Annotated in this window: 45 protein-coding genes (2 of these 45 cut by a window edge); 24 read left to right on the forward strand and 21 right to left on the reverse strand. The window is 43.3% G+C overall.

Annotated features, from left to right (window positions below; translation table 11 throughout):
- The 5 genes from nrdD to BM736_RS03700 all read left to right on the forward strand — a co-directional run.
- Positions 1 to 789, forward strand: the final stretch of a protein-coding gene (gene nrdD / locus BM736_RS03680; protein WP_076408753.1) for an anaerobic ribonucleoside-triphosphate reductase. It extends 1,329 nt beyond the left edge of the window; 789 of the gene's 2,118 nt are visible here — the last part of the coding sequence; the start codon falls outside the window, past its left edge; it ends in the stop codon at positions 787 to 789.
- Positions 790 to 892: 103 nt separating this feature from the next.
- Positions 893 to 1,357 carry an anaerobic ribonucleoside-triphosphate reductase-activating protein gene (gene nrdG, locus BM736_RS03685; protein WP_076408756.1) on the forward strand — a complete coding sequence of 155 codons (465 nt, stop codon included), beginning with the start codon at positions 893 to 895 and terminating at the stop codon, positions 1,355 to 1,357.
- Positions 1,358 to 1,479: 122 nt separating this feature from the next.
- The gene (locus BM736_RS03690) at positions 1,480 to 1,836 is read left to right on the forward strand and encodes a YibL family ribosome-associated protein (protein WP_076408759.1); all 357 of its coding nucleotides are present in this window, start codon (positions 1,480 to 1,482) and stop codon (positions 1,834 to 1,836) included.
- Between the two features lie 305 nt (positions 1,837 to 2,141).
- A complete protein-coding gene (gene ribA / locus BM736_RS03695) occupies positions 2,142 to 2,759 on the forward strand; it encodes a GTP cyclohydrolase II (protein WP_076408761.1) in 618 nt (205 codons plus the stop codon).
- A 64-nt stretch (positions 2,760 to 2,823) separates the two neighbouring features.
- The gene (locus BM736_RS03700) at positions 2,824 to 3,636 is read left to right on the forward strand and encodes a hypothetical protein (RefSeq protein WP_076408764.1); all 813 of its coding nucleotides are present in this window, start codon (positions 2,824 to 2,826) and stop codon (positions 3,634 to 3,636) included.
- Positions 3,637 to 3,878: 242 nt separating this feature from the next.
- On the opposite strand, the gene BM736_RS03705 is transcribed toward BM736_RS03700, so the two are convergent.
- Positions 3,879 to 5,408 (reverse strand): DUF3612 domain-containing protein, encoded by a 1,530-nt coding sequence (locus tag BM736_RS03705; RefSeq protein ID WP_076408766.1) that lies wholly within the window; start codon positions 5,406 to 5,408, stop codon positions 3,879 to 3,881.
- A gap of 206 nt (positions 5,409 to 5,614) precedes the next feature.
- Here BM736_RS03705 and BM736_RS03710 point away from each other — a divergent pair, with 206 nt between their 5' ends.
- A complete protein-coding gene (locus BM736_RS03710; RefSeq protein ID WP_076408769.1) occupies positions 5,615 to 6,130 on the forward strand; it encodes a malate synthase in 516 nt (171 codons plus the stop codon).
- Positions 6,131 to 6,196: 66 nt separating this feature from the next.
- On the opposite strand, the gene BM736_RS03715 is transcribed toward BM736_RS03710, so the two are convergent.
- The 14 genes from BM736_RS03715 to BM736_RS03780 form a co-directional block, all read right to left on the reverse strand.
- Positions 6,197 to 6,574 (reverse strand): VF530 family DNA-binding protein, encoded by a 378-nt coding sequence (locus BM736_RS03715; protein WP_076408772.1) that lies wholly within the window; start codon positions 6,572 to 6,574, stop codon positions 6,197 to 6,199.
- Positions 6,575 to 6,712: 138 nt separating this feature from the next.
- Entirely contained in the window at positions 6,713 to 9,127 is a 2,415-nt protein-coding gene (locus BM736_RS03720; protein ID WP_076408775.1) for a S8 family serine peptidase, read from the reverse strand.
- Between the two features lie 655 nt (positions 9,128 to 9,782).
- Positions 9,783 to 10,133: a rhodanese-like domain-containing protein gene (locus BM736_RS03725; RefSeq protein WP_083699878.1), complete on the reverse strand. Its 351-nt coding sequence runs from the start codon at positions 10,131 to 10,133 to the stop codon at positions 9,783 to 9,785.
- Between the two features lie 226 nt (positions 10,134 to 10,359).
- Positions 10,360 to 11,076 (reverse strand): SIMPL domain-containing protein, encoded by a 717-nt coding sequence (locus BM736_RS03730; protein WP_076408779.1) that lies wholly within the window; start codon positions 11,074 to 11,076, stop codon positions 10,360 to 10,362.
- Positions 11,077 to 11,235: 159 nt separating this feature from the next.
- A complete protein-coding gene (locus tag BM736_RS03735; RefSeq protein ID WP_076409892.1) occupies positions 11,236 to 12,528 on the reverse strand; it encodes an OmpP1/FadL family transporter in 1,293 nt (430 codons plus the stop codon).
- 369 nt (positions 12,529 to 12,897) lie between these two features.
- Positions 12,898 to 14,349 carry a sodium/proline symporter PutP gene (putP, locus tag BM736_RS03740; protein ID WP_076408782.1) on the reverse strand — a complete coding sequence of 484 codons (1,452 nt, stop codon included), beginning with the start codon at positions 14,347 to 14,349 and terminating at the stop codon, positions 12,898 to 12,900.
- Positions 14,350 to 14,485: 136 nt separating this feature from the next.
- Positions 14,486 to 15,190: a DUF3379 domain-containing protein gene (locus BM736_RS03745; RefSeq protein WP_076408784.1), complete on the reverse strand. Its 705-nt coding sequence runs from the start codon at positions 15,188 to 15,190 to the stop codon at positions 14,486 to 14,488.
- A complete protein-coding gene (locus BM736_RS03750; RefSeq protein WP_076408787.1) occupies positions 15,183 to 15,746 on the reverse strand; it encodes a sigma-70 family RNA polymerase sigma factor in 564 nt (187 codons plus the stop codon). Before BM736_RS03750 ends, BM736_RS03745 begins: the two co-directional genes overlap by 8 nt.
- A 101-nt stretch (positions 15,747 to 15,847) precedes the next feature.
- Complete coding sequence (locus BM736_RS03755; protein WP_076408790.1) at positions 15,848 to 17,542, reverse strand: BatD family protein; 1,695 nt, start codon at positions 17,540 to 17,542, stop codon at positions 15,848 to 15,850.
- The gene (locus BM736_RS03760) at positions 17,536 to 19,503 is read right to left on the reverse strand and encodes a VWA domain-containing protein (protein WP_076408792.1); all 1,968 of its coding nucleotides are present in this window, start codon (positions 19,501 to 19,503) and stop codon (positions 17,536 to 17,538) included. Before BM736_RS03760 ends, BM736_RS03755 begins: the two co-directional genes overlap by 7 nt.
- 2 nt (positions 19,504 to 19,505) lie before the next feature.
- The gene (locus BM736_RS03765; protein WP_076408794.1) at positions 19,506 to 20,510 is read right to left on the reverse strand and encodes a VWA domain-containing protein; all 1,005 of its coding nucleotides are present in this window, start codon (positions 20,508 to 20,510) and stop codon (positions 19,506 to 19,508) included.
- The gene (locus tag BM736_RS03770; RefSeq protein ID WP_076408796.1) at positions 20,504 to 21,019 is read right to left on the reverse strand and encodes a DUF4381 domain-containing protein; all 516 of its coding nucleotides are present in this window, start codon (positions 21,017 to 21,019) and stop codon (positions 20,504 to 20,506) included. The genes BM736_RS03765 and BM736_RS03770 overlap by 7 nt, the downstream gene beginning before the upstream one ends.
- Positions 21,019 to 21,948: a DUF58 domain-containing protein gene (locus BM736_RS03775; RefSeq protein WP_076408799.1), complete on the reverse strand. Its 930-nt coding sequence runs from the start codon at positions 21,946 to 21,948 to the stop codon at positions 21,019 to 21,021. The genes BM736_RS03770 and BM736_RS03775 overlap by 1 nt, the downstream gene beginning before the upstream one ends.
- The gene (locus tag BM736_RS03780; protein WP_076408801.1) at positions 21,949 to 22,905 is read right to left on the reverse strand and encodes a MoxR family ATPase; all 957 of its coding nucleotides are present in this window, start codon (positions 22,903 to 22,905) and stop codon (positions 21,949 to 21,951) included. It abuts the gene before it with no gap.
- Positions 22,906 to 23,322: 417 nt separating this feature from the next.
- On the opposite strand from BM736_RS03780, the gene fadI reads away from it, so the two are divergent.
- From fadI to BM736_RS03795, 3 genes are all read left to right on the forward strand, one after another.
- Positions 23,323 to 24,633 (forward strand): acetyl-CoA C-acyltransferase FadI, encoded by a 1,311-nt coding sequence (fadI, locus tag BM736_RS03785; RefSeq protein ID WP_076408803.1) that lies wholly within the window; start codon positions 23,323 to 23,325, stop codon positions 24,631 to 24,633.
- 5 nt (positions 24,634 to 24,638) lie between these two features.
- On the forward strand, positions 24,639 to 26,765 hold the full coding sequence (gene fadJ, locus BM736_RS03790; protein WP_076408805.1) for a fatty acid oxidation complex subunit alpha FadJ: 2,127 nt from the start codon (positions 24,639 to 24,641) through the stop codon (positions 26,763 to 26,765).
- 323 nt (positions 26,766 to 27,088) lie between these two features.
- Positions 27,089 to 27,316 (forward strand): hypothetical protein, encoded by a 228-nt coding sequence (locus tag BM736_RS03795; RefSeq protein ID WP_076408807.1) that lies wholly within the window; start codon positions 27,089 to 27,091, stop codon positions 27,314 to 27,316.
- A 325-nt stretch (positions 27,317 to 27,641) separates the two neighbouring features.
- Here the strand turns inward: BM736_RS03795 and BM736_RS03800 are convergent, their stop codons facing one another.
- The 3 genes from BM736_RS03800 to BM736_RS03810 all read right to left on the reverse strand — a co-directional run bounded on the left by BM736_RS03800 (position 27,642) and on the right by BM736_RS03810 (position 35,877).
- Positions 27,642 to 28,055 carry a hypothetical protein gene (locus BM736_RS03800; protein WP_076408810.1) on the reverse strand — a complete coding sequence of 138 codons (414 nt, stop codon included), beginning with the start codon at positions 28,053 to 28,055 and terminating at the stop codon, positions 27,642 to 27,644.
- Between the two features lie 146 nt (positions 28,056 to 28,201).
- Positions 28,202 to 32,506, reverse strand: coding sequence for an EAL domain-containing protein (locus tag BM736_RS03805; RefSeq protein ID WP_076408812.1), 4,305 nt, complete (start codon positions 32,504 to 32,506; stop codon positions 28,202 to 28,204).
- A gap of 581 nt (positions 32,507 to 33,087) precedes the next feature.
- Positions 33,088 to 35,877: an insulinase family protein gene (locus BM736_RS03810; RefSeq protein ID WP_076408814.1), complete on the reverse strand. Its 2,790-nt coding sequence runs from the start codon at positions 35,875 to 35,877 to the stop codon at positions 33,088 to 33,090.
- A 253-nt stretch (positions 35,878 to 36,130) separates the two neighbouring features.
- Between BM736_RS03810 and sixA the strand changes: the two genes are divergently transcribed.
- Entirely contained in the window at positions 36,131 to 36,601 is a 471-nt protein-coding gene (gene sixA / locus BM736_RS03815) for a phosphohistidine phosphatase SixA (RefSeq protein WP_076409894.1), read from the forward strand.
- Between the two features lie 123 nt (positions 36,602 to 36,724).
- Here sixA and smrB read toward each other — a convergent pair whose 3' ends face one another.
- The gene (gene smrB, locus BM736_RS03820; protein WP_076408816.1) at positions 36,725 to 37,255 is read right to left on the reverse strand and encodes an endonuclease SmrB; all 531 of its coding nucleotides are present in this window, start codon (positions 37,253 to 37,255) and stop codon (positions 36,725 to 36,727) included.
- A gap of 156 nt (positions 37,256 to 37,411) precedes the next feature.
- Here smrB and prmB point away from each other — a divergent pair, with 156 nt between their 5' ends.
- From prmB to BM736_RS03850, 6 genes are all read left to right on the forward strand, one after another.
- Positions 37,412 to 38,356 (forward strand): 50S ribosomal protein L3 N(5)-glutamine methyltransferase, encoded by a 945-nt coding sequence (gene prmB / locus BM736_RS03825; protein ID WP_076408818.1) that lies wholly within the window; start codon positions 37,412 to 37,414, stop codon positions 38,354 to 38,356.
- 159 nt (positions 38,357 to 38,515) lie between these two features.
- Positions 38,516 to 39,610, forward strand: coding sequence for a chorismate synthase (gene aroC / locus BM736_RS03830; protein WP_076408821.1), 1,095 nt, complete (start codon positions 38,516 to 38,518; stop codon positions 39,608 to 39,610).
- 171 nt (positions 39,611 to 39,781) lie between these two features.
- The gene (locus BM736_RS03835) at positions 39,782 to 40,954 is read left to right on the forward strand and encodes an MFS transporter (protein WP_076408823.1); all 1,173 of its coding nucleotides are present in this window, start codon (positions 39,782 to 39,784) and stop codon (positions 40,952 to 40,954) included.
- Positions 40,955 to 41,115: 161 nt separating this feature from the next.
- Positions 41,116 to 42,267, forward strand: a complete 1,152-nt coding sequence (locus BM736_RS03840) for an ATP-NAD kinase family protein (RefSeq protein WP_076408826.1) — start codon at positions 41,116 to 41,118, stop codon at positions 42,265 to 42,267.
- Positions 42,268 to 42,298: 31 nt separating this feature from the next.
- Positions 42,299 to 42,568, forward strand: coding sequence for a YfcL family protein (locus BM736_RS03845; protein WP_076408828.1), 270 nt, complete (start codon positions 42,299 to 42,301; stop codon positions 42,566 to 42,568).
- Positions 42,565 to 43,098 carry an RNA methyltransferase gene (locus BM736_RS03850; RefSeq protein ID WP_076408830.1) on the forward strand — a complete coding sequence of 178 codons (534 nt, stop codon included), beginning with the start codon at positions 42,565 to 42,567 and terminating at the stop codon, positions 43,096 to 43,098. Before BM736_RS03845 ends, BM736_RS03850 begins: the two co-directional genes overlap by 4 nt.
- A 43-nt stretch (positions 43,099 to 43,141) precedes the next feature.
- Here BM736_RS03850 and mnmC read toward each other — a convergent pair whose 3' ends face one another.
- The gene (gene mnmC / locus BM736_RS03855; RefSeq protein WP_076408832.1) at positions 43,142 to 45,154 is read right to left on the reverse strand and encodes an FAD-dependent 5-carboxymethylaminomethyl-2-thiouridine(34) oxidoreductase MnmC; all 2,013 of its coding nucleotides are present in this window, start codon (positions 45,152 to 45,154) and stop codon (positions 43,142 to 43,144) included.
- Positions 45,155 to 45,265: 111 nt separating this feature from the next.
- Here mnmC and fabB point away from each other — a divergent pair, with 111 nt between their 5' ends.
- The 3 genes from fabB (at position 45,266) to BM736_RS03870 (ending at position 49,250) form a co-directional block, all read left to right on the forward strand.
- Complete coding sequence (fabB, locus tag BM736_RS03860; RefSeq protein WP_076408835.1) at positions 45,266 to 46,477, forward strand: beta-ketoacyl-ACP synthase I; 1,212 nt, start codon at positions 45,266 to 45,268, stop codon at positions 46,475 to 46,477.
- A 170-nt stretch (positions 46,478 to 46,647) separates the two neighbouring features.
- The gene (locus tag BM736_RS03865; RefSeq protein ID WP_076408837.1) at positions 46,648 to 48,534 is read left to right on the forward strand and encodes a DUF294 nucleotidyltransferase-like domain-containing protein; all 1,887 of its coding nucleotides are present in this window, start codon (positions 46,648 to 46,650) and stop codon (positions 48,532 to 48,534) included.
- On the forward strand, positions 48,534 to 49,250 hold the full coding sequence (locus BM736_RS03870; protein WP_076408839.1) for a 3'-5' exonuclease: 717 nt from the start codon (positions 48,534 to 48,536) through the stop codon (positions 49,248 to 49,250). Before BM736_RS03865 ends, BM736_RS03870 begins: the two co-directional genes overlap by 1 nt.
- A gap of 81 nt (positions 49,251 to 49,331) precedes the next feature.
- Here the strand turns inward: BM736_RS03870 and BM736_RS03875 are convergent, their stop codons facing one another.
- Positions 49,332 to 50,909, reverse strand: coding sequence for a BCCT family transporter (locus BM736_RS03875; RefSeq protein ID WP_076408841.1), 1,578 nt, complete (start codon positions 50,907 to 50,909; stop codon positions 49,332 to 49,334).
- A 245-nt stretch (positions 50,910 to 51,154) separates the two neighbouring features.
- Here BM736_RS03875 and BM736_RS03880 point away from each other — a divergent pair, with 245 nt between their 5' ends.
- From BM736_RS03880 to folC, 5 genes are all read left to right on the forward strand, one after another.
- A complete protein-coding gene (locus BM736_RS03880; protein ID WP_076408843.1) occupies positions 51,155 to 52,315 on the forward strand; it encodes a 4-phosphoerythronate dehydrogenase in 1,161 nt (386 codons plus the stop codon).
- Between the two features lie 5 nt (positions 52,316 to 52,320).
- The gene (locus BM736_RS03885) at positions 52,321 to 53,337 is read left to right on the forward strand and encodes an aspartate-semialdehyde dehydrogenase (protein WP_076408845.1); all 1,017 of its coding nucleotides are present in this window, start codon (positions 52,321 to 52,323) and stop codon (positions 53,335 to 53,337) included.
- A gap of 203 nt (positions 53,338 to 53,540) precedes the next feature.
- Positions 53,541 to 56,657, forward strand: a complete 3,117-nt coding sequence (locus BM736_RS03890; protein ID WP_076408847.1) for a FimV/HubP family polar landmark protein — start codon at positions 53,541 to 53,543, stop codon at positions 56,655 to 56,657.
- Between the two features lie 148 nt (positions 56,658 to 56,805).
- On the forward strand, positions 56,806 to 57,591 hold the full coding sequence (truA, locus tag BM736_RS03895) for a tRNA pseudouridine(38-40) synthase TruA (protein ID WP_076408850.1): 786 nt from the start codon (positions 56,806 to 56,808) through the stop codon (positions 57,589 to 57,591).
- A 73-nt stretch (positions 57,592 to 57,664) separates the two neighbouring features.
- Positions 57,665 to 57,671 carry the 5' end (the start) of a bifunctional tetrahydrofolate synthase/dihydrofolate synthase gene (gene folC, locus BM736_RS03900; RefSeq protein WP_076408851.1) on the forward strand. Its footprint extends 1,283 nt past the window's final position, so the window shows 7 of its 1,290 coding nt (coding positions 1-7); its start codon is at positions 57,665 to 57,667; its stop codon lies beyond the right edge, outside the window.

Consider the following 57,671-nt stretch of genomic DNA (forward strand, 5'->3'; position numbering starts at 1 on the left):
ATTGAGCGTCTTGAAGGCGTAAAAGCACGTGTTGCACCCATCCTCTACATGGAAGGGGCCTGTGGCGTTCGCCTTCGAGCTGATGATGATATTTCAACCATCTTTAAAAATGGTCGTGCATCTATCTCGCTTGGCTATATTGGACTACATGAAACGATTAACGCTTTGTATGGCACTGATAAGCATGTCTATGACTGTGAGACCCTGCGTCAAAAAGCGATTGAAGTCATTGAGCATATGAAGGCTGCTACTGTTAAGTGGAAAGAAGATACTGGTTATGCATTCAGTTTGTACAGCACGCCAAGTGAAAATCTGTGTAGCCGCTTTTGCAAACTCGATACTAAGGTATACGGTGTTGTTGAGGGAGTGACTCAAAAAGGTTACTACACTAATAGCTTCCACTTAGATGTAGAAAAGCAAGTTAACCCTTATGATAAGCTCGATTTTGAACAGCCATATCCAGCGTTAACTAATGGCGGTTTTATCTGTTATGGAGAGTATCCTAATATGCAGAATAATATCGAAGCATTAGAAGATGTGTGGGATTACAGCTACAGCCGAGTACCTTATTACGGTACAAATACGCCAATCGATGAGTGTTACGACTGTGGTTATACGGGAGAATTTTCCTGTACGAGTAAAGGTTTTACTTGCCCTAAATGTGGTAACCATGAGCCAAGCAGAGTGTCTGTGACTCGTCGTGTGTGCGGTTACTTAGGCAGCCCTGATGCAAGACCATTTAATTATGGTAAGCAAGAAGAGGTGAAGCGTAGGGTTAAGCACCTATAGCACTTTAAAACTAACGCTTAGGTAAACGCCATCTATCACAGTTAGTTGGCGTTTATTTGTTTTTAATTTCGCATCAAAATTGTTATCTCTGAGCATCAATACTATGAATTACCATCAATACTTTCCTGTCGATGTGATAAATGGCCCTGGAACACGAGCAACTCTGTTCGTTTCAGGCTGTGAGCACCAATGCCGTGGTTGTTATAATCAGTCAACGTGGAACCCTTGTCATGGGCATAAGTTTGATCTGCAGATGCAGCAACAAGTGATTGACGATCTTAATGATACGCGCATAAAGCGCAGGGGATTATCCCTCTCTGGTGGCGATCCACTCTTTCCTGAAAACCTTAGCGCTGTATTGGCATTAGTTAAGCGCGTAAAACAAGAGTGTATCGGTAAAGATATCTGGCTGTGGACTGGCTACCTGTTAGATGAATTATCGCCTCAGCAGCAGCAGATCATAGAGTATGTTGATGTACTTGTTGATGGTAAGTTTGAACAGGAACTTGCCGATCCCAGCCTAGTGTTTAGAGGCAGTAGTAATCAGCTAATTCACTATCTGACATAAAAGCGATAACTGTATTGATGGACTTGCTGGTATAATGCCAGTATCAAGTTTCAAATTTATAAAAAAGCAGCCGTTTTTATCGGCTGTTTTTGCATTTTACAGAATATTTTTAAGGCACGAGCATGAATTTAAAAGAAGAGCTTCATGGACTTAACGACAAGCTAGACCAGTTTCGTCGTAAATTAGCTGCGGCAGAGAAGCGTGGTGATAAAGGCGTCATGATGCAATTTAAAAAAGAAATCAACGCCGTCACTAAGCGCATTGCAAGTGTTAAAGCACAGCAAACTCGTGACTTGAGTAAGAAAGGTGGCACAGTTGTTGGCATGAAGTTTAATCGTCCACTGACGAAGGCTGAACAAGCAGATATGGGTAAGTTGAAAAAATCTGTTAAAGGGCTTGTTGTGGTTCATCCAATGACGGCGCTTGGCCGTGAGATGGGCATTAAGGTTGTTACAGGTTTCGCACATAAAGAGTTTTAAGTCGCTGCTTTGTAGAAAGGCAAAACTTTGATTATTCTTTAGTGAGCAGCTTCAAGTTATTTTGTCGTTGCTCGGCGTATCCTTTCATCTCTACACTGAAACGTATGCATGGATAGATGAATCTATAGCCGATTAAATTGCTATGGTATTTCACTTACTGGTAAAACCAGATAAAATCCTGCGTTCAGTGCGAGATAGAAAGTATCGGTTGGTTAATAAGACTACCGTATTGTAGGCACAGTTTTTCTCGTTGTTTTTTCTGGATTTTAGTCATCTCAGGGAAAGAGAGTCTTAAAGGTTATTTCATGTCGATTAAGTATATCGCTTCTTCAAAACTCCCAACTCCTTGGGGTGTGTTTGCAATGCATGGATTTGAAGACACAGAGACAGGAAAGGAGCATGTTGCTCTCACATTAGGTGAGCTTAGCAGTGATCAGCCAATTCTTGGGCGAATTCATTCCGAGTGTTTAACGGGCGATGCACTGTTCAGCCTGCGCTGCGATTGTGGTTTTCAACTGCAAACAGCGATGCAAAATATAGCAGATGCTGGTCAAGGGTTTATTCTTTACCTTCGTCAAGAGGGTCGCGGCATAGGCTTACTGAATAAGATAAGAGCTTATGAGTTGCAAGATCAGGGCGCAAATACCGTCGAGGCGAATGAGAAGCTTGGTTTCGCTGCCGACATGCGCAAGTATGATATGATTTTGCCCATGATAGAGAAGATTGGCATTAAGCAAGTGAAGCTGATGACCAATAATCCTCGCAAAGTGAAAGCGATGAAAGAACTCGGTATCGAGGTCACTGAACGCATTCCTCTTCAGGTTGGTAAAAATCGTTACAATGAGTCATACCTGAAAACCAAATCTACTGAGCTTGGGCATATGATGTCAGAGCACCATTTTTCTGACGAAGAAAAAGAGTAATAGTAGATTTTCTAATACGCTCTCGCTATATTCAAAACCATAAATATTATAAAAAATTCTATCTATGGTTTTGAAGTCTTTTGTTAGTCTCGCTTTACTTTTAATCTCTGCTAGTGCTTTTGCTGAAGAAGATTTTACTCATTACGCATTCGCCAACTATTTGGGGAGTGGTATCTATAAAACCTCTGGCCAAAACGCCACAGTGGTTAATATCCCCATCAGTTTTGACATTCAAAAAAATGAAACTGAATCCTTAGTCTTACGCACGCCTATATCATTGGGTTTTTTCAATTTTAAGTGGAGCGATCTGCCTGAAGGTGATCTACCCGATAATGTTGGAACCATGACGATCACCCCTGGCATTGAGTATCGCGTCAAAACCGCTGAAGATCATGAGTTTCAAACTTATATCGACCTTGGCTATGGTAACAACTTTACCTCGGGAACCAATGTTGCAATATACTCAGCTGGCGTTTCTAGCTTGCTAGACCTTGAATTAAGACAGTCTGATCCTGTGTGGGTTAATCGACTTTTTTTTGCAGGCTATGCCAGTTTTGATGGTGAACAAAGTGAAACCTACTCAGCATTGCAGTCAGGCATAGATATTGGTACCAATATTCATTGGCGATGGGATTGGTTAGGTGTTGATGTCGAGCCTAGGGTATTTGCCGCAGGCTATTGGTATTTTGACAAGCTTAGATTTGCGACTCCCTTTGGTGAAGATGTTCTCGTCTCAAATAGCTTAGAGGTGGGCGCCACGTTGGCATTTTCAAAACCGATTTTGTGGGAATGGATGGGGGTCGATAGATTGGGACTCAGTGTCCGTGCAGGCGATGGTGTACAGGTCTGGCGTTTAATCTTTGAATTTCCTATCTAACTATCAGTGCTGTTAGTAACGCTTTCACTTAAGTTCAAGGAGCGACACAGTGCTCATTGGCTAGGTGTTAGTTACAAACTCTATCTGCATAAGGAAAGCGGCCCAGTAGCCACTCAGTCTCTTAAACTAAAACTGTTTTTTTAAATAGTAACTGACAGCATTGTTAGCAGAAAATGCTGCTAGCTGAGAGCGCTAAAGCGGCTACGAGTATACTCATAGCCGTTTTAAACTAACCTACCGAATTAATCGCATTGAGACTTTCCTGCTTCATAGCAACTTGGCATCCGCGGGCACACAGCGCCCCTTGAACAGATTAATCGTGCTTGAGTATCTATGCCGCGTTCAACCCAATTGATATTAAGAATTTTAGCTACGCTCATCAGCTTCTTCTTAATGGGTTGAGGAATAGGCGCCTCACCGCCATGTGTGACACAAGCTTGCTGTAACTCAGACGCTATTTCGAGGGGGTCTTCTCCTTGAGCTTCAATAGCTGGGTTGAGATCAATGCCTGCACATAAAACATGGTTCTGACTCGCCATATCTTTGACCTTCACCGACTCACAGCAGTAAATTCTTGGCTCACCATCGACATTGAGAATAGAGAGTTGGGCCGATGAGTTTGTAGATGCTTCGTTTATCTTTCTAAATACTGCCCAGTGCTGGCATGGATCCTGTACTAATCGCATATTTCCCCAAGGAAGAGGTATGCCATTACCTCGGTATACAGCCTTGAGTTTGCCTGGCGCATAGGCATCAAAATAGTGCCAATGAGGGTAGGGAGAAACCACTGTCATACGGCGCATAGCGACAGAGGCTGATACATCAACCTGGTTATGGACATTTATCTCATAACCATGTCGGTCTAAAAGCTGTCTAAAGGGGACTTTAGGGCAAAGCAGGGCACCAGCAAAGAAGCTGGACTCAAAGTCTCTCCAGGCGTGAAGAATATCTTGTGCATTAACGGTAGAAGATTGTGGCGTAGTGTTGTCTACCTCAGTGCTAACCTGGCTTCGGCCAGTCGTTAAGACTGATTTTAAGCCGTCTTTATTGTGTAGCACGCAATGGCCAATATGCACTGATAGATCATATTTAAGCCGGGTCGGATTGTTCTTAAGTTGCTTGTTGATATAGATGGTTGATGGCGGTTCAAAAAATGACGTTACGAGTTGAGTTGAAGTGCCGCCCATTTCGTCGGTGACATCTTGTGGCGTACGATCAACCCATTTGACTTTTAATCCCATTCCTTTGGCTATATCCAAGATATCCTCTAAGGCGAGAGGAAGGCGCTTATGACCCACTTCCTCTGCTGCACGCTCAAGATCTGGAAAATGGTTCTGATGGTGCTCTTGGTGTGCGCGGATTAATAGGTGAGCAAACTGTCGGCCCGTTATACCTGTTTGTGACAACATCTCTGGAATGGCAATTTGTAGAATGTCTTTGGAGAACAAAAAGCTTGGTTCGAGTGCCATGCCATTAATACCACCTCGGCGACCTTTTTCAGGCGTGATGGCTTGATCTTCTGGTACATCGTCGAGAAACCAATCGACCTCTTTCTGAAAGACGGCTGCTATGACCGCGAGCATGCCTGCACTCGGTACACGTTTGCCTCTCTCAATCATAGAGAGGTATGAAACAGAAGGGGCAGATTCTGGATCAACTCTAACGCATCTAGCGGAGAGATCTTCCATCGTAAGGTGGTTTCTTTTTCTTAGGTTTCTGATTTTTGTCCCAAGAAAATGTGACTTTCGCATCAAGCTTTTTGTTGTTCGCATTTTGTAAAATTCACACTGTAAAATTTTAATTGTGAAATTGTAATAAAAAATTGGTTAGACTACAAATCAAGCAGTCAGAAAAAGAAACCTAATCGAAAATAAAGTGACTTTATGGTTTTTAAGTTCATGCAGAGAATAGGCATTAACTTATAGTTGATTGTTAATAATAGAAAAATAACCCGAGATTGAGTTGAGAGGATAAGGCTATGGATATATCTACGACTAGTACTGAATACAGCGAGCAGAACTTTACAAACCTTATCAATGCTGGAATTGTTAATGTGAACAAAGCTGAAGTTGTCAAAAAATGTGACACTATAGCTAATGCAAAACAGTTCCTAGATAGTACATTTCCTCTCGCGACTGGCTCGCATAAAGATGTGCGTAGCTATGTGGTTTATTACCAGCAGTTGCTGATGTTTTTTGCAGACGGCACGCACACAGGTCTTAAGGACTCAGGTCAATTTGTTGCATTAAATGGTCATAAGAGTGAGCCTGAAGCTATCTTATTAAGAAACAATGGCACTCATGTCGAGCTAAGTTTTGACCGCTGTGGTGAGACGGGTAATAAAGATCAAGCTCATATTGAAGATATTAGAATTGAAGGCCACGAGTACTGGATCAGTTTGTTAAATATCGAACATAAACGCGATATTAAACGCTCACAAGAAGCGACGTTGTTCACAGCTAAAGATGGCGAGGATTATCTGTTAAAAGGGTAACAATCAAATATAAAAAAACGGGATAGGCAGTCATGTCTATCCCGTTTTTCTGTTTAATGGAGGAAACTATTTTCCCCAAATGCTCGCATTTACCGGCTGGCCGTTTTCATCAATGTTTGAGCGAGTGTCAGAACCGACGCTTGTAGCCGGTTTAGATCTGTTACTGGCAGCACGCAAGCTTTTATCGCTAGCTTGATAATGATCATCTCTTGGCTTTCTTGCTGGCAATGGGAGTTTATTCATCTTTAGATAAAGGTATTCAACCTTTTCACGAGCCCAGAGTGTTTTGCGCAAAAATCGTAAGCTCGATTTAATACTAGGGTCATGATTAAAACAACGAATATCAATTCTTGCCCCAAGCTCTTCCCAGCCATAATGATCGACTAAATCTGTGAGTAGATCTTCTAACTTAATTCCGTGGAGGGGGTTGTTTGCTTGTGTCATAAGTTCGTTGGCTTAGTTGATAATAGATTAATTATATCATTTAAGCTGAAGGAAAGAACAGGTGCGCTTTGCTGCTGATAAGAAAAGAGGGCGCATGCGCCCTCTAAATAGTGACTTTATACCACTAGGTGATAAATTCTATTGGAATGTCAGCTCCCAGCTATTTATCGTACCAGTATCTCGTCTAGCACTATCTACTGCTTTTAAAATCCAATCGCCAGCAGACTCAACACCTGTCATGTCTACATTGTAACTTTGATTGATATCATCTGTGCCACTACCAGAGTTATCGTGCAAGATAGCGACCTGACCTGTAGGGCTGTGTAGCTCAACTTGCAGATCACCAATGTAGGTGTGGCTGATGTTAACACTGACCGTTACTGTGCCTGAGTCACCAGAGCGAGTTGCAGTAATTGGGCTGCTGATACCTGTTGAGTTATTATCAGGGATCGAGTAGCTGTTGGTGTTGCTGTAAGTTGCAGGCCCGCCTGTATTACCGCCACCGCCAGTAGATTCAGTGTAATTGGCGACTAAGCTCACGCCGCTAAATTCACTGTACCCTTGCAACATGACATAATAGGAACCCGATTGCGTATTACTGATAGGGCATGACTCATTATTGCCCCCTTTCCATGGACGGCAGTCATAGCTGCCAGTGGTAGGCGCAGCACCATATTGAACATACAGATCAGCATCTCCCGTTCCGCCACTCATGGTAAAGCTTAAATCTGTCGCATTAGCTGGCACTTCAAGTGAGAAATGTAACTCGTCATTTTTAGCGCCACTTAAGTTAGATTTAGCGACACCATTTTCAAGTACTGACTCACCAGGGCCAGTTCCTGGATCGGTAGGACCATCACATGAAGCATCTAGGTATGTTTTGGCTGCTACCGCATCAACTAGGCCATAACCTGTTTGATTATCGCGACCGGCAGTACCAAGATCTTCAGCTGTAGCGTGCAGCGCTGAACGAATTTGTGCTGCACTACAGTTTGTATGATAGCTCCATACTAAGGTTGCTACGCCCGATACATGAGGGGTCGCCATAGATGTGCCGTTGTAATACTCATAATCTTCATTTGCAGTATTCGCGACGGTAACTGTTGAGCCGACTTGTGCTTGCAGCGCTTGGCCTGTTGCACGGTCAACCGATACAGACACCAAAGCTGCTTCGTTGTTTGTATCAACTAAGAATGGGTTTTGCAGGCCTGGCAGCTCAGTATTACCGTAGACGATAACCGCGCTTGCTCCAGCAGAATTACATGCTTTAACTACATCAATCTCAGGGTAGCTTGCGCCTTGATTGCCCACACGTTCAACTAAACAGACCTTGCTGTTCATATCACCACAGTTAAATGAACTGCCCGATACTGAACACTCAGCCAATTCGCCAGTGACACTGCCATTTACAGGCGTGATCACATGATTAGCACCTGATTTGATATAACGGTTATGAGGCACCACTCCGTTATCAAAATAAGATTGACCGCCAATTGTGATGTTTGCTAAACGGCCTTCACCTAATGTCACGGTTGATAAAATCGCTTCACCTGGACCCGAAATTTCAACCTGATTAGTATATTGTGAAAAAGCGGCATGATCTTTATTACTATCGACTGCGGCTACTGACATCACAGCATCATAGGATGCAGGATAGCTATGGGTGCTATCCCCTGCATTACCAGCAGCGGCAATTAGCAGCACACCATTACTTTCATGAGCATTCATGGCATTTTTTTCAGTGGTGCTCGAGCTGCTTCCACCGAGTGACATAGTGACGACATTAGCGCCATTGTTAACACAAGTATCGACTGCAGAGACTAATGAAGAGGAGTAGCCCCAGCCTGCTTCATTAAATACTTTAACCACGTGGATATTAGCCGTTTGGTTTGGCATTACACCCACTACACCAGAATTATTAGCAATTGCGGCGATAGTACCTGCAACATGGGTACCGTGGGCGTTATTATTACCAGGTTCAAACCAGTTACCTGTGCCTGAATCGTTGGTGCCAGTTACGTTATTACCACTCAAATCGCCATGTGAGCGATCGTAACCTGAATCAATAATACAGATGGTACGGTTACCGGCCATTGAATCACTTATGCTTGTAGCGCCGACGTAGGTTTGCCCCCAAGGTGTTGTTTCACTTAGAAAGTGTCTCTGAACATCCTCTTCGACATAAGCAACATCGCTGCGAAGGCGCAGCGCCTTAATGCTATTAGTATCCAATTTTGCACTATAGCTATTACTGCTTCCAATTCGTTTCATCTCTTTAGCTGAAACGCTATTGAGTGCTCTTAATTGAGAGAACACCTCATTGGTTCTAGGCTCATAACTCATCGAACTCAATTCATCCGATGAAGATTGGATACTCATATCTGCTTGTGGATTCTTGAATTTAACGATATATCGCTTAGGGAGTGGAGAGGTGTTTTTGATATCTGATTGAAGCTCCGGGGTAAAAGTCGGTGCAGCTTGCACATTAGCTGAAATGGCGATAGCCAAGGCAGATAAGCTGAGTGCAACAGATGTTGTTTTGCTTATTGTCATAATTGTCTTCCATGTTAATTAGCATTAATCATTATTATTAGATGGCTTTTTAGTTGAAACTAAAAAATACCGGTTACTCGATAGCGAATGTATCTAGTTGTGGGACGCGTGTAAAATTAATGTTAACAAGTGTGTCTATTTGTATCTTAGGTGGGTAAGGAAAACTTTACTGAATAATTATTGCGTTTAAAACCCATAAAAAATCAATAAAAAGCAGGGGACTTGGCATCGCTATGCGAAATAGCAATAGCTCACCACTCTTTGTATGCAATATACTTTTTGGGTTTTTAAAAGTTGATTATGACGTTTTTGTTGTAAGTTATTGAATAACATGACTAACAGTGCCCGCACTTTTGGTTATAGCATATACCCAAAAGGAATATAAATAGTGAGATTGATAAGGGATTGGCGATAATATTTATTATGTCTAGTGGGTTAAATGCTGTAATTTTGTATGAGCTTGAAGGAGTTATGGCTTACCAAACGGGTAAATAGCAAGTCCACACAGTGGAGAACCATGAAGGCTTAGCGATGAAGGCTGGCAGCGAGGGTTAAGTCATGGATTTTGCTCAATCAAGCTTATGGAGTGAAATTAAGCTCGATAACTCGGCTGGTACGTTTAACCGAGTTATCTTTCATGCTAAATGAGTAGCACTTATTTGGCTTGCTTGAACTGACTTAAGGTTTGAAAGCCGCCGCCATTATAGCTGTTAGTATATCCTTCAGAGACTAAGGCATCGAAAGCGATACCGCTACGTCTGCCACTACGGCAATAGAGGACCACAGATGTATCTGCAGCGATCGCTCGTTTTTTAAATTCAGTTGCTATCTCTTCAAAAGGAATATTGATGGCGTTTTTCAAATGACCTGCTGCAAACTCTTCAGCCGTTCTTACATCGACGACCATAGCGCCTGCATCTATTTTATCCCAAGCAACTTTCGCATCTTTATCTGCAGCAAAAGCGAATTGAGTCATCAGTAGACTCAATATTGCGAAGATAACCATATAGCTTTGATGTTGGATGCTCTTTCGGACGACATTTATCTGATTGTTCACAGTTATTTCCTTTATTTATAATCGTGCTCTTTTTAGTTTGTATTAATCAGTATAACGTTCGGGCCGCGTTGGGTAAATGTGGGAACGGCTTCAAGTGCTTGAGGTTGAGCCAAAGCGAGCTCACCCATTTTACAAAGTGACTCATAGCGCCATATTCTTTGAGACAGACTTTGACTTAATCTTTGAGGTAATAGGTTAGTGTAGAAACGACCCGCACGCGTTTGATATACGGCGTGTTGCTGTCTCTATCAGAGATGCTGAACTGTCCTTGAGATGCATTTTTTATCTTGCCAAGCACTGAATCTGAATCTTGGGCAAATTTATCGGCTATCTGCCTAGCATTAGTGGTTGCTGCTTGTACCATATCCGGTTTTACAGCGTTGAGTTCAGTAAATAGAAACTCTGTTCGGCTGTTGTAATCTTGACTAGAAATAGCAATGCCTTCTTTAGCGAGTTCAAGCATATTTTTGCGGCTGCCTAATAACAGATCGACTCGCTTTGTATAGATTGAGATGGTGACTTTGGCTGCATAGCGATACTTCACATTAGGGTCCACATAACCCTGAGCCTGTCTATCTTCGATTGAGGGAAGTGAACTTGATATTTCATCTTGGGTGAAGCCTTGTTTGAGTAAGAAGGAAACCACCTTATCTGTTTGCTCTTGTACTGTTTGGTATAAGGTAGACAGATCGTTATCTAACTCGGTAAATCGAATTGGCCAAATAGCGATATTAGCTTTAACCTCTTGCTCTGCTAAGCCCTTCACGGTAACGGTTCTTTCCATTGACTTCATTTCAATGAGGCTACTTCCTAAGCTGTAGCCCAACAGCACTAAGCCAAGGCAGAGTAGAGCCCCTAAAGTAAATGCACTTGTCAGGTTGTTTTTAGTCATAGTAATACGGCGCCAGAGGGAAGTTTGAATAATCAGTATAGATTTGTTTTGTTATTGAAATCTAGTGAAGAAATCTTAATTGTCTCTAGTGTAGAGGTTTTGTTTGAACATAAAAAAGCCGCACGAGTGCGGCTTTTCATTGACTAGCTACAAGTTAGTTTAGAACTTGTAGTTATACTGCATAGAGTAGTATGTCGCGTCAGAGCGAGTTGTTGCATGAATATCACCAACAATTGCACTGTTTTCAATCAGAGAAACATCTTCACCACGTACAAATGCGATACCGAAGTCTAGGCTAGTCTGCTTAGATAGGTTGTATGTTGCACCCGCTGTATACCAATTACGGTTTGAATCTGGGATTGAGATAGAGCTGATTTCACCAACTACACCTTGGTCATGCATGTAACCTGCACGCAGTGTCCAGCTGTCATTAAGGGTATATGTACCACCTACACTGAATAACCATGAGTCATCCCATGCATAAGTTTTTAAACTTGCTTCAGGTGCAACAGGCTGACCACCAATCGTTCCATCGTGAACTGTTATCTCGTGGAAATCACCCCATGTTGTTAGCTGAGCTGTGTAGTGAACAGCAAACTTCTCTGTTAGCTGATGAAAACCAGCAACTTGGAAGATATCAGGCATAGGGATGTTGATTTCGTCAAACATGATTGGCCCTGCAACAGGATCTGTCATGCTGATATCGCCAGTTGCGTTGAAATCAGGGCTGAAGCGGTAGCTAGCACCAATACGGTGGTCTGAGTTTATCTCGTAAACAGCGCCAACAATTCCGCCAAAAGCTACGCCATCAGCATCAACATCGACTAGATCCATGTGTACTGGATCGCCACCTTGTGGGTTAGGTACAGCGCCACCACGTGTCAGAACGCCTGAACCGTAAATGACATCTACACCAGCACCAACACTGAAGTGATCATTGAAACGGTATGATGCACTGAGGTTGAAGTTGATGGTAGTTACTTCTGTTTTACCAAGAAGGTCGATAGGAGCAGGTATTGTGCCACCACCTAGGATGTTGTTTGATAGCTCAGTAGTATCAGTACCTGTACCGAAGTTACTGAACATAGCCACACCGTAAGCAAACTTATCGTTTACTGGGCTAACGTAATAAAAATTAGGAATGATCTTAGCTTCTGCTGCGTCATCAACATTTCCATAATGAAGTGGTGAACCACCCAGTGATACATCACTTACCTGAACTTCTACATCAGCGTAAGTAAGACCCATAGAAAGCTGCTTTTCATCGAAAAGTGCCATAGCAGCTGGGTTGCGTGAAAGCACTGATGCATTATCAGCAATCACTGCGTCACCAGAAAATGCACGGCCAATACCTGTTGCTGATTGACTGTTTAATTGAAAACCTGCTGCTATTGCTTGTGAACTTGCAAGCGTAACGGCGACAGCTAATAAAGTCTTGTTGAAGTTATTCATTATTATCATCTCTGTAATGTTTAATTCGGCTATTTCGAGTAAAGCTTTTGTCTGCTTTTTTGGAACTCGATGCCTTTTATACTTGTTAGACCAGTGCATAGTAGGGATGCTAACTCTCGCCAACAACTCCGACCAGATCGGATTTGCAGTTGCATTTTTGTTAATTAAATCAGCTTGAAATCACTTAGAGATGATGCTGTTTTTGAACCTTAAGCTAGAGCACCTATCTGTAGGCTGCTTAAGGATTTTCTAAGATTTGAATTTAGGTTATGAGCTTGTAAATGGTGAGGTTGAAAATAACTTAAAAAAATAGCGTACAAGTGTACGCTATTTTTGTTTTTGATGGCTGCTAGGGCCTATTTTTACTGATTAAAGTTTTGAAGTAAATACTCTAAACTGCTCAGTAACCTTATCAGAAGGTGCTGATAATTTGCTAACAATTACACCCGTTATTGTCGCAAAGACAAAGCCTGGTAAGATCTCATAGAGGTCAAAAATACCACCAGAAAGTTGTTTCCATATGACAACGGTGAGGGCACCAACAATAATGGTTGCTACTGCGCCGTTACGGCTATAAGCACTCCAGAAAAGTGACAGAAGCACTACAGGTCCAAATGCTGCACCAAAACCTGCCCACGCATAACTGACTAAGCCAAGTACACTACTTTCAGGGTTGAGTGCGACAATGCCGGCAACGATAGCAATAGCGAGCACACCGATACGGCCGACAAGCATGAGTTCTTTACTGTCAGCTTGTGGGCGAAGCCACTTCTTGTAGAAATCTTCAGTGATCACACTCGAGCACACTAGCAGTTGAGAATCGATAGTACTCATAATTGCAGATAGTATAGCTGCGATAAGTAATCCGCCTATCCATGGATTAAATGCCGCATGAGCTAAGTGAATAAATACGGTTTCAGGATTTTCTAATGGATTATTAGCAAAGTACAAGCTACCTGCAATCCCTGTTGCAAGTGCGCCGACTAAAGCAACAAGCATCCAGCTCATGGCAATACGACGTGATAGAGGAATATCTTTAGCGCTTTCTATAGCCATAAAGCGGGATAGAATATGTGGCTGACCAAAATAGCCAAGTCCCCAAGCTAAGAGTGAGATTAAACCGATAAAGGTGGTACTTTCACTGAACATTGAGAGCATTGCTGGGTCAATGTTATCCAGGCCGTTTTGTGTCTCTGGTTGGCTAAAGATAGCAACAGGTACAATAAGCAAGGCTACTAACATTAAGCAACCTTGAAAGAAGTCAGTCCAGCTTACTGCAAAGAAACCACCTACAAAGGTGTACGCAACAATAATTGTTGAACCAATCAATAGGGCTAAGGTGTAATCTAGACCGAACACTTTCTCAAACAAGATAGCACCGCCGACCATGCCCGAAGAGGCGTAGAAGGTGAAGAAGATTAAGATGGTTACCGCTGAGACGAGCTTAAGGATCCCTTTATTATCTTCGAAACGTTTTTCGAAAAAGTCGGGTAGGGTCAGTGCGTTATCAGTGAACTCGGTATAGATACGTAAGCGTTTAGCAACAAAGAGCCAGTTTAGCCAAGCACCGAATACTAATCCTATGCCGATCCAAGCTTCTCCAAGCCCCCCTAAGTATACTGCACCGGGTAAGCCCAGTAGTAGCCAGCCTGACATGTCTGATGCGCCAACACTGAGTGCGGTAACCGCAGGACCCATACCTCTACCACCGAGTATGTAGTCATCAACAGAGTCAGTTGCTTTATATGCCCAAAGTCCTATGCCCATCATCAGGGATAGATAGCCGATGAAAGTAATTAATATCGGTAATTCAATGCTCATGCCTTCGCCATTCTTTTTTTATTTTAAAATGTGTGCGACATGCTAGCAGATGTTTGATGTGTAGCCCAATCTAGATTGGAAATGTGAGTCTGATCGGTCCTGTGGTGAAGTGATTTCACCACAGGATGTTATGCAGTTAGATGAATGTTTGTTCTATCTCTCTCTTTACGTAACTCAGATCTTTATCATCTTCACCAACCAGTAACATGTAGGCGTTGTCGGTTTCGAAGCCATACCCTTTATACTTGTTATCGGCGAAACTTTGCTCTAGCACCATGCGAGACTCAACAGGGACAATAAATAGGGTGACTTTTCCTTGTTCACCTTGCATAACGAGGTGAAGGCTCTTTACGCCTTGAAAATCACAGAAGGTGCTGTAGTAGACCTGACCCGGTTGCTGCGTGAATTTCGCACTACCTAGTGAATTCATCGAAGCTAATTGAAAGTTCACTTCATCAAAGCTGACGTTGTCATCACTGGTCAGCGCCCCAGTCTCATGGTAAACGTGTGTCAGCGCATGTTGCCCTAAATCTACTGGAGACATTCTTAACAAGGTAAAACTGATCCCCGCAATAAAGGCGACAGAAGCGACTAAAGCTAAGGTAAACCCAGATTTACGTCTTTGCGCTTGGTGTTGATGTAGTTGTTGGTTGAGCAGCAGTTTTGCTGCTAAATCCTCTGGAACATCAACTTTTAGCGCTTGCTCAAGCTTGCTATCCAATTTCTTTAGATCATTGACAAAAGCTTCGCGCTCGGGAGCTGCATGCATAGCAGCAAGAAAATCTTCATCCTTGTTGTTTGGCTCACCGTAGGCCTGGCGTCTAAACTTCAGCTCATCCATTTGATTGACCTCGTACATTTGGTTGTTCAATTAGTTCTTTAAGTTGGTTTCGAGCTCGAAAGAGGCGTGTCATTACTGTATTTCTATTCAACTCTAAAATCTCTGCAATCTCTTCGCCACTGAACCCACCGATAACTTGTAAAAGCAAAGGCTCTCGATACTCTATCTCTAATTTAGCAATCTGCTTGCGGATCAGGTATTGATCAGTATTCTCTTCGGTGCTACTAGAAAAGTGATCTTCTAATTGCTCCTGTTCAATATCTGAATAATCAAACTGCTTTCTTTCAAAGCGTCGCGCATTCTCTCTTCTCACAATAGTGATAAGCCAAGCTTTAGCGGCTTTATCATCTTTTAATGACTCAAGAGAGCGCCATGCTCTAAGGAACGTTTCCTGAGTGACATCCTCCGCAATGTGCTTATCTCCGCATAACCAATAGGCGTAGCGGAAAATGTCAGCATGGAGTGCCCTGACAAGGCTGTCGTATCGTCTTTGTTTACTTAGCATGTCAGAATTGACCGAGGAACCAGCTTTTTTATTTCGCAAGCGATTAAACATTTTTTAGAAGTGCTCGTTAAACCACAATTATGGCTAGCTTAACCTGCTCGTTTGGAATGGCAAGAAGTTAACACAATTTGTTAACTTCTTGCCCTGTTATATTACTTTGGGTTGAGAGAGACCAAAGCAGATGTGGTTGTTGCCTTCGTTTTTATTGAAATAGACTTTACCGCTATTAGAAGCTTGTGATAATCCAGCGGAGCCTTTTCTTTGCTAAATGCACCTACCTGTAGTTGTGATATTGCTGCATTTAGATCCGTGGATAGGGCGGCGATATCACTTAAGCTCATAGGTTTAGTATATTGCTCACTAAAATATACCTGCAGTGCTGTCAGTACTTTCCCTGGTTCTTGCTCATTGCAGGCTGACTCTAATAGGGCTAAGGAGCTCAGCGATTGGTGAGACTGAGTCTTTGCCCTTTGTTTTTGGGCTTCATGGCGAGGTGAATCGCTTGGTCCAGAACTCGCCATAGCTTCACTTTCAGCCATAACTAACTTTTTAGTTCTTTGGCTGATGCGTATTAGCTGGAATAGCGTGATCAACCAAAGCGTAGCAAATATAAAGCTCAGCCATATCCAATACTGGCTAGCGGAACCTGAGTGAGACTCTATGTTCATTTGAGGCAAATTTACCTCTTGTGCGCTGGAGCCTAACACTTCAATGCTTCTCGCCGGAAGGCTAGCTTCCTCTTGGCGTTTAGTGTGCGGGTTCCACCACGGCACTTTGATCGCTGGTAGGGTATACGTACCAGGTTGTGTGGGGACAATCGCTAAGGTCTGAGTGATCTGTGATACTAGCTGCTTATCACGTAAAAATGTTTTTCTCAGTGGTTTCTCTGGGTAAGTTTTTAGCCCATCAGGTGTTGGTATTGTAAATTCTGGCAAACTTGTTTCATCGGTATTTGATGCCAATAGCATAATCGTTCGAGTGATAGGATCGCCGACTCGGTATTCCTGGGTCTCTTCAGGCCACTCCTCGTTAAGGGCAACGAGATCTGACACTAGCCATTCACCATGATATTCATTTGGAATAGGGTTGATATGTAGAATGGATTTAGCCGCTTTCGCTTCCATGGGTCTGCTTTCATTAAATGAGAACATGCCGCCTCTACGAGACCCTTGAACCAACACATCACCTGAGAAGCCGGTTCCATCTATGGTCAGCTCACCAGGAAGATCGGCTATTACACCATAAGTACGCTCAATAACCCGGTATCGACGACCATTGAATATCTCCGTGGTATCGACATCTTCTCCGAGTTGTTTAATGAGTGCGCCTTCTAATGTAGGGGCACTAAGCACACCACGTTGTAGATCTACGGCTAAAAAGAGTTTGACCTTGTAGGTTATAAGTTGGCCTACATAAGCTTCATCGGTTGATAAACTTGTGCGTATAAACAGGTTTTTCATCTGCTCTGGTTGGCTGCCGGAAGTGACCACATTTAAGGTGATAGGCTTGGAGCTGACACCGTCTATGGTTAGTGCTGGTATGGTGATGTTGCCTGTATGCTTTGGTGCTAGCAGTACTTGCCAGCGCGTCATTTTTTTAGAATCAAAATTGACGATCTGTGTGCTTCTACTGACACTCGTTCGGCCAACAATAAAATCCTTTAGCAGGGCAGAGGTATCAAGTTTAGAGGTCTTGATATCATCATCTGCATTGATTGTGAGTACAAGGTATTCACCTTCTACAGCTGGGTTTCTGTCAATTGAGGTCTCCAAGCTCGTGATAGCAAAGGTTGGAAATGAAAATAGAAGCGTGAGTAACGCGAAAATAAGGCGTTTGGAAACTACCATTGCTGTTGATCCTTTGAATTTACATTCTGTCTGGCACGTTTTTGATATTCGAGTTGCATCTTATTTCTCAGTAATACCTGAGGGTCATCATTGAGCGATCGTAAAGCTCTCTCCATTTCAGGGGGGAGGTCTTGAGGGCCTTCACTCATTTGAGCCGATTCTGGTGTTGCCTGTGATGGCTGTTCATTTTGCTCATCATTGTTAGACTCAGCTTGTTGACTCGCTGCTTGCTGTTCTCTTTGTTCCTCTTGCTGCTCTTGTTGATCGGCACCTTGGTTTTGAGCTTCAGCTTGTTCTTGCTTCTCTTTATCTGATTGCTGCTCAGGATCAGCTTGCATCTGTGCATCATTATTTGGTTGATCATCTTTATCATCTTGTTGTGACTTTTCTGGTTCAGATGATTGATTTTCGTTTGAATCTTGCTGCTGATTGCTCTCATCACCTTGTTGCTGTGATTGTTGGTCTTGGCCAGCATCCTTATTTTGATTTGAGCTATCTTGTTGATCAGCGCTTTTATCTTGATCGCTATTATCATCACTTTTATCTGAGTCATCCTCATTAGAAGATGGGTCTTGATTAGATTTATCTTGCTCAGATTGATTTTCATCTGAGCTTTCTTGCTGTTGCTGGGCGAGTTTTTTGGCTAGCTCAAGGTTAGCCTGGGCTTGTGTAAACTCAGGAGCTTGTTGCAGTGAGGCTTCATAGCGCTTGATTGCCTCTTCATATAACCCTTGCTGCATCAAAGTATTAGCTTGGTTATAAAGCCCTGTAGCTGAATTATCTTGTTCAAACAGTGCTAAAGCTTCTTCAAATTGACCTGCTTTATAGTGTGCACTTGCTTGCCACTGAGGGGAGTTGAAGGTTTTTGATGCCTTCTCATAGTCTTCAGAGCGATAGGCCTGCATGGCTTGTTGATCTTGAGTTTTCCATAAGTTGTCCCATGTTGAGGCCTGAACTGGCTGAGGGATATAGATAACAAACAGCGCAAGTGCTGCAACTAGCCCATGCCTGAAACTTAACAGTACGGGGAGCAACAAAAGTAGTGCGATATAGGGGCCAGTATCTTGCCAGACTTCACCGTCTAGTTCAGTCGCTTTGGTGTCACCAGTTGTTGCAAGCCAGCTTTTCAACTGCTCAAGATCTTGACCACTGCTTTGAAATGGCACTAAGACACCGTCACTGGCTTGAGATAGCTCACTGAGTAAGTTGTAGTTAGTTTTAGCGACAACAACTTGATTGGCATTATCGCGAAGCAGTTGCCCATCTGCCAGACGTATTGGGGAGCCTTGTTCACTACCAAATGCAAGAATGGCTAAGCGGTATTGGGTGCCTTTTAATACTGCCTTTGCCTCACTCATCTGAGTGGTAGAAACACCGTCAGTGAGTAATAAGATATCACCGCGAATATGACCACCTTGTGCCAGCAAGTGCTTGCTGCGTTCAAGTGCTGCAACAAGGTTAGAGCCTCGCACAGGCATAATGTCAGGCGTCAATGTAGGCAGTAAGTTAAGTAAGGTTGCTCTATCACGTGTTAAAGGGCTGATGGTAAAAGCATCTCCTGCATAAGCGATGAGGCCAGTTTCTCCCTCGGTCAGTTCGCTAATAAGATCAGTGGCTTTAAACTTCGATTGTGACAAACGATTAGGCGATTGATCCGTCGCATACATAGATAGCGACATATCCATCACCAGAACTCGGCCTTGAGCGGCTTCGAACACAGGTAGTGACTGCTTAGTTAGCGCAAGCCCCGACAGCGCGAGCACTGCTATAAACCAAGTTAAGGCAAGATAGCCGAGTTTACTACGTTTTACCTCGTTGGTTTTTGTCACTAATAGACTGGCAAGGTGGGGCGCAATAAAGCGATTCCAAGTAGAGTTTTGACGTTCGCTTCGCCATAAAATAATGATGAGCAAAGCGAGCGGCAAGAGGGCAAAAAACCATTCTGGACGAATAAAATGCATGGTTAACTGTTTCCTCGACGAGCAGTTAGTCTCTGTAATGGACGACTAAAAAATGGCAATTGTGCAAGAGCGATAAGAATACTTATGATTAAAGCGACACACAGAGGTAGATAAAATAGTTCCACTTGAGGCCGGTAACTCAGCTGATCACGACTGATAGGTTCTAGCTTGTCGATCTCTTGGTAGATAAGCTCAAGCTCTTCAGAGTTTCTTGCTCGGAAATATTGGCCCCCGGTTGTTTTCGCCAGTGAGGTTAGCTGAGCTTCATCAAGATCCATAGAGGGGTTAACTCTCTCTGTACCGAAGATGGAGCGTCTTTCCATCACATCAGCACCTACTCCAATGGAGTAGATTTTTACGCCGCGTTTAGCTGCGATAGCGGCAGCTTGTTCTGGCGATATTGAACCTGAGTTATTTGAGCCATCTGTGAGCAGTACTAAGATGCGGTTACTTTCTTCGACCATGTCAAAGCGTTTAACCCCAAGCGCGATAGCTTCGCCTATCGCGGTCTGTTTGCCCACTAAGCCTATTTGCGCTTCTTGTAGAAACTGTGAAACTGAGCGTCGATCTTGCGTTAATGGTGCTTGTAAATAGGCGTGATCAGCAAACAATATCAAGCCTAATTTGTCACCTTTACGGCGCTCAATGAAGTCACTGACTACATGCTGGATCATGGTGAAACGATCAACAGCCTTGCCATTGAGGACCATATCTTCAATCTGCATACTGCCAGAAAGGTCAACAGCCATCATCAGATCGCGTCCCTTACTTGGCAACTCTATGGGGTCACCAACCCAAAGAGGGCGAGCCACTGCGATAACTAGCAGTACCCAGACCAACCAATAGGCTTTGCGAGAGTGTGGTTGATGTTTCACCTGTTGACTCGCATTATCACCGACACCAGGGAGGTGCAGGTGGCCAGTGATTTCGACCTGTTGTTGCTGTTTTCTGAATATCAGTGGTAAAGGCAGTAACAAGAGTAGCCATATCCATTCAAGCGTTAGCATTTGGCCTCCTGTTGGTTGGAGTTTGGCTTTTGTTCTTTGATGGGCAGTGCTTGTTGTAGCCAAGTAAGGGCTAAGTCTTTAAGCTCCATCGCCTCATCAGTTGAAAGTGCCTCTCTTTGATATCGCCTATCAAGTAGGGCCTTTAAACGTGTATCAGGATTTTTGACTTGGTTTGACATCCACAGATGCCAAGCATCACCTTGAAGTCCAGCGACCTGTTCCCTAGATAAATAACTCATGGCAGCACGCTTTATTAAACTATTAATTTGGATTGAGAAATCTGCAGATGCATCTGATGGGATGGGCAAAGCTTGCAACTGGGATATCACTTCACGTTTCGCTGCGTTGTGTTTTCTATGCTGTTTGAGCTTGAAAGCCGCAGCGACAATTGCACCTAAAACGACAAACATAACAAACCAATACCCTGCAGCAATAGGCAAGTTGCTGATTGCTTCGGGAGCTTGAATATCTTTTAATGCTTCGAGTGCTGGATTAGCCGTTGGTGTCATTACCTTAAGGCTCCAATTTGATCGTTTAAAGATTTACCGGCATCAACTTCACGGGTTTGCACATTGAGTTTGTGCATCATCTCAATAAACGCTTGTTGAGTGTGGCGTTGCTTCTTTAGCCAGCCATCGTAACCTGAGCGATTGAGCATAAGCTCCTTGTTTCCCTCTTTTACAGGGAGCTGGAACTGTTTAGGTAGCTTAAGTTGACCTTGCCTAAGCGGATCGGTAACTAAAAATGCGCCCATATCACAGTGACGTTTAAGATCTGACAATGGTGCTAAACATGTCTCATCAAAATTGCTGCCGTCGCTAACAATCCAGATAAGGGAGCCAGGCTTAGCTATTCTTCTTAATCGTTGGCAGGCCCTGAACATATGTCCAGGCTCAGCTTGGTGCTCTGTAATGTGATTAAGTTGTTGTTGATGTACTTTTTCGACAGCTGAGATAAGTTGTAAAATCCCTTTCTGTCGACTTCGAGGCTTTAACTCAATGTGCTCGTTTTCGGTAGCGATGAGTGCTCCAAGCCTGTCGCTATGAAGAATAGCGCTCCAACCTAGCGTCGTTGCTAAGTGCGCAGCTTGGACTGACTGCAGGAGTAAGCTTGAACCGAAATAGAGGCTATGGCTGAGATCGAGAAGTATGAGAACGGGTCTTTCTCTCTCTTCAACAAAAAGTTTGGTATGGGCTTTTCCTGTACGGGCGGTAACCCGCCAGTCGATAGTTCTGACATCGTCACCAGGCTGGTAATGACGAACCTCGGCAAACTCCATACCTCGCCCTTTGATTAAGCTCGCACGGTGACCCGCTAGGCTTGCACGAGCTTTTGAGCGCTTCTCTGGAAGTGCTCGGGCAATATTTTGACAAGCTAATAGCTCTTTTTGATTAAGGTGGACCCCATCAGCAAAAAGAGGAAGTGAGATCTCAGACACTTAAGGCACCGCAACTTGTGAAAGGATATGGTCAATGACTTGATCGCTAGTGACACCCTCAGCTTGAGCTTGGTAACTGAGGAGCAATCGATGTCGTAACACGTTTGGCGCAACAGCTTGTATGTCTTCAGGTGAGACAAAATCGCGTTCTTGCAGCCATGCTCGAGCACGAGCACAGCGCTCTAATGCAAGCGTAGCACGAGGGCTTACGCCATATTCTAGCCAGTTAGCAAGCTGGTCGCTGTATTTTTGCGGTTGACGAGTTGCCATCACTAAATCGACAATATAATTTTCTAAAGGCTCTGCGAGATAGAGCTCTAAAGACTCTTCTCGAGCTTCAAAAATATCCTTCTGAATGATTGGTTCAACAACCGGCGCCGCCTGTTTCAACGCTTCCTTGCGTGACATACGCATGATCTCAAACTCTGTTTCTGCACTCGGGTAGTCAAGATTCAAGTGCATCAAAAAACGGTCGAGTTGAGCTTCAGGAAGCGGGTAGGTGCCTTCATTCTCAAGGGGGTTTTGTGTTGCCATGACTAAGAACATCTCAGGTAGCGGGTAGCTGTTTTTGCCTACCGTTACCTGGCCTTCAGCCATAGCTTCAAGTAAAGCTGATTGCACTTTAGCCGGCGCTCGGTTGATCTCATCGGCTAGGATCAAATTGTGAAAAATTGGACCCGCTTCAAATTCGAATGTGGCCGTTTGCGCTCGGTATATATCAGTGCCCGTCAAATCGGCTGGTAACAGATCTGGGGTAAATTGAATACGGTGAAAGTCACCTTCCACGCCGTCACAAAGTGCTTTGACTGCTCGAGTTTTTGCAAGGCCTGGCGGGCCCTCTACGAGTAAGTGTCCATCAGCTATCAAGGCTATTAATAAATTCTCTGTTAGGACTGGTTGTCCCAAAATTACCTGATTTAGGTATTCGCGTAACGCGTGAAATCGACTCAAAGGCATGATGCTACTCGGTTTATTTTAAGTTAGTTAGGTATAGACCACCGACATGGTAGAAAATTCCCATAGGGTTTGGCTAGTACCAATTACCCCTTAGGGCACAAAGTAAGCACATTTTGTCTCTGTGTAACAGCACTAGATATCAAGTTTGTCACTATTCATATGGGCTTAATCTGCATTTATAGGACAATATAGATTTAAAAATGATTCATTAAACATTGTTAACAAACAGTTTTTTAATATTTTTATAGACTAAAAACCAAACAGGTGTTTAAAACTTTCTTGTAAGAAGTTAGAATCAGATCACACTTTAATGGTCAGACCTGTTAAAAGCAGTACAGTCAGGCGGATTAAAAGCGGCAAGGAATAATAATCGTTAACGGCTAAATGATGGCTAGACGGATAAGAAGAGGGCGGCAAATGAGTGACAGACAACAGGTAACGAATGCCAAAGGCGATCGTATTGCAATAGTGACGGGGTTGAGAACACCATTTGCTAAGCAAGCGACAGTGTTTCACGGTGTTTCGGCGTTAGATATGGGTAAAATGGTAGTGAATGAGCTGCTGTCTCGTTCGGAGGTTAATCCAAAAGATATTGAACAGTTGGTTTATGGCCAAGTGGTTCAAATGCCTGCTGCTCCAAATATTGCGCGTGAAATTGTTCTGGGAACGGGAATGGATGTAAGCACTGATGCTTATAGCGTGAGCCGAGCATGTGCAACTAGCTTCCAGTCAACGGTCAATGTTGCAGAATCTATCATGACGGGTAATGTCGACATCGGCATCGCTGGTGGCGCTGACTCATCATCTGTATTACCTATTGGTGTTTCTAAAAAGCTCGCTCATGCATTGGTTGATCTCAATAAGGCGCGTTCATTTAGCCAAAAACTGGCGATATTTAGACGCCTTGGCATTAAAGATCTTCTGCCTGTGCCTCCTGCTGTTGCTGAATATTCAACGGGTCTCTCTATGGGACAGACTGCTGAGCAGATGGCTAAAACCTATAATATTAGCCGCGCCGATCAAGATGCATTAGCACATCGCTCTCATACATTGGCGACAGAAACTTGGAATTCAGGTCATCTTAAAGATGAGGTGATGGCTGCACATGTTCCGCCTTACAAAGCTTTTATCGACCGTGATAACAACATTCGTGAAAACTCAGTGCTTGAGTCATATGCAAAGCTAAGACCTGCTTTTGATCGTAAACATGGTAGCGTGACAGCGGCGACAAGTACGCCGTTAACTGATGGTGCTTCTGCTGTACTTATGATGAGCGAGAGTCGTGCTAAAGCCCTTGGCTATGATCCTATTGGATATATTAAGAGCTATGCGTTCAGTGCCATAGATGTCTGGGAAGATATGTTAATGGGTCCATCATATGCAACGCCGTTAGCATTGCAGCGTGCGGGCATGGAGCTTGAAGATCTGGACTTGATAGAGATGCATGAAGCTTTTGCCGCTCAAACGCTGGCTAATATGCAGATGTTTGGTTCGAAAAAGTTTGCCGAAGAGAAACTTGGTCGCTCCCGTGCCATTGGTGAGATTGATATGAGTAAGTTTAATGTATTGGGCGGTTCGTTAGCCTATGGGCACCCTTTTGCGGCGACCGGAACTCGATTGATCACTCAAGTTTGTCGAGAGCTAAAGCGAAGAGGGGGGGGGACAGGACTTACAACAGCCTGTGCAGCCGGTGGTTTAGGTGCAGCAATGATAGTTGAAGTGGAGTGATCATCATGGAAAAGACATTTAATTTAGCACGTCGAGAAGACGGTATTGCGATATTGACCATGGATGTACCTGGCGAATCCATGAATACCCTAAGGTCAGAGTTTGGTCCTGAGATCACTGAAGTGTTGGCAGAGATTAAAGCTGACTCGAGTATCAGAGGTTTAGTATTAGCCTCGGGGAAAAAGGGCTGTTTTGTTGCTGGTGCAGATATCTCTATGCTTGATGCTTGCCAATCTGCGGCAGATGCTAAAACACTATCTCAGCAGGGACATGTTGTTTTTAATGAACTTGAAGCATTAAAGATCCCTGTGGTCGCCGCCATTGATGGGGTTTGCTTAGGCGGTGGGCTTGAGTTGGCACTAGCGTGTCATCAGCGAGTGTGTAGTGACAGCAGTAAAACCATGATGGGAGTGCCTGAAGTTCAGTTAGGCTTGCTACCAGGTGGAGGTGGTACCCAAAGATTGCCAAGATTGGTGGGTATCGCAACTGCATTAGATTTGATGCTAACAGGTAAACAGGTTCGTCCAAAACAAGCATTAAAAATGGGGTTAGTTAATGATGTTGTGCCTGAGTCAATACTATTAGCTACAGCCATTGAGATGGCATTAGCGGGTAAGCGCCCAGCCAAAAAAGTTAAAAAGTCACTGGTCAATAAGTTGCTTGAAGGCACACCTGTTGGGCGTAACATCATTTTTGATCAGGCTGGAAAACAAGTTCAAAAGAAAACCCAAGGAAATTATCCTGCGCCTGCAAAAATTATTGATTGCGTACGTCAAGGGATGGCGAAAGGCATAACTAAAGGTTTAGAGGTCGAGGCAAGTCACTTTGCCGATCTCGTAATGACAACAGAATCAGCTTCTCTGAGAAGTATCTTCTTTGCGACCACAGAGATGAAAAAGGAGACTGGTGCTGGCGATGTTGAGCCACTGCAAGTTAGAAAAACTATGGTGCTCGGCGGTGGGCTTATGGGTGGGGGGATAGCTTCTGTTACAACAACGAAAGCTAAGATCCCTGCACGAGTGAAAGATATCAGTGAGCAAGGTCTGAGTAATGCACTTTCTTATGCCTATAAATTACTCGATAAAGGTGTGAAGCGACGTCATATGACACCTGCGGTTAGAGATAACCTAATGTCCTTGATGACGACAACAACTGAATATAAAGGGATTAAAGATGCCGATATTGTTGTTGAAGCGGTATTTGAAGATCTTAATCTTAAGCATCAAATGGTTAAAGATGTTGAAAGAGAGTGTGGTGAACATACTATTTTTGCGTCGAACACTTCGTCACTGCCCATCTCCCAGATAGCAGAAGCTGCGTCTCGTCCTGAAAATGTGATTGGACTGCATTACTTCTCTCCTGTTGAGAAGATGCCGCTGGTAGAAGTGATTGCCCATGAAAAGACGTCTGCTCAAACTATTGCGACTACAGTTGCTTTTGCTCGTAAACAAGGTAAAACACCGATTGTTGTACAAGACGGTGCTGGTTTTTATGTAAACCGTATATTGGCGCTTTATATGAATGAAGCCGCACAATTATTGTTAGAGGGCAAAAGTGTAGAGCACCTAGATAAAGCGTTAGTAAAGTTTGGTTTCCCTGTAGGTCCGATGACTTTACTTGATGAAGTCGGTATTGACGTAGGGGCTAAGATATCACCAATTCTAGAGTCTGAACTCGGTGAACGATTCAAGGCGCCTGCGGCGTTTGATAAGTTACTTGCTGATGATAGAAAAGGGCGCAAGAACGGTAAAGGCTTCTACCTCTATGGCAATAAGTCGAAGAAAAAAGCAAAACAAGTTGATGAAAGCGTTTATAAACTGCTTGGGCTTACTCCTAGTGCGACTAGCGATCTTTCTGAAGTAGCAGAACGTTGCGTGGTGCAAATGCTTAATGAAGCGGTGCGTTGTTTAGAGGAGGGCATTATTGCTTCTCCAAGAGATGGTGACATAGGTGCGATTTTCGGTATTGGTTTCCCGCCATTTCTCGGTGGTCCTTTCCATTACATTGATTCGCTAGGTGCTGCTAACTTAGTAGAAAAGCTTGAAAAGTATCAGGCAAAGTTTGGTGATAGATTCACGCCAAGCGTTAAGTTAAAAGAGATGGCTGAAAATAATCAGCGATTCTTTGATTAAATTCAAAGTGGACTGAGAGCTTCAATATCAAAAATAGCCTTTTAAAGGCTATTTTTTTAGCTAATTTTAACGTAGATCTCCATGAATGCACCATTTCGATTTAACAATGTGGCAACATTTGTCCGGTGTTTCGTTATTGAGAGGAAAGTTACTGCCTGAAAAGTGTTCACAACTTATGTTGTTTTTTGTACAATGCAGCCGTTTTGAGCTGTGTTGAACCTTATTTTAAGTCGTGAAACTTCGAGTATAAAGTGAGGTGAGATAGCTTTCTGTAGTTATCTAGAGGTGAAGTCATCTCTGTTTTGATATGAGGTTATCGTAAAGTGACAGCTTTAGTATTTGAGTTCGCCCCTGAACTGGTTACCGTTTCAATACTTTTAATATCTGCAGTGATCATGGGAAACTTGGCTTTTCAGGCAGGTCTTGGAGTAAAACGCTGGACTTTTTTGGGCTTGGTTATGGGGCCGATAGCTTATCCTTTACTTAATACCCATAAGCGTTTCGCTTGGCGCCGTGCAGTTAGTCGTTCTGCAGTGTCAATAAAGGTTTGATACTGAGCAGCGCTAGCCGACATATAGCGCTTATTAGAAAGTTATGCTTAGTAAACATAAAAGGAGCCTTAGGCTCCTTTTATGTTAATACTTACCCGCTAAATTAAGTAACCGTTACTCTAGCTAAAACTGAACAATTATAGCTGATTAGCGTCATAGGTGATTCAGTAGCAAGGCCTACTAGCTGCTACTTCCACCATCCCTTGGCAGAAACCACTTCAAGATGATTTAGCCCTTCTGGAAGCTGTACTTTAATACGTTCTGGCTTGTTGGTTAGGCCTAGTGCTTTTTTAATTGAATCAAACATAGTAATTCTCCTTAGACCTTAAGCGATTTCTTGGTTGATGAATTTAACGTTTGGTACGCCAGCAGTTTGTACAGRCTTGAAYTTAACGTTTGGTACGCCAGCAGTTTGTACAGGYTTGAACTTAACGTTTGGTACGCCAGCAGTTTGTACAGGYTTGAACTTAACGTTTGGTACGCCAGCAGTTTGTACAGGYTTGAACTTAACGTTTGGTACGCCAGCAGTTTGTACAGGYTTGAACTTAACGTTTGGTACGCCAGCAGTTTGTACAGGYTTGAACTTAACGTTTGGTACGCCAGCAGTTTGTACAGGYTTGAATTTAACGTTTGGTACGCCAGCGAGCAGAGTTTGATTAGAGTCTATTGCAGGAGTTTCGAATGCCATTGTTGAAGTTGAAAGTGCAAGGGCGATAGTCGTTGCTAGTACTTTAATCATTATATTCTTCTCTCAGGTTTTGAAACATCTAAGGTCGATGCTTCTAGTCAGTAGGTATGTCATTTTTTTTGACACTTGAGAGAATAGTTGCAGTTGTTATGCCATCTTTTTCCTTTGTTTAAATAAAATAAGCTTTTTTGTGGTTTTTATATTGCTTTTTGGCCGCTTTGTACTAAGTCAGGCTCGATGAACTCTTTATTCAAAAGGTCGGTGAACTGTGATTCAGTAACGGCCTTGCTAAATATAAATCCTTGTATTTCTTCACAATTAAGTGCTTTTAATATGCTGAGTTGTGATGCGTCTTCAACACCTTCACCCACAACAGAGAGTCCCATGTTGTGAGCAATGGTAATTATAGAGTCAACCATTTTTAGGTCTCGATCAGATTTGTCAATATCATCTACAAAGGCTTTATCAATTTTTAATGTATGGATAGGAAAACGTTTCAGGTATGAAAGAGATGAATAACCAGTACCAAAATCATCTAAAGCTAGGCTCACTCCCATCTTTGACAGCTGCTGCATCACCTTTATGGCCTTTTCTGGCTGTTTTATGACGGTCCCTTCGGTAATTTCAAGCTCTAAATTGGCTGCTGGTAGCTGAGTTAGACGTAAAATTGACTCTATGCGCTGTTGAAGATCAGGTAGAGCGAACTGATATGAAGATAAATTGACGGCTACGCGACCATCGAAGATTCCTTGACTTCGCCAATTTTGTGCCGCGAAGCAAGCTTTCTTCATCACTATGTCACCTATTTCAACGATTAACCCGTTCTCTTCGGCCAAAGGAATAAACTCACTCGGTGGTATAAGGCCGTGCTCAGGGTGGTTAAGCCTCACTAAGGCTTCCATTCCTGCCATCTTACCTGTTTTTAGGTCAATTTTAGGTTGATAGTAAACTTCGAAGAGATCTTCTTTTATTCCTAAGCGAATAAGGTTTTCTACTTCGAGCTGCCTAATGGCATTACGGTTGAGCGACTCTGAGTAAAATTGGTAGCGATTTCCACCACCTGATTTGGCATGGTACATGGCAATATCTGCTTTACGCAGCAGAGCTTGTTCATTCTGATCATCTTCAGGGTAGAGTACGATACCAATACTCATGCCAACGACAACCTTATCTGAGGTTAACTCAAATGGAGTGGCAAATGCCTCAATGACATTGTTGGCAATAACTGCACTAGAGCCTATATCAGGGTTGTTATCGACGAGGATCGCGAACTCATCACCACCTAAGCGATAGATGCTAGTGTGGTAAGGAACTGCAGTCTCTATTCGCTTAGCCACCATTATCAATAGCTCATCACCAATTTGATGACCAAGTGAATCGTTAATCTTTTTAAAGTTATCAAGATCTAGCACCATTAAGGTGTGGTGAGAGTCTCGCTTGACTAGGTTTCCTAGAGTAACCATTAAACTTGAACGATTAGGTAGGTTGGTAAGCAAATCATTGTTGGTAAGTTTTCTTAGCTCTTCCTCTTGCTGCTTACGACGAGAGATATCAGAGAATACACCGACATAATGAGATAACTGCCCCTGGTCATCGTAAATGGCATCAACGGTCAGCTCCATAAGAAAACTGGTACCGTCACCTTTTGCAGATTCTACATCATTACTCCAACGGCCCTGCTGATTCAGTATTGAACGAATTTGTGCTGAATAACTGTCTGGATACAGATCGAAATTAAATTGCTCTCCAATAAATTTCTCTCTTGGGTTTAAACAAAGCTCACAGCAAGCCTCGTTCACCTCAACAAACCTAAATTCACTGTCTAATATAAACATCCCTTCTGAGATATTGGCGATGGCACGTTCAAATAATCTAAGCTGCTCCTCGGCATGCTTAAAATTATTGATGTTTTTAATGGTACCTGTCATTCGAAGAGGGTTATCTTTTTCATCTCTTTCGACAATTTTGGCTCTATCGAGGATCCATACCCAGTTATCTGACTTCCCTTTTACACGGTAGGCTGCCTCAAAATGATCTTTCTTCCCATAAAAGTGATCATTAAGTGCAGAGCTAACGCGCTCTTGATCCATAGGGTGGATATTGCTCTCTTCACCTGTCTCGCCTGATCTTTGACCATCACGGGGGAATTCAAGTGATCCCCAGATGTTAGAGCGATATATTTGACCCGTTTCTATATCCCAGTCCCACATCTCATCGCCACTTCCCCATAAAGATAATTTGAGGCGCTCTTCAGACTTAGCAATCTGGTTCTGGACCTCACGGCGTCTTAGGATAGCTTTGACTATTACCGCAGAGATAATAAGAGCAAGCATAAAGTAGATTAACTTGGCTTGTTTAGACAGCCACCATGGTGGAGTTATGTTTATATTAATACTTTTTATCTTTCCATCTTTATTGGTTAAAGGGTCTTTCGCAAAAACATTAAAAGTATAATCACCAGGAGAAAGGTTGGTGTAGGTTGCAGAATTGATCCCCTTTGATTCAACCCAAACGTCAGATAGACCACTCAATTGATAGGAGTAGCTAATATTGTTCGATGATTTACCCGGTGTGTTGAATTTTATTGTGAAAGGGTAATCGGAGTATTTCAACGTAATTTCGTTACTTAATGAAAGTTTTGATTTTAATATACCAGAGCCAATAGGTTCAGGTATGTTAAATATCAACAACTCTGATAGGCTTACTTTAGGTAATGAGCGTTTGTATAGTTCTTTTTCTAAGTCAGACTTTGTTATTGAGCTTATACCTGAGATACCACCGAGCAATATAGATTTTTGATTGCTTGCTATTGCTTGAGCATTGTACTCTGCTTGACTTCCATTAACCGTAGAAAGGAAGGTTGTAGTGTTAGACTTTGTATCAGTTACAGCTATACTTTTTATTGATGCTGAGTATATTAGTTTGTCAGATGAGATGATTGAGTAGATAGGTCTGTTTTTTGAATAAACTGTAGATTTTAATTTGGTTTTTTCACTAAAAGATAGTAAAGAATTTTCTGTTCCGAAATAAACTAAATTATCTTTAGCATGTAAACTGATAACCAATTCATTATGAACTTTACTTACCTTGTTATTGTTTATGTTGAACATACCACCTTGAGTTGCAACCCATAGGCCACTATCTGACTCTTCAATATCAAAGATGGGATTGCTTGTATCTACTATGGTTTCAACTGTTTCAAGAGTCATACTATCTATAGAAACAAGTTTTCCGTCAGTCGTTCCAGCATAAATATAATTACCATCTCTTCCCAACTGAATCGCAAAGAATGAGTTTTCAAATATTTTTTTACGCTCTTTCGTTTTTCTATCAATGACAATTATTCCATCTAAAGTCGCAACAAAAATCTTCCCTTTTAAGAATATTGATTGTTTTGCACCTTCGACACCTGAGTTATACATTTCTAAATTGTTATTATTGAAATTTTGAATTTTAATAAATTTTGAGTCAGTCGATGTCATTAATTCAGAGTCGGATATTTCGAAAAGCGACCAAATATTACCTTTTATATTTCCATATTTAGTGATGATGTTTTTAAAGTTATCAATCTCAATAAACCCTATGTTTTGGGTTGTTATATAAGTTTTACTTTCACCTCTCACAATTGAAGGTTTTGTCAATGGCATGTTTTCAATGTCAATGATTCCAATTTGTGTTTTAAATAGGCTTTCATCTAATGTAAATATCGTATTGTTTGATATTGCGTGAAGAGAGTTTTCAGATTTGAAAATGCTATCAAACTTATCTGTACTTACTTTTTTAAATAAGCTATTGATGTTTTCATAAATGCCATCATTTTTTAATAAGTACAGCTTGTTGTTAAATGTAAATATATCGCTGGAGTTACTTTCTACAGATTTTATTTCATCGCTATTTGAAATAGTGAAAACTTCCCCAAAAAAATTCCTTACAAATAAATGATTTCCATATGGGATTATTTTTTTTATGCCGCCAAAATCATTTGTTAAAATTCGTTTTTTATTGAAGTTCATATCGGAAACTAAGACTTTATTTTCAGTTCCGATATAAAGTTCATTATTGTATTCTGCTATAGACCATATCGGGCTATTGCCAAGCTCTACTTTAGCCTCAAATGAGTCAAATTTTTCATGGTAAACAGCTAGGCCTTTATCTGTACCTATTAGTATTTTCCCACCTGATGTTTCATGTATGCTTCTGATAAAAGAGCTAGGGAGGGTGCCTTTTTCATTAGATGATAGGTAATGTTTGAAGCTTTCTCCATCGAATAGGTTTAATCCATTCAAGGTACCGATCCAAACATAACTACTCTTATCCTCTAATAATGTTGTCACCGTGCTTTGGGATAAGCCTTCAGGAACACTATAAAAATCGACGTTAAGATAGGTGGAGCTATAATTTTCAATTGAGGTTGTGTTTGCCTCAACTGCTTGAGCTTGGCCAAGAATGCATAGAGCCAATAGGAGAGTGGTGAGTATTTTCATAATAGCGTTTGGCATCATTTTTAGTTTGATTATTAGCCAGTATTGCTTAGGCAACAGATGTTTAACCTACTTTTTCAGAAAGTGATGACTTTGTCAAAAATTAAGGAGTACTTATGTAGTGAGAATTATTCTCTCTCACTATCAATTTAATGAGGGTTAACTCTGTTGGTTTCTTTATTGGCGATACTTGTTACTGTTTACGGTCTATTTGCTAGCTGCTTTGGCTGTTGGGTTGCTTTGGGGAGGACTAAATATTTTGGCATTGGCTATTATTAGGGAGTAATTAGTCGACAATTTAGCGCTAATGGCAGTTTTATCCTACGATCGACTTATGTTACAGCATCACTACATAAGCCAATGTTGAGCGTTGGTTTGTGTAAGCCATTAGTTTGTGTGGGCCCTACCGGCTAGCCTACTTTTTAGTCTAAGGTTTACGACTGAGTATAAAAAGAACTCGCTGGTAAGAGCAGGGAGGGCCAATGCACCATTAATATTAAGTGGCCAATGGTGCTAGGGGCTATTTAGTATGAGCATGGTTATAAGCCGCTTTATACTGCTGCGCACTGATAGCGTTTTAAGGGCTTTGAAAAAGTCCCTTGCTAGTAATTGAACTTATCAGAATGCAGCTTAAAACTACGTAAATCTGTGATCATATTATCCGAGCTTAAGCGCTCCTCCTGTCTATGACCATCACCCGTTGTGAACAGTACTAAACGGTCGCAACGTTTATTGCGCATCTTTTCCATCATAAATTTAATCACATCGGAGCGAGTTAACTTTTCAATCTCTTTTACGACTAGCTCTCGCTGATTAAAGTCGTAATCTTTATTTCCTATGCTTGACCAGTATCTCTGTCCACGAGTTTTGAGGTTTGCATCATGCTCCATCACTTGATTGATGAGACCTTGTTTAGTGAGTTCCCATTGCTGATTTGTTATCTGCATGACGGCATAGTTAAAGTCTGCAATAAACTCATCAATGGCTTCTAAAAGCTGCAGGGGTGATGACGTTGGGGATTGAATATAGAAGATGATCCCAGGGTATCGATTTAGGGGAAGGTAACCAGTACCAACCATATAGCCCAGTTGTCTCTTGGTTCTCAGTTCATGGAAGAAAGTGGATGACATAGTATGGTTGAGCAAGCTGAACAGCGCCATCATTTCAGGGTTTGACTGATTAGATTGGTAATAAACAATGATGCTACTGTCTTGATGTGAGGTCGTTATCTCCCTTAAGAGCGTTCCTTTTCCTGAAAGGTTGACCAGTTCACGAGCAGACTCTTCACTTGGTGATGATACCAAAGACAAAATATGATCGAGTCGATTACCCAAAGCTTGAGCTTCGTCGATAAGCCAGTCTCCATAAACTAACCCTTCAAGATGGATCTTCTCGTAGAAGCTGCTTACATGTTCATGTAGGTCCTCTAACGTAATCTCCTCTAACTCCTCTGCCATGCGTGATGGCTCGTAACTACGCTTTTGAAGGGTAACAGTGAGGCTAGTAAATATTTGTGAAATAGGCTTTGCACGGGTTTGGTTATACCATGCCCTGAGTATCTGCCGTTTGATTGAGTTAAATCGACTGTGAGTAAAATTACGCTCACGGGCTTTGTTTATCAATAAAGACAGCAGGGCTTCTTGTTTGCCAGTAAAGCCCGTTAGATGGAGTGTTATGCCGCCTTGGTGAGGGTAGATATTGTAACTTAGTCCAGCTACTTCAGCTTGATAGGTGTATTCAACCAGATAGTCGAGCAACATCTCAACATATAACCTAGTGAGAGCTGCATTTCGAGGAGAAGAGGCGGCTTGCTCTGAATCAAGTGATAAATACATATGACCTTTAGGGACATTAAATTCATCATCTTTTCGGTGCCAAATCCGATATCCCTCTTCCTGAGAGACAACTACCGGTGTTTGACTTTGACTTTTCTCTGGTCGAGGAACTGAATCCTCAATGATAAACGGGTTCTCTTTTGGTAGTTTCAGCTCTGGCCTGATCGTAATATTTTGCCAAGCTTGTAGTCGCTCATTAGTAATCGACTTCATCTGATACGGAGTATGGTACCAAGCAGCCTGGGTATCAGTATCTAGCTCTGGAGCGATAATTTGAATACGCATATTCGATGGCGTCATCAGCTCAAGGAGGGACTGGGTTTCAGTCATATTCAACCCTTCCATCTTGTAGTCACCAAAGACGAAATCCTCAACATCATAGTGATGCATATTAATACTTAGGTGGCTGGCCAAATCTAATGTTTTTATCTGCTCTTGATACTTAAAAGCAAGCTTGAGTAAATTAGAACGCTCCTGATAGCGCCATGCTTGTAAACCTTGAGTTTTTATCAGATCAATGTATTCAAAAGCACAGCTTATCACTGTATCTAAGTGAGTCAGCCCTTTCTCGGTGAGTTGAATGCTGATGTTGTAATCTTTGAAGTTATAGCCATTAACGCCGCCTCCGGCTGAGAGGTTTACAGCTAACCCTTGCTCCTTTAGATAGGAAAGTAGGCTTCCATTACCTTCATATCCAAGCAGGTGACTGATAAATGTCAGTGGCTTATGCTTATAAAAAGCATCGATTCCCGGGAGGCTGAAAGTGATCGCAACACGCTTTTGCTCTTTAAGAGGAATGATATTTATCTGAGTTTGTAACTGCTGTGATTGGTAGATAGCAACGTCAGGGTAGTGCTTTTCAAGTTGGTGATTATTTACTTTACTGAAAAATTGTTTAGCGAGTGACTCAAGCTCGCCAAGAGAAAGTGGCGCAACTAAACATAAGGTCATTATGTTCGCACTGTAATGAGTTTGGTAAAACTGGAGTAACTCTTCTCTTAATTCAGTTTGTTCACCACCTAAGGTTTTCAGGTTACCCACAGAGAATTTGGAAAATGGGTGGGCTGGGTTAACCGTTTCTTTCTGAACTTGATAAGTTCTACGAATATCATCTTTGAGCTTTAGACTAAATTCAGACTCGATGGCGTGACGCTCGCGATCAACCAGCTCTTGATTAAAAAGGGGAGCGATAAAGAATTGGCTAAAACGGTCAAGGGATTCTTCATAGACATCGGCATTGATACTGAAAAAGAAGTTGGTATGTTCAGTTCCGGTCCATGCATTATTATTGCCACCATGCTGATTAATAAATGCATGGTACTCACCTGAGTCTGGATACTTTTCTGTACCTAAGAACAGCATATGCTCAAGAAAGTGTGCCATGCCCGGTCTTTCGACGGGATCATCAAAGTGGCCTACATTAACAGCCATAGATGCTGCGGCTTGACTCGCTTGCGAGTCCTCTACTAAGAGAACTGAAAGGCCGTTATCGAGCAATAGGTGCTGATATCGGCGATGATCATTTGGGCTTTTGATGATGTGTAAAGATTCAGGCAAGAAGAAAACTCCGTCTTAAATGACAAATTTGTCCGTATTCAAAGTTCGCTAGGCAAACGATGAAACATAGGTAAAAACTACTCGCTATTTAACTTAAATGATAGAGCAAGTTACACATATTGGTTGGCTTATCGCGCTTTAGCAAATATCTCTTAGTCTATTCGACTAATTAATGACTTAAATAGGGTTTGTACTGATAGCTTTTAAGGCTACAATTGGCTTATAACGATAAGAAATGAGTAGCGAGAGTGGTATGCAGCTATTTTTAATGCGTCATGGTGAAGCGGGCTATCAAGCTCACTCAGATAGAGAAAGAACACTGACCGATACAGGCCGTTATCACACCTCTGTGATGAGTAACTGGTTGGCAAAATCGGTTGTGGAGTTCGACCTAGTTTTAGTGAGCCCCTATTTAAGAGCACAGCAAAGCTGGCAAGAAGTGAGTAAACACTTTCCTGAGCCTAGAAAATGGTTAGTGCTCGATGAACTTGTTCCTTCAGGCGATCCAGCTACCGCTGCTGATCTAACTCTTGCTTATGCCCAGCAATACAAGGCTGATAAAGTGCTAGTGATTGCTCACATGCCTTTATTGGGCTATATGGTTAGCGAGCTGGTTGCTGGCACCGAGCCACCATTGTTTGCCACCTCTGGAGTGACTCTGATAGATAAGCACTGTGAGTCTGCAACACTCGTCTGGCAACATGCCCCACACACCATCAGTTAACTGTAACGGCTAATACTAAAACGGTTAGTGCTAAGCTTGTTATTAATGAATGAAGGAAATCGCTAGCGGGCTATTTTCTTTGTTCATGAACTTTTCCTCCTCGCACCTCTTAGCGAAAACCAACTACCTTCTATGTGGCTGATCGCCAATATCGATCAATACCAGTAATGCGGCATCTCCTCCCCATTCTTTAGGGGCTTTATGGAATGCCATCACGTGGGGGTGCTGCGCTAGCCACATAGGGATGTGCTGTTTTAACACCCCTGTTCCATGTCCATGCATCACACAGCAGCATTGGGATTGTTGTTTAATGCATGCTTGAATTAGCGCTGCTAACTCTAGTTTTGCTTCGGTTTGCCTCATTCCATGTAGGTCGAGCAGGAGATCGGGCTGGTGATCGCCGCGGCGTAACCGTTTTAGCTCGTGCTTATCGATATCACTTCTGGACCAGCGCATAGCACCTTCAGTTGGAAGGTGGGGTTGATAGGTATCTGAGAAGTAACTGTCTGCATGCAGTTGTTGTGTTTTCTCTTCAACGACTCGCCTATCTTTTTGTTCGGCTTTAAAATGGCGTTTGTCTTGCTTTAGAGGCTTAATTCCTTTCGTCATCGACGAAAATAGCGACAAATCATCAGGTAACTCTTTATTTTTCATCTCTTATGTTTAAAACCTTAACTCAATTTAGCGACGGTCAATCCATGCTCTGCTAGGGAGCATGTATACGCGTATATGACTCTATTTTATTGAATCCTATGTCATATGAATAGAGTTCAGTTACAATGAAGCAGAATAATTATGCTGGAGTAAGTTTTGGATAAGATTTTTGTAGATGAAGCTGTGACTGAGCTGCGCACAATCGGTGATATGTTGCGTTGGGGTGTGAGTCGTTTTAATGACGCGAATATCTATTACGGTCACGGGACCGATAATGCGTGGGATGAGGCTGTTGCCTTAGTATTTCATGCATTGCACCTACCAGAAGAGATTGGTCAGCAGGTAATACATTCAAATCTTACCAGCAGTGAAAAACATAAAATTGTTGAATTGATCATCCGTCGTGTACGTGAGCGATTACCAGTTCCTTACCTGACAAACAAAGCTAGATTTGCCGGGCTTGAGTTTTTTGTCGATGAGCGCGTACTCGTGCCTCGCTCGCCAATTGCTGAGATGATAGCAAATCGCTTTAGCCCTTGGTTATACAACAAGCCTGTTAATCGCGTACTTGATCTGTGTACCGGCAGTGCCTGTATTGCTATTGCTTGTGCTTATGAATTTGAAGAAGCTGAAGTTGATGCACTGGATATCAGTGAAGATGCCCTAGATGTTGCGCAGATCAATATTGAAAACCTCGGCGTGATGGATAGAGTATTTCCGATTGAATCTGATATCTTCTCTGCAATACCTAAAGGGCCGCATTACGATCTGATTGTCTCTAATCCTCCCTATGTCGATGCTGAAGATATCGATGATATGCCGGAAGAGTACCACCATGAGCCTGAAATCGGGCTAGGTTCGGGTCGTGATGGACTGGATCTGACTAAGCGTATCTTGGCAAATGCAGCTGATTATATGACTGAAGATGGTTTACTCGTTGTTGAAGTTGGCAACTCTATGGTGCACTTAATAGAGCAGTTCCCTGACGTGCCTTTTACTTGGGTGTCGTTCGAAAACGGTGGTGATGGTGTGTTTGTGCTGACCCGTGATCAGCTTATTGAAAATGAATCTCTGTTTGTCATTTTCAAAGACAGTGAGTAACTAGTGCTTCAAATCGATCTGGTTCTGTTTTGTTGATAAAAAAGGCTAACGCATAAGTTAGCCTTTTTTATCTCTGTCACTCTAGGCTTATTTGAGCTAATCTCAGCCTGTGTGCAAATTTAAGAGTATTTTTCAAACTAGTCAGAGGTTAAAGAACGGATGTCCGGAAACAGTATTGGTCAGAATTTTGTGGTGACAACTTTTGGTGAAAGCCACGGTGTTGCTTTAGGTTGTATTATTGATGGCGTTCCGCCAGGGTTGGAGATTGACCAAGCCGATATGCAACATGATCTTGACCGTCGTAGGCCTGGCACCTCTCGCTATACCACAGCAAGACGTGAAGCCGATGAAGTGCGTATTCTTTCAGGTGTATTTGAAGGAAAAACCACAGGTACTTCTATCGGTTTGATGATTGAAAATACCGACCAGCGCAGTAAAGATTACTCCAACATCAAAGATCTCTTTCGCCCAGGTCATGCTGATTATACCTATCAGCAAAAGTATGGACTTAGAGACTACCGCGGTGGTGGTCGTTCATCTGCTCGTGAAACAGCGATGCGTGTTGCCGCTGGTGCAGTTGCCAAAAAGTATCTTAAGCAAGTTCATGGTATCGAGATTAATGGTTATCTCTCTCAACTCGGTCCTATTAAGGCTGAGAAAATAGATTTTGAGCAAGTTGAGCAAAATGCTTTTTTCTTCCCTGATGCTGATAAAATTGATGCACTCGACCAGTACATGCGCGACTTAATAAAGAGTGGCGATTCTATAGGGGCGAAAGTTTCCGTTGTTGCAACGGGTGTTCCTGTAGGCCTAGGCGAGCCAGTATTTGATAGGCTTGATGCTGAGATTGCCCATGCACTTATGGGGATCAATGCGGTCAAAGGTGTCGAAATAGGTGATGGCTTTGAAGTGGTTAACCAGAAGGGATCAGAGCACAGAGATCTGATGTCGCCTGAAGGATTCGCCTCTAATCATGCTGGTGGTATTCTTGGCGGCATATCTTCAGGCCAGCCTATTGTTGCTCATATTGCTATGAAGCCAACGTCGAGCATTAGCATCCCTGGTGAGAGCATGAACGCTCAAGGTGAAACCGCTGAAGTTGTTACTAAAGGACGCCATGACCCATGTGTTGGTATCAGAGCTGTTCCAATTGCAGAAGCTATGCTTGCCATCGTGTTGATGGATCACCTCTTAAGACATAGAGCGCAAAATATGGATGTACAAAGCACGACACCACAAATTGGTATGCGCTAATCGATTAAGGTTCATTTTCGATGAGATAAGAGGCGCTTTAGCGCCTTTTTTGTTGTGTGATAGACCTGCCTATAATGAATAAATTTTTACCTGATTATTCTTAAACTTCACTTACGCTTTTACTGACTTAGGCGTAAAATAGCGCCGTCCTCCCTTTTTTGATCAGTATTAATGAAACCAAACTCCAATGTCAGTACGCAGTTGCGCTGGATAAGTGCCTGTTACTTTTTCTTTTTTGCCATCCTAGGTGTGATGGTGCCTTACCTTGGAGTATTTTTCGAAAATCGCGGTTTTAATCCGCAAGAGATAGGTTTTTTGTTAGCCATTTTGATGGCTACACGCATTATTGCGCCCAATATTTGGGCTATGGTTGCCGACAAGACTGGTATGCGTTCACAGTTAGTCAAGTGGGGAGCGGCTGCTGCAGCCGTAAGTTATCTAAGCTTTTTCTATGATGGGAGCTTTACCTATCTGGCCATTAGCTTGTGTATCTATACCTTTTTCTGGAATGCCATCTTAGCTCAGTTGGAGGTGATCACCCTTGAGACGCTAGGAGAAAACACCTCTCGGTACGGGGCTATCCGTAGCTTTGGTAGTTTAGGTTATCTCGTCTTTGTCGTTGGGGTTGGATTTGCAATTAGTTTATGGGGGACAGAAATTCTTCCTTATGTGGGCATGTTGCTGTTTATTGGTTTACTGCTCAGTGCCTTGCCTTTGCCGTCCGACCGCGCTCAAGTAAAGTCCAAAGCGGATACCCCAAAACTGGTATTAGATAGGGGGATTGTCTGGTTTCTAATCTCGGCAATATTATTGCAGATGAGTGCAGGGCCATTTTATGGCTTCTTCGTACTTTATCTTAAACAGGCTGGCTATACCGAGGCGGTTGCTGGGATCTATGTCGCCTTTGGCGTGCTTGCAGAAATATTGATGTTTATGATCGCGCCCAAGTTACTCGGCCGCTTTGGTGTCAATCGCTTGCTCGTCGCAAGCCTAGGCTTTACTGGGATCCGCTGGCTGTTAATGGCCTATTGTGTCGATAGCTTTATCTGGCTTGGTGTTAGCCAACTATTGCATGCGTTCACTTTTGGTTTAGTGCATGCGGCGTCGATTCAGTTTATTCATAGTCGTTTTGATATTTCTCATCGAAGTAAAGGGCAAGCTCTTTATGCCAGTTTAAGTTTCGGTGTTGGCGGTGCGCTAGGTACCTGGTTGTGTGGCATGATTTGGGGAGATGGCTCAAGCGCTTATCTCGCTTGGGTTGCTGCGGCAGTATGTGCTTTCTTAGCTATGCTAGCCATCTACTTTATTCCTAAGCCTGTTAACACTAAGCCACAAGTCGCTTAAAATATGCCAAATTAATCGTGCTGAACCTAAAGCCGTAAATGCTCGGTATGGCAATTTGTAGATAGTAGTTTGCGAATAGTAGTTTGTGGGTAGTGCTTTGTGGATAGTGCTTTATGGATAGTGCTTTGCGAAAGCCTTGTTATAGATAAAAAGGATAACAAATGACAATTCGATTTCGTCTGGGCCTTATCATCAACCCTTTTGCTGGTTTGGGTGGTAGTGTGGCACTTAAAGGTAGTGACGGTGTCGCTGATGAAGCCTTATCCCGCGGTGCTAAGCCTAAGGCTCACTTGCGCATGCAACAAGCCCTAGAGGTCATTCTTCCTTACCAGAGCAAAATTGAAATTATTACCGCCTCAGGAGAAATGGGGGAGAGTCTTGCCAAATCGATGGGATTCGATGTTCGGGTCGTACATAAAGTAAAGGGTCGGAGCGAGGCCAGTGATACCCAAACAATGGCCAAGCACCTCTTAGATGAGTCACTCGATCTACTGCTGTTTGCTGGTGGTGATGGTACCGCCAGAGACATCTATTCGGTCGTCGATGAAAATATGCCTGTTCTGGGTGTGCCTGCTGGGGTCAAAATTCATTCTGGTGTTTATGGCATTACGCCACATGCATCAGGCATGGTGGTTAAGATGCTCCTCGATGGTGAACTCGTATCTTTGATGAGCGCCGATGTGATGGATATCGACGAAGTCGCATTTAGGCAGGGGACAGTAAGAGCCAAGCGTTATGGTGAGATGTTAGTCCCTGCTGAGCCTAGATTTATTCAAGCGGTTAAGATGGGCGGCATTGAAAGTGATGAGCTCGTGCTGGCTGATATTGCCGCTGAAGTGATTGAGAATATGGAAGATGAGCTTTTTATCATGGGCTCTGGCAGTACTGTTGCAGCTGTAATGAGCGAGATGGGGCTGGAGAATACCTTGCTTGGCGTCGATCTCGTTCAGGAGCAACAAGTGATAGGAAGCGATCTCAGTGCTCAGCAATTACTCGCTATGACTCAAGAGTCTTGTGTTCAAGAAAGTTCAGTGAAATTAGTGATAACGCTTATTGGGGGGCAAGGACATATTTTAGGTCGTGGTAATCAGCAACTCTCGAGTGAGTTGATAAAACGAGTCGGCAAAGACAATATTATTATCCTAGCAACGAAAACTAAGCTAAAAGCACTTGAAGGCAGGCCATTAATTGTGGATAGTGGCGACCCAGAATTAGACAAAGACTTGTGTGGCTATTATCGAGTCGTCACAGGTTTTCATGATTATGTGATGTATCAGGTGGCAAACCCTGATCTGTCAATCAGTAATACCTAGAAGTCATTGAGAAAGATTAAGCGGAGTAAGCATGTTAGAGCAGTATGAAACAGCATTATATGAGTGGATCGAAGGCATAGTTGCTAAAGGTGATGAAGATGCATTGTTTGCCAGTGGTTACCTACAGGGACACTTTGCGGTAGCACTCTCTCAGTTAGAGGCTGAAACTCAGCAGGATTTTGCCTCTTTAAGTGCCAAGATGGATGCTTGTCTTGAATTGGCTAAAAATGAATTAGAAGATGCCGATTATGCGTTGGTTGAGTCTGCGTGGCAGCAACTTAGTGAACGACTCAGCGCGTGAGTGACAAGCCCAATACACTGGTCAAAATAGGCCTAGTCAATCCTAAAAGCCCTACCAATGTAGGCGGGGTGATGCGCGCGGCAGGTTGTTATCAGGCTGATGAGATCCTATACACTGGCAAACGTTATGCCCTTGCAGCTAAACATAGGGGCGAGCAATATAATACTGACACCAAAAAAGCCAAGTTGCATATTCCGTTAACGGCCACCGATAATTTGCTCAATGCTCGTACGGATGGCGTTAAACTGGTTTGTGTGGATTTGGTTGAAGGCGCTGTGCCGCTGCCTGACTTCGATCACCCCGATAAAGCTATCTATGTGTTTGGGCCTGAAGACGGCACAATAGATCAAGACATTATCGATAGTGCCGATGCTGTGGTATATGTCCCCACTATCGGTTGTATGAATCTTGCTTCGTCGGTGAATGTCTTGCTGTATGACCGTATGGCTAAAACCGCTTCGCTTAAGGCGAGTGATGAGCTTATCCGTCAAAGCCGAGATACCAATAACAGGGTTAAAGTCAGAAGTTAAAACTAAGAGTGAGAAGGATAGCCGCTATCCTCCTCACTCTTGTTTATAAGGCTTTGCCTTTTATCAGCTTGCGCATCCACATTCGATTGGGGTTGAGCAGGGCTAAGGTATCCTTATCTAGCGGGATGACTTCACCACACAGCTGCGCAGCAAGTACTTCGGCAGCGAGTGGCCCTGAAGTGATGCCTCTTGAACCTAAACCGCCTAAGATAAATAAGCCCTTATAGGTTGGCGCAGGATTTCCCTTCCAAAAGAGTATGCTCTCTTTGGTATGCTGATGTTGCTGGTAGCTCTCAAGCAATTTATCAGTATCTGGTGCACAGCCCATCATAGGTGCATGATCTCTAGTCACCATTCGAACGCCAACTCTGGCACTATGACCACTAATATCGATATCATCAACCCAAGACTTATCGACGTAGCTGTGCTGCATCTTTTTAAAATTTTCTAACTGCTCGGTTGAAGAGTACGCTAAGGTTTTCGGGTCTTTGATATAACTCGCGCCGGTACAATGGAGCTGGTTGTTGCTTGGAGTCAAGTAGCCATGGGAACACAGTACAGTATCGAGCTTCGCTAACTCGTTGCGAGCTGGAACGTGGCTGACTTGCCCTCTGAAGCCCGTTGCGGGAAGGTGTTTAGATTGCTCAAACTGAGTTAAACCGTGGCCATTTGCTAGTACTAAGGTGGCGAAGGGGCCATGGACTATCTCATTACCGTCATTTTGAGGGGATTGATAAAGATACCAATCGCCGTCTTGTTGTTCTATACGGTTTATATTGCAGTTAAACAATGCTCTGACGTCAGATAGCCTAGCAGCTTTATCGAACGCTGCTTGGGTGAATTGTGGAGGGCTTATCCAGCCACCAAGGGGGTAAAATACTCCCTCTTTATTGATATCTATGCCGGCAAGTTCAGAGCTTTCTTTAGCGGATACCCTATGTGCAATCTTCTCTGGCCAACCTTGAGAGGCAATAATCCGTTCAATCCGGGCACGACTACGCTCATCGTGACCAGTATGCAGAACACCGCAGAGCTCATGCGCAACACTAAAACCTTCATTAACCAAGGCGGTTAACCGTCTACGGCTAAACAATAGGCCTTGTTGATAGTATTGGCTTAGCGTGCCGTTATCTGGTGTCAGTAGTGGGTAAACAGCTCCCTGTTTGTTACCAGAAGCTTGCTGTGCAAAGCTGTTATCTTGGCAAAACAGCCTTACTGTCTTGTTTCTTTCAGCCAGAGACAGTGCTAGGTGGGTACTGGCTATGCCGCCGCCTATTATAGCAATGGCGCCATCTTGGGCTGGACTGAGTGGATAATGTTGGAATGTATTACTCTGGGCTTGCCTGAGGGCACTACGCTCTTGCAGTGCGATATGATCATTTGACCCGTCTGCGTTTACGGTACTATCAAGACCCGCCAGTGCAAAACCTGCCATAGCAGCAATTTTTGCCTCAGCGCTGCTCACTAATACGCTATAAAGATTAGCCTTGTTACTGCTCAGCTTTGCCATCTGCCATAGCTGTGCTTCATTAAGTGGCTGAGCAGGACTATGATGCAGCCAGTGATCAATTAAGTGTGCTGCATGTGTGGGAGCAAAGGTGTTGCTTAAGCTTGAGTGTATATCACCAAGATATAGATCAATGACACAATCGCCTTGATTTAAAATCAATCTTTGACAGCCTGGTATAGTGACCAGTTCAGTATCTGATAACTGCTTAATCGCAGCATGCTTCTCAGCGTGTGACACAGAATTTTTTTGACTATTTAAAGGCGCTTTAAGTGCTAGATTGATCTTTGTTAGCGCTGAATAGTCAGCTTCAAAAACTTTGACATTAAGACGAGGCATAGCCTCAGACTTTTGCTGCAATAAGATGAGAGATAGCAGTTGCTGAACATCATCAAGACCAATTATGCCTAGTGATAAGCATTTATTTGTTGGATGTTTTTTGCCAATTTGCGCTATAAAAGAGTCAAAATGACCTGTTTTACCACTATTTACTGTTTTTTCTTCACGTTCTTTAGTCAATGAATTTACTCTGTGTCTCACTTTAGGCATTATTTTACCTTCGTTTATGGAAAGCTGACCACTTAATTGCACTAAAAGCGATATTATTGCCGCAGCAAATTGGTACTAGACGTACTAAATGTACAGAATGGATAGTAAATAATGAAAAGAGTCGTGATCACCGGACTTGGCGTAGTTTCAAGTATTGGTAACAATAAGCAAGAAGTCACTGAGTCACTAAAAGCTGGCCGCAGTGGTATTACTCACTCAGAACAGTTTGAAGAGATGAAACTTCGCAGCCGTGTTTGGGGCGATATCAAGTTAGATCCAAAAGAGCATATTGATCGTAAAGCGCTTCGTTTTATGGGCAATGCTGCAGCTTATGCGTACATTGCGATGGCTGAAGCCATTGAAGATGCGGGTTTAACTGAAGAGCAATATTCTGACCCTCGTGTAGGTATTATTGCCGGTACTGGTGGAGCATCATCTGCTAACCAGGTACAAGCAGCAGATACACTACGTGAGAAAGGTGTAAAACGTGTAGGTCCGTACATCGTACCTCGTATTATGTCTAGCACCTCTAGCGCTTGTTTAGCGACGCCGTTTAAGATTAAAGGCATGAACTACTCAATCAGTTCTGCTTGTGCAACCAGTGCACACTGTATCGGACACGCCGTTGAACTTATCCAGATGGGTAAGCAAGATATGGTGTTTGCAGGTGGCTCTGAAGAGGTTGATTGGACCCTAACTATGGGCTTCGATGCCATGGGTGCACTATCAACTAAGTATAATGACACGCCAGAAAAAGCGTCTCGTACCTATGATGCAGACCGTGACGGTTTTGTTATTTCTGGTGGCGGCGGAATCGTGGTTGTCGAAGAGCTTGAGCATGCATTGGCTCGTGGCGCGAAAATCTATGCCGAAGTGGTAGGTTACGGTGCATCATCAGATGGCTACGACATGGTTGCACCATCAGGCGAAGGTGCGGTTCGTTGTATGCAGATGGCGCTTGCTGATGTTGATACGCCTGTTGATTACATCAACACCCACGGTACATCAACACCAGTTGGTGATACACGTGAGCTAGAAGCATTACGTGAAACATTCGGTGAAAATTTACCCGCTATCGCATCAACTAAGTCTTTGACTGGTCATGCACTGGGTGCAGCGGGTGCTCATGAAGCTATCTACAGCTTGATCATGATGGAGCATAACTTCATCGCGCCAAGTATCAATGTTGATAACTTAGATGAGAAAGCTCAAGGTATGCCAGTTGTTACTGAATACCGTGACGCTGAACTTAATACTGTAATGAGTAACAGTTTTGGTTTTGGTGGCACTAACGCTACTTTGGTAATGAAAAAATACAAGTAAGAGTCAGTTTTAAGCTTACTTAGAAAATGTGAAAGGGAGCCTAGGCTCCCTTTTTTATGCCTGTCGAACTGAACAAATAAAAGGCTTCAATCTCCCTTAGCTGCATGTCTCTGTTAGATATCATATACTAGTGAGCATATACCTAATTCATCATCAATATCGAGCGCACCATGGAAGTCGAACTACTTGAAATTCGAAACTTCATCCGCCAGTACCCGCCGTTTGATCAGTTACCTGAAAAAGCATTAATTGAAGTTTCAAAAAGCGTCGAGATCTCTTATTACCGCGCAGACAGTATGATCATTGAGTTTAATGACAAAATACATGATCTCTTTATGATCCGCAGTGGTGTTGTCGAGGTATACCGTCGAACAGGTGAGTTGTATAACCGTCTGGATCAAGGTGGTCTATTTGGGCAGATGGGCTTACTCACCAGCAATAAAGTGCGTTATCCAGCGAAATCACTTAAAGACACGCTGTTGTACTGCATTCCTGAAAATATTTTTGATGAGTTTTGTGAGCGCTATGACGCCTTTGCAGATTTTGTCGAAGTTGAAGGTAGCGTACGATTACAGCAAGCGGTTGAAGATAATAGTGATGACGCCAACTCATTAACCACCTCAAAGGTAAAGACCTTACTCAGTGGTGCGCCTGTGATGTTGCCTACTTCGACCACGATTCGAAATGTAGCTAAAATCATGTCAGAGGAGAATGTCTCTGCAGCAATCATCAATGATCCAAACCTTTCCGATGAGGGGGGGAATAGCTTTGTTGGGATTATTACTGAGAGCGACCTATGCTCTAAGGTTATCGCTCAAGGCTTAGATGTCGATACTCAAGTGGATGAGGTGATGTCTACAGAGCTTATCTCGTTAGATCACAACGCCTATATTTTCGAAGCCATGTTATTAATGCTTCGCTATAACGTGCATCACCTGCCTATTCTTAAAAATAAACAGCCCATTGGTTTAATCGAAGTCAGCGATATTATTCGGTATGAATCACAAAATAGCTTGTTATTTGTCAGCAGTATTTTTCAGCAAAATAGCATTGAAGATTTGATCATGTTGTCGAGTCAGCTCAAAGACTGTTTTGTTCGTATGATCAATGAAGACGCAAATTCACATATGGTCGGCCGGGCGATGTCTGAGATCGGGCGTAGTTTTAAACAGCGTTTACTTGAGTTAGCCGAAGAGAAACTAGGACCACCGCCAGTGCCTTACTGCTTCTTAGCGCTTGGCTCAATGGCGCGTGATGAACAGCTTATCGTGACCGACCAAGATAATGCATTGATCCTTGATAATGACTATCAAGAAGCATTGCATGGTGACTACTTCAGCGAGCTTGCCACCTATGTGTGTGATGGCCTAGCCCAGTGCGGCTATACCTACTGTACAGGTGATATTATGGCGACAAACCCAGAGTATCGAAAAACACAATCTCAATGGGAGGCATGCTTTGCTGATTGGATTGATCATCCCAATCCCCAGGCGTTGCTCAATTGTTCAATATTTTTCGATCTATACGGTGTGTACGGCAGACCCAAATGGGCTGAGCAGCTCAATGCCTTTGTTTTGAGAAAGGCGAAAAAGAACAACCGTTTCTTGGCCTGTCTGGCAAGAAATGCATTAAACCGCACGCCACCACTGGGTTTCTTTAAAGACTTTGTGATGGAAAAAGATGGCCGTCATAACAACTCAATCAACTTAAAAAGGCGAGGTACAGCGCCATTAGCCGATCTTATTCGTGTGCACGCGTTAGCCATTGGCTCCCAGTCACAGAACTCATTTGACCGATTGGAAGACATTATGGAGGCGGGGATTTTGCCTCCATTGAAGGGGAAAGACCTGCAACATGCGATGGAATTTATCTCCTTAGTGAGAATTCGTCACCAAGCGTTAGATATTGAATCAGAGCAAGAGCCCGATAATAATATCGAGCCTGAAAACATGTCAGACTTTGAACGGCGTAATTTAAAAGATGCATTCTTGGTGCTAAGCAGTGCGCAAAACTTCTTAAAGTTCCGTTACACAGCCAATAGCATGCAGGTGAAATAATGCAAAATTTCACCAATCAAGAGGTATTAAACTGGAAAGCTTTTTTGGAAATAAAAGCACTAGAGAGTCGCGATAGCCGTCTGACTCATTTTTATAATGCCAGTACTTTTCATGGTGAAACTAAACTTAAAGATATTGATTTTGTTGCTTTAGACTTTGAAACCACAGGGCTTGATGCAGATCAGAACAGCATAATTAGTATTGGATTAGTGCCTTTTACCCTACAACGAATTGCATGTAGACAAGCCAAGCATTGGTTTATAACGCCTGAAGATAAGCTACAAGAAGATTCAATCATCATCCATGGTATAACGCACTCAGATCTTAAAGGTGCGCCAGACTTGATACGTATCTTAGAGCAGTTACTTGATGAACTTGCAGGAAAAATTGTCGTCGTTCATTACCGCAGAATTGAGCGAGACTTTTTTGATGCGGCCTTAAGAAGCTTGATTAACGAGGGGATTGTGTTTCCTGTTGTAGATACCATGCAAATTGAAGCCGATATTTTACAAGCTCGGCCGAAAAGGTTTTTAGATTGGTTTAAAAAGAGTCGACCTGAGTCTATACGTCTCGCTAATAGCCGTGGCCGTTATAATCTCCCCACGTATCCACCACATGACGCTTTAACCGATGCGATTGCTACCGCTGAGCTGCTGCAAGCACAAATACATTATCACTTCACCCCAGATACGCCAATTAAGAAGCTTTGGCTGTAGCGTTAGTAAAAAAAACGAGTGATGAACTATTTAAAATAAGTCATCACTCGTGTTTAGCTTTTATCAAACCGATTTAACTGATTACTTTAAGCGTCGTTCTGTTCGTAGTCCAAGCAACAAGCTGACGCACATCACTAACAGAATAATCGTGAAGGGCAGGGCTGTTGAGATAGCGCCGGCTTGTAGCGCTTCAATCGCTTCTTTGCCACCCACCCAAACAAGCGCTGCTGCAATCGCGCCTTCGATAAAGGCCCAAAATACACGCTGCGGCACAGGTGCATCGACTTTACCGCCTGATGTAATACTATCAATCACTAGTGAGCCAGAGTCTGAAGAGGTCACAAAGAAAACCAGTACTAATACAATGGCAAGTAGAGACAAAATGCTGCCCATAGGTAAGGCATCAAACATTTGGAACATAGCCAGAGGCACTTCAGTTAAGCCTTTTTCGCCTAGAGTACCGACTTTATTGACGATTTGATCGATGGCTACACCACCAAAAACCGACATCCAAAGGGTAGTGACCACTGTAGGTACAATTAATACGGCCATCATGAATTCACGAATTGTGCGTCCACGAGAGATACGTGCGATGAACATGCCGACAAAAGGAGACCACGAAATCCACCATGCCCAATAGAAAACAGTCCAGCCATGCATCCATGCTTCATCTTCACGGCCGCTTGGATTACTCAATGGAATGATGTTTTCAATGTAGCCCATAACAGTTGTTGGTATGGTGCCCATGGAAACGGCAAATGTCACTAACGCTACAAAAACAACGAGAGCCAATGCCAACAGCATGTTGACATTACTGATGATCTTAACGCCGCCATCAATACCACGGAATACCGACACAACTGCTAATAAGGTCACTATAAATATAATAGCAATCTGCAGCATAATGCCGTTATCCATACCAAAGACATGATGGAAACCACTAGCGGCCTGTTGCGCACCTAATCCCAGTGAAGTTGCAAGACCAAACAGGGTAGCTAGTACCGCTAGAATATCAACAACATGTCCTGGCCAGCCCCAAGTTCGATCGCCTAAGATGGGGTAGAAGACTGAGCGCATAGAAAGCGGTAAGCCTTTATTGTAAGCGAAAAATGCTAAGGACAATGACACCACACCATAAATGGCCCAAGGGTGAAGTCCCCAATGGTACATGGTGGCACCAAGTGCAAGTTTAGCGGCTTCAGGGGTATTAGGAGTCACGTTTAATGGCGTTTCGTACCAGCCAGTAAAGTAAGCTGCAGGCTCTGCAACACCCCAAAACATCAATCCAATTCCCATACCTGCGGCAAACAGCATGGCTATCCATGACAATAAAGAGTAATCCGTTTTTGCTTCATCTCCACCAAGACGAATTTTGCCATAGGGAGACACAATCATTGCTAAGCAAAAAATTACAAAAATATTGGCAGACCACATAAACAAACCATCAAAAGCGCCAATGATTTTCCATTTTATGCCGTCTAATACCGCTTTAGATGTTTCAGGATCGACCAGTAATATAGCGACTAAGAAAAGACCTATTAAGGAAGCGCTGATCCCAAAAACAGGGTTATGAACATCAAAGCCCCATTTTTGAATATTATCTTGCCCGACTGTGTAATCGGTATTATCAATACTGTATTTATCTTTTTTAGTATTCATTTACCCTCGTTTAGAACGATTTTCATTTGAAAAATGTAAGTATATTTTACGTTATAAGACGGCAACTTGCAGCTTATTGCTAAACCTATCTCATTTTGAATGAAAAGTAAGCAAGTCTTAGGTTGGATTAAATCACACGTTACAGACCCAAAAGTAATAAATGTAACTCACTTCATTCTCAAGCTGTCACTGCCTTGTTAGAATGCAGCAACTCTAAGCATTCTCCTCACTCTTTGGGAACCAAAATGAAGATCCTTGCCGATGAAAATATGCCTTATGTCCAGCAGCTGTTTGGTGATTTGGGCACGATTGAAACAGTTAATGGTAGGGAGCTTACACCGGAGCAGGTGAGTGATGCCGATGTACTCTTGGTTCGCTCTGTGACGCAAGTTAACGACGCTTTACTGTCTCTCAATAGCAAACTTAAGTTTGTGGGTAGTGCCACTATAGGCACAGACCATATTGATACCCATTACCTTGCAAGCCGAGGCATTCCCTTCAGTAATGCTCCCGGTTGCAATGCGACAGCCGTTGGAGAGTTTGCATTCATCGCGCTTCTAGAGTTAGCTCAGCGCTTTGGTGAGCAGCTCAAAGAAAAAACTGTGGGCATAGTCGGCGCAGGGAATACAGGCACCGCCGTTGCTAAATGTCTTGAAGCTTATGGTGTTAAAGTGTTACTGCACGATCCTATTATTGCCGATAACGACCCGAGAGACTTTGTCTCGATAGATGAGCTTATCAAGGCGTGTGATGTGATAAGCCTGCATGTGCCTATTACGAGAGCGGGTGAGCATAAAACCTGGTATCTATTTGATGAAGCTAGGCTCAATAGCCTTAAGCTTGGTACTTGGCTGCTTAACTGCTGCCGCGGTGAAGTGATAGATAATCGAGCGCTGATTAAGGTGAAGCAAACGCGAGATGATATCAAGGTGGTACTTGATGTGTGGGAAGGGGAGCCAAACCCTATGCTAGATTTAATTCCCTACGTTGAGTTGGCTACACCTCATATTGCAGGTTATAGCTTAGAGGGCAAAGCGCGCGGAACATATATGCTCTATCAAAAGCTGATGACAGTGCTGGGAAGGGAGGTTGATAAATCGATGACTTCATTATTGCCAGCTCTTTGGAGCACCCAGTTAGATATTGCAAACCTACCTAGTGAAAGAGCCTTATTACAGCTTTCTCGTTTCATCTATGATCTTCGTGATGACGATGCACTGTTTAGAAAAACGATGGGTGCTGGATCGGTAAAAAATGCAGCTGATAATTCTCTTAATAACAATGGGTTTGACCTTATGAGAAAAAATCACAAGCATAGACGCGAATTTAGTGCCTTAAGGGTAGCAAACAGTGGTGTTTCTGATGTAAATTGGTTGTCCAATTTAGGTTTTTCAGGAGTCGATTAGTAATTATGTCGCAAGAATTTAATGTTGTCGTATTAGGTGCATCGGGCGCAGTGGGTCAAACTATGATTGAGATCCTCGAAGAGCGCAAATTTCCAGTTGCAAATTTATACCCTTTAGCCAGTAGTCGTAGTGCTGGTGATACGGTCAGCTTCCATGGTAAACAGGTAGAAATTCTTGACGTAGACACCTTTGACTGGTCTCAGGCGCAGATAGGCTTCTTCTCTGCTGGTGGTGATGTCTCTGAAAAGTGGGCGCCTATCGCTGCTGAAAATGGTTGTGTTGTTATTGATAACACTTCGCACTTCAGATATGACATCGATGTGCCGCTAGTAATACCTGAAGTTAACCCTGAAGCGATTGCTGATTTCCGTAACCGTAATATTATTGCTAACCCGAACTGCTCAACAATTCAGATGTTAGTTGCGCTTAAGCCAATTTATGATGCGTTTGGTATTTCACGTATTAACGTGGCAACGTACCAATCCGTATCGGGCTCGGGCAAACAAGCGATTGAAGAGCTTGCGGGTCAATGTGCAAAGTTACTCCAAGGTCTCCCTGTAGAACCTGAAGCATATCCTAAGCAAATTGCGTTTAATGTTCTGCCGCAAATTGATAAGTTTATGGATAATGGTTACACCAAAGAGGAGATGAAGATGGTCTGGGAAACCCAGAAAATCTTCGGTGATGACAATATTGTCGTTAACCCAACAGCGGTACGTGTTCCGGTATTTTACGGTCACTCAGAAGCTGTTCACTTGGAAACTATCCAACCTGTAGAAGCTGAAGATGTTAAAGCTGTGTTACGTGGCGCTCAAGGTATTGAACTTTTTGAGTCTGACGATGAATACCCAACAGCGGTGACTGAGTCTGCGGGTACTGATCCTGTTTATGTGGGACGTGTACGTAAAGACATCTCACATTCTCATGGGGTAAACCTTTGGGTTGTATCTGATAATATTAGGAAAGGTGCAGCACTGAACAGTGTTCAGATAGCTGAAGTTTTGATTAGAGATTATTACTAATTTCTAAGCGTTAAAACGCATTTAAGCCTATTTTGATGAAAAAGCCTGCAATTATGCAGGCTTTTTTTGTTTTAGCAGTTGTTTTTGAATTGTGAACAGTAGCAGACCTGTGATTTCTGGTTTATAGTAATCTCAATAAATACAATCGCCTAAAGCTATGCTGCGATAACAGCAGTAACATTACGCTTGAAAGGGAAGAATTGATGAACTTTCGCACTTCATATCTTGTCGGTCTGATGGCCTCAGCTCTACTTATTTTTACTGTTAGTCCGCTGGAACAAAGCGCCTTTGCTGCTGAGCCACTTAAGATCACAGGGCCCGATGGTGAGGTCAGACAAACTGCGCGTCAATACGGCCCGACTCAGTCATCAGATACCTTCTGGAGCATAGCGCAAAAGGTGCGCCCAGATAGTAGCGTAAGCATCTACCAGGTGATGGCTGCGATTTATGATGCCAACCCCCATGCATTTTCAAACGCAAACTTTAATAGCCTTGAGAAAGGGATGATACTGCTTATCCCATCTAAAGAGTTGATGTCTGCCATTCCAAAAAGTATGGCAAAGGCGAGAGCTGAAAGTAATGATAAAGATTGGCAGAGAGCAACTCAGCCAGCAAAAGCCACAGTAGCGCCAACGCCTACAGAGACAGTAGCTGAAACAAAGGCGCCAGTTAGACCTGTCACCTTACCTATCATTGCACCGGACACAGAGGCGCCTTCCACTGAGAGTGTGGATGGCGTAGCAGAGCTAACCGCTAAACTTGAAGAAGCTGAAGCTAAAAACCTTGAGCTGACCGATGAGTTAGGCAGAGCGCAAGATCAACTTGACTTAGGTAGTAATGATACCGACACGCTTAAAGGCAAGATTGAAGAGCTCAATGAGCAAGTTGCTATCTTAGAAGAGCAGCTGCAGATAAGTAAACAGCAAGGTGCTGGGCTGACTGAGGAGGTCAAATCTCTTCAAGAGCAGATTGCAGCGCTACAAACTCCAGAGCCTGAAGCGCCTTCCGATCAATGGCGCAGCTTTATGGACAACCCACTATTGCTAGTCGGTGCTATCTCTATTCCTGCCATTGTATTACTTGTATTGCTATGGCTATTCCTAAGACGTCGTAAAGATGAAGGTAAGATCTCAGAGGAGCAGGCTGAGCAAGGTGAAGCTGAAACGCCACCTACTGCAGCTGTTGAAGATTCTTCACCTGATCTAGATGCCGTCTCAGAGCAAGCTGCTGAAGATGATGCCGGCGCAATGGCAGTGCACTTAGATACTGAGGAGGATGATTCCATTGACTCCTTGATGAGTGTCGATTCGAGTGAATTAGCGCCAGAAGTTGATATGAGTCTAGATTCTGATCAAGTTGACCTTGCTTCAGAGATGTTTGTAGACCCAGGTGAAACAGCCGCTGAAGAGGAGCCTGCTGAGGAGGAGGGGCAATCGTTAGATGATCTATGGGCTGAAGCGATGGGCGAGCAAGATGAAGAGGAGTCTAAGCCCAATGAAGAGGATGACTTAGATTCATTGCTTGCGGGCTTTGATGAGCCAGAAGCCCCCGCTGTTACTGCCGATGAGAGCATAGAAGAGGACGCTGAAGAGAGTGTGGAGCTCAGCACGCCAACTGAAGATGTGAGCAAGCTTGTTTCTGAAGATGATCTCGACTCATTACTGGCCGGTTTCGATGAACCAGCAGCTGAGAATTCACAACCTGAGGAAGTTGCAGAAACACCTGCTGAAGATGATTTAGATTCGCTGCTTGCAGGCTTTGATGAGCCAGCCGAGGAACCCGCTGCTGAGCCGGAAGCTGAGTCAGTTGCTGAGAGTGTGGCTGAAGATGCCACAGAGATTGCGGAAACACCTGCCGAAGATGATTTAGATTCACTCCTTGCAGGTTTTGATGAGTCAGCCGAGGAACCGGTTGCTGAGTCTGCTGCGAGTGTGGCTGAAGATGAAACAGATATTGCGGAAACCTCTGCCGAAGACGATATAGATTCATTGCTTGCAGGCTTTGATGAGCCTGCAGTGCCTACTGAAGAGGCGGTAGAAACAGGTGATGAACCTGCTGCAGAAGATGATTTGGATGCACTCCTAGGCGATCTGGCGTCAAATGAAGAGCCAGAAAATGCCACAGATGACTTAGATATCACAAATGACTCTGATATCACTGATGCTATTTCGGCCGAACTAGAAAGTGAAATTACAGTTGCGAATGATGAAGAGGATTTAGATGCGCTGCTAGCAGGCTTCGATGAGCCTAGCACTGAACTTAGCACTGAGCCTTCCAATGATGACACTGATTTGAGTGATGCCATCTCTGCCGAGCTTGAGGGAGAGGTCAAAACACAAGACGATAGTGAAGAGGATTTAGATGCGCTGTTAGCGGGCTTCGATGAGCCTAGTACAGCGGCTGATGACGCCGCTACAGATAATGCTGAAGCGCTCGCCACTGAGCAACCGGACCTAAGCGATGCCATCTCTGCAGAGCTTGAAGGCGAGGTCACAGATAGTGAAACGAGTGAAGATGATTTGGACTCGCTACTTGCTGAGTTTGATATTGCCGATTCAGGTATAGCTGAAACGTTAGATATGCCAGCCGATGATATTCCAGAAGATATCAGCGCACCTTTGGTTGATGATACAGGCAAAAAAGATGAAGCATTGGACTCACTGCTTGCCGATCTAGAAGCTGTAGACCCAGCAACTGCAAAGGATCCTGTTGCGGTTAAAGGGACTGGTGGTATGTTTGCCGACCTTAAAGGCGGTAAGAAGAGCGATGACAACAGTTTAGACTGGGAGTCAGCAAACTCCGAACAAGCGCCTGTTATCACGCCGTCGAGCAATGATGAGTTATTAAATCAAGAGTCTTCATCGGCCATCGATGACATTGACGCAGGCTCGCTAAGTCTCAGTAGTGATGATGACAGTAAACTTACCGTCGATGAAGCGTTAGCGGCGTTAGATGCTGAAGAGCTAGATAAATCTCCTGCTGTTGCAGTCCCTGAGCATGATCTCACGACGTTCCAGAAAGACAATGGCTTTATCGATATCGATCGTTTGTTAAATGATGCTGATGAAGATGAGTTGGAAACCGATCAGTATAAAGAGCTCGATGTTGATATGGGCGAGCTAGATAACTTGATGGGTAACGCCGCCATGGTCGATGTTGATGATGAGGAGAACTCAGTTAACGCTAAACTAGACTTGGCTCGCGCTTATATTGAAATAGATGATAACGACAGTGCTAAGGCCTTGCTAAAAGAGGTGAAGCTCGATGGTAATACTAGGCAGCAAGAGGAAGCCGACGGCTTACTCCAAACCTTAGATTAAATTTTTATCATTTCTTAAGAAACGACGCATTTCGCGTCGTTTTTTATTATCTGAAATTCAACAATGTGCTAAAATCCGCGCCCAAATAGATTTATCGGCTTTAGGTTAAATGGCGGCGCGAATACATTCAGTCGTCCAAAGAGGATATATGCGAGTAGCGTTAGGTATCGAATATGATGGCAGCAAGTATTACGGCTGGCAGCGTCAGGTTGAAGTTGACACTGTACAGGCTCAATTAGAGCGCGCGTTGTCAAAAGTAGCAAATGAACCTATTACAGTACAGTGTGCTGGCCGTACGGATTCTGGTGTACATGGCACAGGACAAGTGGTGCACTTTGACACGACAGCTGTGCGCCAAGACAGAGCCTGGACCTTAGGTGTCAATGTTAACCTGCCAGATGATATCGCTGTGAAGTGGTCGAAAGTTGTCGATGAAGAGTTTCATGCTCGCTTTTCTGCAACGGCTAGACGCTACCGTTATATGATCTATAACTATCATCTCCGCCCAGGTATTTTACGCCATGGTGTCAGCCATTACCGTGGCAATATTGACGAAAGCAAGATGCATCAGGCTGGTCAGCACTTTGTCGGAGAGCATGACTTTACCAGTTTTAGAGCCCTGCACTGTCAGTCTAAAACGCCAATTCGTCATGTCCATGAGGTCAATGTGACTCGTCAAGGTATGTATATCTGTGTTGATATCAAGGCGAATGCATTTTTGCACCATATGGTCAGAAATATCGTCGGCTCTCTGCTTGAGATCGGCCTAGGTAATCAGCAGGATAGTTGGATCCCCGAACTGTTAGCGCTTAAAGATAGAAGCAAAGCAGCGCCAACGGCAAAACCTAATGGCTTATATATGGTTGACGTGACTTACCCTGAAGAGTTTGACCTGCCAAAAATGGCGCTAGGTCCATTATTTATGCTGGATTAATCATTCCCGTCTTTGCTAAGGCCTGTTGCGGGCCTTAGCAGGTATACTGCTACTGAATCTGAGACACATTATCATGCTAA

The organism is Shewanella sp. UCD-KL12, assembly GCF_001957125.1.
Taxonomy (GTDB): Bacteria; Pseudomonadota; Gammaproteobacteria; order Enterobacterales; family Shewanellaceae; genus Shewanella.

Bases quoted from the DNA above. Each gene is read 5' to 3' on its own strand.
- nrdG (WP_076408756.1), top strand. From the start codon at position 893: ATGAATTACCATCAATACTTTCCTGTCGATGTGATAAATGGCCCTGGA.
- BM736_RS03690 (WP_076408759.1), top strand. From the start codon at position 1,480: ATGAATTTAAAAGAAGAGCTTCATGGACTTAACGACAAGCTAGACCAG.
- ribA (WP_076408761.1), top strand. From the start codon at position 2,142: ATGTCGATTAAGTATATCGCTTCTTCAAAACTCCCAACTCCTTGGGGT.
- BM736_RS03700 (WP_076408764.1), top strand. From the start codon at position 2,824: ATGGTTTTGAAGTCTTTTGTTAGTCTCGCTTTACTTTTAATCTCTGCT.
- BM736_RS03705 (WP_076408766.1), bottom strand. From the start codon at position 5,408: ATGCGAACAACAAAAAGCTTGATGCGAAAGTCACATTTTCTTGGGACA.
- BM736_RS03710 (WP_076408769.1), top strand. From the start codon at position 5,615: ATGGATATATCTACGACTAGTACTGAATACAGCGAGCAGAACTTTACA.
- BM736_RS03715 (WP_076408772.1), bottom strand. From the start codon at position 6,574: ATGACACAAGCAAACAACCCCCTCCACGGAATTAAGTTAGAAGATCTA.
- BM736_RS03720 (WP_076408775.1), bottom strand. From the start codon at position 9,127: ATGACAATAAGCAAAACAACATCTGTTGCACTCAGCTTATCTGCCTTG.
- BM736_RS03725 (WP_083699878.1), bottom strand. From the start codon at position 10,133: ATGGTTATCTTCGCAATATTGAGTCTACTGATGACTCAATTCGCTTTT.
- BM736_RS03730 (WP_076408779.1), bottom strand. From the start codon at position 11,076: ATGACTAAAAACAACCTGACAAGTGCATTTACTTTAGGGGCTCTACTC.
- BM736_RS03735 (WP_076409892.1), bottom strand. From the start codon at position 12,528: ATGAATAACTTCAACAAGACTTTATTAGCTGTCGCCGTTACGCTTGCA.
- putP (WP_076408782.1), bottom strand. From the start codon at position 14,349: ATGAGCATTGAATTACCGATATTAATTACTTTCATCGGCTATCTATCC.
- BM736_RS03745 (WP_076408784.1), bottom strand. From the start codon at position 15,190: ATGGATGAGCTGAAGTTTAGACGCCAGGCCTACGGTGAGCCAAACAAC.
- BM736_RS03750 (WP_076408787.1), bottom strand. From the start codon at position 15,746: ATGTTTAATCGCTTGCGAAATAAAAAAGCTGGTTCCTCGGTCAATTCT.
- BM736_RS03755 (WP_076408790.1), bottom strand. From the start codon at position 17,542: ATGGTAGTTTCCAAACGCCTTATTTTCGCGTTACTCACGCTTCTATTT.
- BM736_RS03760 (WP_076408792.1), bottom strand. From the start codon at position 19,503: ATGCATTTTATTCGTCCAGAATGGTTTTTTGCCCTCTTGCCGCTCGCT.
- BM736_RS03765 (WP_076408794.1), bottom strand. From the start codon at position 20,510: ATGCTAACGCTTGAATGGATATGGCTACTCTTGTTACTGCCTTTACCA.
- BM736_RS03770 (WP_076408796.1), bottom strand. From the start codon at position 21,019: ATGACACCAACGGCTAATCCAGCACTCGAAGCATTAAAAGATATTCAA.
- BM736_RS03780 (WP_076408801.1), bottom strand. From the start codon at position 22,905: ATGCCTTTGAGTCGATTTCACGCGTTACGCGAATACCTAAATCAGGTA.
- fadI (WP_076408803.1), top strand. From the start codon at position 23,323: ATGAGTGACAGACAACAGGTAACGAATGCCAAAGGCGATCGTATTGCA.
- fadJ (WP_076408805.1), top strand. From the start codon at position 24,639: ATGGAAAAGACATTTAATTTAGCACGTCGAGAAGACGGTATTGCGATA.
- BM736_RS03805 (WP_076408812.1), bottom strand. From the start codon at position 32,506: ATGATGCCAAACGCTATTATGAAAATACTCACCACTCTCCTATTGGCT.
- sixA (WP_076409894.1), top strand. From the start codon at position 36,131: ATGCAGCTATTTTTAATGCGTCATGGTGAAGCGGGCTATCAAGCTCAC.
- smrB (WP_076408816.1), bottom strand. From the start codon at position 37,255: ATGAAAAATAAAGAGTTACCTGATGATTTGTCGCTATTTTCGTCGATG.
- aroC (WP_076408821.1), top strand. From the start codon at position 38,516: ATGTCCGGAAACAGTATTGGTCAGAATTTTGTGGTGACAACTTTTGGT.
- BM736_RS03835 (WP_076408823.1), top strand. From the start codon at position 39,782: ATGAAACCAAACTCCAATGTCAGTACGCAGTTGCGCTGGATAAGTGCC.
- BM736_RS03840 (WP_076408826.1), top strand. From the start codon at position 41,116: ATGACAATTCGATTTCGTCTGGGCCTTATCATCAACCCTTTTGCTGGT.
- BM736_RS03845 (WP_076408828.1), top strand. From the start codon at position 42,299: ATGTTAGAGCAGTATGAAACAGCATTATATGAGTGGATCGAAGGCATA.
- mnmC (WP_076408832.1), bottom strand. From the start codon at position 45,154: ATGCCTAAAGTGAGACACAGAGTAAATTCATTGACTAAAGAACGTGAA.
- fabB (WP_076408835.1), top strand. From the start codon at position 45,266: ATGAAAAGAGTCGTGATCACCGGACTTGGCGTAGTTTCAAGTATTGGT.
- BM736_RS03865 (WP_076408837.1), top strand. From the start codon at position 46,648: ATGGAAGTCGAACTACTTGAAATTCGAAACTTCATCCGCCAGTACCCG.
- BM736_RS03870 (WP_076408839.1), top strand. From the start codon at position 48,534: ATGCAAAATTTCACCAATCAAGAGGTATTAAACTGGAAAGCTTTTTTG.
- BM736_RS03875 (WP_076408841.1), bottom strand. From the start codon at position 50,909: ATGAATACTAAAAAAGATAAATACAGTATTGATAATACCGATTACACA.
- BM736_RS03880 (WP_076408843.1), top strand. From the start codon at position 51,155: ATGAAGATCCTTGCCGATGAAAATATGCCTTATGTCCAGCAGCTGTTT.
- BM736_RS03885 (WP_076408845.1), top strand. From the start codon at position 52,321: ATGTCGCAAGAATTTAATGTTGTCGTATTAGGTGCATCGGGCGCAGTG.
- BM736_RS03890 (WP_076408847.1), top strand. From the start codon at position 53,541: ATGAACTTTCGCACTTCATATCTTGTCGGTCTGATGGCCTCAGCTCTA.
- truA (WP_076408850.1), top strand. From the start codon at position 56,806: ATGCGAGTAGCGTTAGGTATCGAATATGATGGCAGCAAGTATTACGGC.